The sequence below is a fragment of the Mesorhizobium sp. M1227 genome (assembly GCF_040318315.1).
In the GTDB taxonomy this organism is placed as follows: domain Bacteria; phylum Pseudomonadota; class Alphaproteobacteria; order Rhizobiales; family Rhizobiaceae; genus Mesorhizobium.
The window spans coordinates 627,250-683,072 of sequence record NZ_JAMYLZ010000001.1 but is presented as its reverse complement, the minus strand read 5'-3'; the positions used below and the strand labels follow the sequence as shown (position 1 = coordinate 683,072).

Here is a 55,823-nt window from a genome sequence, read left to right as displayed (position 1 = left end):
GACGCCGATTTCGAGCAGCGCTTTGCCGCGTTCCTGCTGACCAAGCGGGAAGTCTCGGCCGATGTCGACGCCGTGGTGCGCGAGATCATCGCCAAGGTGCGCGCCGAGGGCGACGCGGCGCTGGTCGGGTACACGCAGAAATTCGGCGGCGGCGACCTGGCCAGGCTCGGCATCGCCGTCTCCAGGGACGACATTGCCAAGGCTTACGAGGCCGCCGATCCGCAGACGGTCGAGGCGCTGAAATTCGCGCGCGAGCGCATCCGCTCCCACCACCAGCGGCAGCTGCCGCAGGACGACCGCTACACCGATGCCGCCGGCGTCGAGCTCGGCTCGCGCTGGACGGCAATCGAGGCCGTCGGGCTCTACGTGCCGGGCGGCACGGCGAGCTATCCGAGCTCGGTGCTGATGAACGCGGTACCGGCCAAGGTCGCCGGCGTCGAGCGCATCGCCATGGTGGTGCCGGCCTCCGGCGGCGAGGTGCCGCCGCTGGTGCTTGTGGCAGCCGATCTTGCCGGTGTCTCCGAAATCTACCGCGTTGGTGGCGCCCAGGCGATCGCGGCCCTTGCCTATGGTACCGAAACGATAAAGCCCATCGCCAAGATCGTCGGTCCCGGCAATGCCTATGTCGCGGCGGCCAAGCGCCAGGTGTTCGGCACGGTCGGCATCGACATGATCGCCGGGCCGTCGGAAGTGCTGGTTGTCGCCGACGGCAGCAACGATCCGGACTGGATCGCCGCCGACCTACTCGCCCAGGCCGAACACGATGTGTCGGCGCAGTCGATCTTGATCACCGACGACCGTGCCTTTGGCGCAGCGGTCGAACAGGCGGTGGAGCGGCAGTTGCAGAACCTGCCGCGCGGAGAAACGGCGGCGGCGAGCTGGCGCGATTTCGGCGCCGTCATCCTGGTGCCGACGATCGAGGCAGCACTGCCGCTGGTCGACCGCATCGCGGCCGAACATGTCGAGCTTGCCATCGACGACCCAGAGGCGTTCCTGGCGCGGATGCGCAATGCCGGTGCGGTGTTTCTCGGCCGCCACACGCCGGAAGCCATCGGCGACTATGTCGCCGGCTCCAATCACGTGCTGCCGACGGCGCGCTCGGCGCGCTTTTCGTCCGGGCTTTCGGTGCTCGATTTCGTCAAGCGCACTTCGATCCTGAAGCTCGGGCCGGAGCAGTTGCGGGCACTGGCGCCGGCGGCGATCACGCTCGCCAAGGCGGAAGGCCTCGATGCGCATGGACGCTCCGTCGCCATCCGGCTGAACATGTAGAAATGTCCGACTACGACCAAACCCGCGCCAGGCTGATCGATGTCGAGCTCGACGAGACGATCGGCCGCTCGACGCCCGATGTCGAGCATGAGCGGGCGGTGGCGATCTTCGACCTGATCGAGGAGAACCGCTTCCAGCCGGTCAATGACGACGGCGCCGGGCCATACCGGCTGAAACTGTCGCTGGCCGAGTCCCGGCTGGTGTTCGCGGTGACGCGCGAGGACGGCGCAGCCGTGGTCACCCACATCCTGTCGCTGACGCCGCTTCGGCGCATCGTCAAGGACTACTTCATGATCTGCGAAAGCTATTACGATGCCATCCGCACCGCGACGCCAAGCCATATCGAGGCGATAGACATGGGCCGGCGCGGCCTGCACAATGAAGGCTCGCAGAGGCTGATGGACCGGCTTGCCGGCAAGATCGAGATTGACTTCGACACGGCGCGCCGGCTGTTCACGCTGGTTTGCGTGCTGCACTGGCGAGGCTGAAACTGGCCGCCCCGCTGCCCCGCCAGATCCTGCCCCGCTCGATCCTGTTTGTCTGCGGCATGAACGCCGTGCGCTCGCCGATGGCCGAATTGCTGGCGCGCAAGGTGCTCCCGCCTACCACCTTCGTCGCCTCGGCGGGAGTGCGCGGCGGCGAACGCGATCCGTTCGTCGATGCCGTGCTGGCCGAAGAAGGGCTGTCGCTCGGCGAACGGCACCCGAGAACGATGGATGACCTCGAGGACGATTATTTCGACCTGATCGTCACGCTGGCGCCGGAAGCCCACCACATCGCGCTCGAACTCACCCGCTCGCTGGCCGTCGAGGTCGAATATTGGCCGATGCCCGACCCGACCGGCGTCAGCGGCACGCGCGAGCAGATCATGGCCGCCTACCGCGACGTGCGCGAGCGGCTGAAGGCGCGGATCGGCCGCCGTTTCCTCGGCAACGGGGCTGAAAACGCCGCGGATTAAGCATGTTCACAAGCGGGCGTTTATCATATAGGTTCCGCGCAACTTTCCGGCCGGGGCGCTGGAAGTACCCATCCAAGCAAAGGTATCGAATGCCGAAGGAAGAAGTCCTCGAGTTTCCGGGTGTCGTGACGGAACTGCTGCCCAACGCGATGTTCAGGGTCAAGCTCGAAAACGAACATGAAATCATCGCCCATACGGCCGGCCGCATGCGCAAGAACCGCATCCGCGTTTTGACCGGCGACAAGGTCCTGGTCGAGATGACGCCCTACGACCTGACCAAGGGCCGCATCACCTACCGCTTCAAGTAAGTTCAAGGACCCGGCCGGGATCGCGATGGGCATTTTGCAGAAGCTCGTGCTTGCCTCGGGTTCGCCACGCCGGATCGAGCTGCTGCAGCAGGCCGGCATCGAGCCGGACCGTGTGCTGCCGGCTGATGTCGACGAGACGCCGCTGCGCGCCGAGCACCCGCGCTCGCTGGCCAAGCGCCTGGCGACGCAGAAGGCCGAGAAAGCGCTGGCCTCGCTGAAAACCGAGACGGACTACGCGCCGAGCTTCGTGCTGGCGGCCGACACGGTGGTGGCCGTCGGGCGACGCATCCTGCCCAAGGCCGAGACGCTCGACGACGCCGCCAACTGCCTTGGGCTTTTGTCCGGCCGTTCGCACCGCGTCTATTCCGGCATCTGCCTGATCACACCTGGCGGCAAGCAGCGCTTGCGGCTGGTCGAGACCAGGGTGCGCTTCAAGCGGCTGCCGCGCGAGGAGATCGAGGCCTACATCGCGTCGGGAGAATGGCGCGGCAAGGCCGGCGGCTATGGCGTCCAGGGGCTTGCCGGCGCCTTCGTCGTCAAGCTTGTCGGCTCCTACACCAACGTCGTCGGCCTGCCACTCTACGAGACGGTAGCGCTTTTGAGCGGCGAAGGGTTTAAGGTGCACGCCAACTGGCTGTCGGGTGCGCGGATATGAGCCCGGACGACAAGGTCACGCCGTTGCGGCCCAAGCGGCCCTGCCCCGAATGCGGCAAGCCATCGGCGCGCGAAACCTACCCGTTCTGCTCGACGCGCTGCAAGGACATCGACCTCAACCGCTGGCTGAAGGGGGTCTACGTCATCCCGGGCCGCGACGACGAGGATGAGAACGACGACCAGAAATAGCACCGTCCACCTGCGGTTTTCCACAGGCTTGGGACGGTTTCGCAGCCGCGATCGTGACTAATGATCGGCCTTGCGGACTGCCTGTCGTTTCCCGCCTGCGATCAATGTCCAGAACCTGTTCCATCCCGGCACTGTCGGACGGAACAGGTTCTGGCGTTTTGTCTGAGCATGATCTTTTCCGAAAACCGGATTCCACTTTTCGGGATCATGCTTTTTGTCTGAGCATGATCTTTGCCGAAAACCGGATTCCACTTTTCGGGATCATGCTTTTTATCTGAGCATGATCTTTTTCCGAAAACCGGATTCCACTTTCGGGATCATGCTCTAAGCGCTGGACAGTCCGGATTCCCGTGCTATAACCCACGCGCTTTCAAGGGGTGCCGACGGCGCTTTCATGAACCCGGTGTGCAGATTGCCGCCCACCGGAGCAGGCCCAGATAGCTCAGTTGGTAGAGCAGCGGACTGAAAATCCGCGTGTCGGTGGTTCGAATCCGCCTCTGGGCACCATCACTTTCCTGTATGAATTCAAGCTGTTGGTGATGACTGGAGCCACGACGGAACCAGTTTCCATGTCGCGCCATGTTGCAACTGGGTTCCCTTGATTTCCAAGCGTTTCCTGCGACTATCGGCAGGTCCGCGCGACATGAAGCGCGATATAGCCTTTGGGGGCGAGGCATGGCTAAATGGGTGCTATCCATAGGAAAGCGCGTCATGAAGACGGCTGTCGCTGTGATAGCGCCCCTGGCTTTATCAGGCTGTGACGGTGTATTCGGCAGCCGCACGCAGGAGACCCACTGCTTCTCTGTTATCCCTGGCAATGGAAACCAGCCCTATGCATCCGTGATGCTCGACAATTGCACAGGCCGCACTTGGCTTCTGGTCAAGAGCCGTATGAGCAATAAGCCTGAAGACGGATACACCTACCAATGGTTTAACGTCGAGCGCTACGACACCCTCCACCCATCCTTGGTTGGTGGGTAAGCGCGAAGGGGGCGGCGAAGCTTGTCATTTCGCCGTGCCTCCCGTTACATTCGTTCGGCACAATGAGCCTCATGAGACACAGTTCGGTGACGATGACCGCTGACGTCTATGGCCACCTGTTCCCTCGTGGCGATGACGCCGAGGAAATGGCCGCCGCTGAAAGAGCATTTTTGGCATGAACCGTTTCACCATCGATTTCGACGCCGATACCTGGATGATGCCCCTGAGAAAGGAACTAGGAGACCTTCTGCCTAACGACATCGAGGCGGTCCTACGGAGTGCTGCGCCGAAATTCGTAGAAGATGCTCGAGATATCCTATACCGCGCTTCATCCGATCCCGAGACCCTCATTGATAGATCGATCGATTGGGTCAAAGGGAGTGACGTATTAGCGTTCCACGGAACGCGCCTCACGGACATTGAAGCCAATAAGTTGTGGCAATCAGGCCTTCGGGCGCTAGACATTCAAGACCGGATCGACTGGATTTTTCGAACAGTCCCGGATCTCGCAGATGCATTGGCGCAACATGAGGCCATTAAACTAGCTCACAGCCACAGTATGGGGAATCGTGGCGGTCAGGTTCATCTTGCCATCTCCAGGCAATTTACCCAGCTCGGCTACGACTATCATCGTGAAGGGTCAGAATTTGACCGGCGCCTCCTCCAATTCGCTGGCTTGGATCACCTTCTGCCACAGCTAACACAACGTGGCCGGTCATGGCTTGTGAGCATCCGACTGTCGGGAGGCCAAGCGTTGGATGGTATGCATCCCTTCTTTCCTATCGAATACACCCGAGAAAACGACCGATATCCGAACTTGGTGAGGGAACTATTGGAAGAGTTGGCCTGGCAGATGCACCGCCCTGGCAGTCCTCGACGGCCGATTGACTCATGCTTCATGTTACGGGCATCGCTACCTGGATCTTCGGTCGAAGCAGTCGAGCCGATTTGATTGAAGTCAAATCATCGAGCGCGACATCAACATGGGACGCTGAAAGCCTTGGGATGCAAGGGGTCTGTTCGGACTGAAAATCCGCGTGTCGGTGGTTCGAATCCTGTCGGGTGCGCCAAATCTCAAATGTACGGCTCGGAGACATGGGTAACAGTTTGTACCTAAGACATGGGTGACAACCTCGCGCCGATCGGATTGTCGATGGCGTGCAAGAATTATCGGGACCATGGCGCCAGCGGCTCCTGCTCGCCGGCCAAATGTCGATGGAGAGCATCTTCGGCATCTTGCATCCCGCTCTGGCCATAACCGCTCTACAGACCGAGGGCGCAGCCGTCCTTGCGCGGTTCAGAACCGCCCAGCAGGGTCCCGTTTGCCCAATCGATGCGAATGGCCTGCGCACCGCCGATCGGGTCCGTGGCGGGAATGATTTCGAAACCGCGTCGGCTAAGTTCAGCTACGGTTTCGCCAGCGAGCCCGTGTTCGGCCTGGACGTTCATGGTGCCGCTGACGGGGGCGACCCGCGGCAGATCAATCGCCTCCTGCAGATCCATCCCGAAATCGAGCACCTTCGTCAGCAGGTGCGCGTGGCCCATTGCCTGGTAGTAGCCGCCCATAACGCCGAAAGGCATTTCGGCCCGGCCGTCTCTCGCAAGCATCCCGGGTATGATGGTATGCAAAGGTCGCTTGTTCGGCGCCACTGCATTGGGGTGCCTGGGGTCAAGCGAAAAGCTTTGCCCGCGATTGTGCAAGACGACACCGGAGCGTGGCGAGACCAGGCCCGAGCCAAAGCTGTCGAAGACCGAGTTAATGAAACTGACCGCATTGCGGTCCTTATCGACAACGGAAATATAGACCGTGTCGCTGTGCAGCGGCATATCGAACGCCGGCAGGTCCGCGCGGGCGCGCTTTAGGTCAATCATGCCGGCCAGACGATCGGCCCAGGCATTCGACAACATGTCGGCCACCGGGACCTCGGAAGTGTCGGGATCGGCGACGAGCAGGTCACGCGCGGCGTAAGCGAGGCGTGTTGCTTCGATTTCCAGGTGAAGCCGGTCCGCGGATTGCGGGTCGCCGTGCGCTTCGAAGCGCGAGAGGATGTTTAGAATGAGCAGCGCGATCACACCCTGGCCATTCGGCGGACATTCGAACACATCGCAGCCTCGGAACGCCGTGCTGATCGGGGTCACGTATTCGCCTGTTGCCGAGGCGAAATCTTCGAGTGTGTGCAATCCGCCGAGCCCACGAAGATAGGCGACCATGTCGTCGGCCACAGGGCCAGTGTAGAAGGCCTCTCGTCCCTTCTTGGCGATCAGCCGCAGCGTTGCAGCCAACTCAGGCTGGCGATGCACTTCGCCAACACGTGGCGCGCGGCCGTTTGGCAGGAAAATCCGTTTCGCGGCTACATCGGAGGCCAGAAGTTCTTCTTCCAACGCCCAGTCACGATGGACCCGCGGTGAAATGGCGTAGCCTTCCTCGGCGAAACGTATAGCGGGGGCCAGGATTTGATCGAAGGGCATATGTCCATGATCAGCGTGCAATCTGGTCCAGGCATCGATGGCTCCCGGGATGGTGACGGAGCCGGGAGAATTGCGGGCCACCTCGGCCATGCCACGTTCGAGGAACCAGTCAATTGTCAGGGCGGCGGGTGTCCTGCCCGATCCGTTGTAGGCGATGACCTCGCCGGATCCGTTTCGCGACAGAAGAGCGAAGCAGTCGCCTCCAATGCCGGTCGAGGCTGGCTCGACGACACATTGCACCGCGCAGGCTGCGATGGCGGCATCCATGGCGTTGCCGCCGGCCGCCATGATCTCGACCGCCGTCAGGGTCGCCGACGGATGAGAGGTGGCGGCCATGGCCTCGCGTGAAACGACGACCGAGCGCGTTGGTTTCTCAAAATTTCGCATGCTATGCCCTTCTGATCGTGCTCAAGAGGCGGCGTCGCTCATCGTCGAGGGGCGGTGCCGCAGATGCCGCGACATCCAGTATTCGAGTGCCGCCAAGGCACGGATGATCGCGAAGTTCAAAGCGAGATAAATGGCGCCCGCGCAGATGAAGACTTCAAAGGCGCGGTAGGTCTGGGAGATCAATCCCTGGGCAATTCCAGTCACCTCCATCAAGGTCACGATGGAAGCCAGAGACGTGCCCTTGATCATCAGGATGATTTCATTGCCGTAACTCGGCAGCGCCTGGCGAAAGGCCAGCGGCAGGATAACGTGCCGATAGGTCAAACAGGTGGACAGGCCGACAGACCGCGCCGCCTCGACAAGGCCGCGTGGCACCGATTGAATCGCGCCGCGGAGGATTTCGCTGCCATAGGCGGTGGTGTTGAGTGTCAGCGCGATGATTGCGCACCAGTAGGGTTCGCGGAAAACGGCCCATAATCCAATTGCCGACAGTTGGTGCCGGAATTGACCAAGGCCATAATAGGTCAGAAAAATCTGCACCAGCAGAGGCGTGCCCCTGAACACGGCAACGAAGCCACGGATCGGCAAGACGACGAAGGGCGATTCCGATTGCTGGGCAAGCGCCAATGTGACGGCAAGAATGAAGCCGGCAACGATGGAAGTCAGGGCCAGTTCCATCGTGAGCGGCAGGCCGGCGAGTAGCTTCGGCAGGATCTCGAGGAAAAAACTGAAATCTATCATGCCGACCGGACGCGCCACGGCGCCTTCCGTTCCAGACGGTAAAAGGCGTGGCCCGTGACGGAAGCGATAGCCAGATAGAGCAAGGCTGCAGCAATGTAGAAAATGAACGGTTCACGGGTCGAACCTGCAGCGATCTGCGCCTGGCGCATCAGTTCAACGAGGCCGATTACCGATATCAGCGACGAGTCCTTCAGAACCAACTGCCACACATTGCCGAGACCTGGCAGCGCGTATCTCAGGAGCTGGGGAAAAATAACCTGTCGCAGCCGCTGCAGCCGGTTGAGACCAAGCGCGCAAGCGGCATCGTGCTGTCCCTGGTCGATGGCGACGTAAGCCCCTCGATAGACCTCGGCTTGATAGGCGCCCGAGATGATCGCGATAGCCAAGGTTCCGGTGGCAAAGGCCGGAACGCCGACGAATCCGGACCCGCCCAGGCTATGACCAAGCGAGGTCAGGGCGACGCTACCTCCATAGTAAAGCAGATAAATGGTCAGAAGGTCGGGCACGCCCCTGAAAACCGTGCAATAGCCAAGGGCCAAGAACCTCAATATTTTGGAGTTGCGGAGACGCCCGGCCGCTGCCAGCCCGCCAAATACAGCGCCAAGCGCAAAGCCCAGCATAGACAGGAGCACTGTGACCGAGGCCGCCATGAGAAGAGCAGCCCCCCAACCTCCGTGCTGGAAACCAAGCAGCCGGAATGCGTCAACCATTGATACCCCCGGCATTGATACCCCCGGCATTGATGCCCCCGGCAGGACGAACGGCTCAGCTCCGGAACGTGGTCAGGAATGGCCGTTCGCCGGCAAGCGCTTACTTGACTGGAGTAACGTCGCTCTTGAGCCATTTAAGCGACAGGGTTTTGATCGTGCCGTCGGCGGTCGCGGCGTCGATGGCGCCGTTGAGCATGTCTTTCAGCTTGGTGTCCTCTTTGCGGATGCCGGCCCCGGAGCCAAGACCGAAGAGACCCCCGACAAATCCTGGTCCTGCAAGCGTATAGTCGCTGAACTCCGGCTTGCTCAGCGTGGCGGCCAGCGCTGTCTGTTGCGCGAAGAGCGCGTCGATGCGACCCGCGGCAAGATCGAGATCGTGTTGCTCGGTGGTCTTGTATTCGCGAATCTCGGCGACGTCCGAGAAGTATTTTTTCAGGAATTCCAGGTTCGCCGTTGCAGCCTGAACTCCAATGATCTTTCCCTTCAGCAATGGCTTGAGCTTGTCGATTGCCGCCTGCGAAGTGGCTTCATTGTCCAGCTTGAACCGCTCGTTGGAAATGCCGAGCTTGCCCAGTTCGCTATCCTTGGCGACCGCGAAACCTGAGGGGTCAACCGCATATGGCTGGGTAAAATCAATGACCTTCAGACGTTTTTCAGTGATGAACATGCTCGCCATGATCACGTCGAACTTGCCGACGGTCAGCGCGGGGATCATGCCGTCCCAGTCCTGTGCGACGATCTTGCACTCGATCTTCATTCGCCCGCACAGATCGTTGGCGAGATCGACTTCGAAGCCGTCCAGCTTGCCGTCGGCTGTTGTGAAATTCCAGGGCGCGTAGGCTCCTTCGGTGGCAATAGTAATTGCCTTTGGTGTTTCTTGTGCAACGGCGGCCTGGACCAGGCCGAACAGGACCGACGCAATGGCTGCGATGCGGCTAATTTTCATGTCATTCTCCTCTTTTTTGCCGGTACGGCAGTTCCCTTTCGTCGTGCCGGATTATCTTCCGGCTTCAACGAGTTAGATGGTATTCCCTAGCGGCGGCCGGGACTTGCGAAGTTGGCCAGAAGCGGCGCTGTCTCGACGATATGATCCCGCATGACGATCTCAGCCTTGCCGGCGTCACCTGACCGCAGCACGTCGATCAGGATCTCGTGCTCGGCACGCGCGCTGGCGGGCTTGTCGACATAGTCGAACCAGATGCGCAGGTAGGGTTCGATCACGACGTGCAGGCTGGCAATCTGCCGGACGAGTTTGGGTCGGTTGCTCAGTTGGCAAATCTGCAAATGGAAGGCCTGATGGCGCACGACCCAGTCGCTGCTGCCGGTCTGGCTGGCGCGCTCCATGCGGTCCAGCTGGCGTTCCAGTTCTTCAAGCACTTCGGCATCGATGTGCGGCATGGCAAGCCTCACCGCCAGCCCTTCGAGCACCGAGCGTATTTCAAAGGTTTCGTAGATCTCATCGAGGGTAAGCCCGGCGACGATGCAGCCACGGTTCGGGCGAATGACCACAAGACCTTCCGCGGCCAGTTGGCGGAATGCTTCGCGAACCGGCATGCGGCTCATGCCGATTTCCGTCGCGATCTCTTCCGGGATCAGCCGGTCCCCGGCCCGGTAACGCCCCATCCTCAGGGCCCGCTGAATGTGGCGATAAGCCTCCTCCTCGGCGGTCGTGATGCCCAACGGCTCGATTGCGTCAGCTGCCATGTCCCTGGTCCGATCAGAGCGTATCTGTGTATCCACTTATCCAGTTATCGAAACCTGTGTCAAGCACCGATGCTTGGGCGCTTTAGAATTTCTCTTGTGAGAATAAGCACTTGGCAGGGGAAATCGGGCTAAGCACACCGTGATCGGCTACGCCGCTGATCGGCCTACTTTTCAACGTCCGGCAAAAGGCCCGCCGCTCCATTTGCGAAGCGGCGAGGCCCCATATTCGGGGACGATTGCCGGGATTTCCCGGCATTGCCTGCAGTGCAATTCAGGTGCCAGATTTGTTGATCCAAAACGGGTCACCGCACCGGAGGCGCCAACGCGGACCTTCCGCGATCACGCTACTGCCGCGCTTTGCCGTTCCTGCTATGTTACTTTGCGGCGGACGTAATTTTTCCGCCTGGCCGGCGCCCCATCAGGCAACTTACCCCAACGCGCCCCCCAGTGGCGCCGGCCAATTTCCCCTTATTGGGGCACGGGCGCGCCGATTCCGTTATGCGCTTTCGAGCTATGGCAATCCGCCGGCGAGCCGCCTTGTCCAGCTTGCAACCATCAGTCCGCACGCGATTCCCGCGCAGTCGGCGACCCAGTCGAATAGATCCGGGTCGCGCCCTATCAGTCGCACGGCCTGAAGCCCCTCGATCGCTGCGCCCGTGAGAACGAGGAGTACGATCAGCTTCGCCTTGCGTTCCGGCCAGCCGAAACTTCCGAGAGCCGCCAGGACGACGAAGGCGGCGGCGTGATTGAGCTTGTCGTGATCAGACGTGAAAGCCAGGCCAAGGCCCCGCAGGAGTTGCTCCGGCAAAAGGGCGAACAGCAGAACGCCGGCAAACGCGGCCGGAAAAGCAACCCTTGCCACGATCTGATAAGAATCCAGGCGCGACAAGGGTAGAATAGCCTTTCATCCGAAATCTGCAGGGAGCATCGGCCGCCATAGTCGCGAGCGAGCGCGGTGTCCAATTTCCGCCGTCGGGGCGTCCGATGCATCGTCAGAATGAATGAATGCCGCGGTTCAGCCGCTGGGCAGGCCGAACTGCTGGGGAGGGCTCTGCAATGGTGCGGCTTCCGCGATCACGCAATTACCTGCTGCGCCGGCGCGGCTACAATCTGGCTGCGGCGGACCTGATTTCCGCTTGGCCGGCGCTGCGTCAGGGCACCTTACCCCATGCCACACGAAGCGGCGCCGGCCAGAATTCCATCGATTGCGTGATGACCGACCCGCGTCAAAAAAGCCCGCCGCCCTGTCGGACGACGGGCTCCGTTGCCTGGGCGCCAGGGCGCCGCGGTAGCGACAGATGTTACTAATGCTCCCGCAGGCCTCCAATATGCTGCTCCCGAACGGCGTTGCGCATCGGCTAAACAAACGAAGCCCGCGCCTCTGGCGGAGGGCGCGGGCCGATCGGGTTGCACCCGATCTGCAGCAGAAACCTGGGAGGTTCCCGCTGCTTAAGATAACAATTAGAGATTTCTAATGTTCCGCGCCAGGGGAAGTTGCCGCTGCATCAGAAATCTGATGGTCGGCGCGATGATGATCGAGCCGTCAGTTCGTGCGCAAGTCGATCCGGAAAATCCGCTCGTCGAAGTGCCGCGTTTCAACGGCAAAGGTCAAAGCCACTTCAAGGACCAGACCGCCACGGTCGTCCCGGACCTTGACTGCAATCCTGCGATGAGGAAGGCCATCCCTGGCCATCTCGGCCAATGTGCGAAGGGCTTCTTTCCTGACCAGCGGGAGATCGTCATATAACGTTCCCTGATCGTCGGAATAGACAATTCCGTCTTCATCGGAATCGAAGAAGTAGCGGGGCATTGCGCTTGGCCGAAGCGGCGGCATCCGGGCACGTTGTCGATAGCTGGCCGGATCTCGGCCGATCGCGATCAGTGCCTTTCCACCGTTGGCTTCGCCGCCAGCTCACTTGCGCTCGCGCAATGCCTTCACCGCCTGCGAGAGGATCATCCGGTCGCCGCCGGTCCTTTTGATCAGCTTGCTCACCTGGCTGGGCGAAACACCATTTTCCCGCGCGAAATATTCGACCTCATAATATTCATCCGCCGAAACGCGATTGCGGTCGCTGAAGTCTCGCTTGCTCTTGTCATCGGCCATTTCCGCTCTCCTCGCCCCTTCTCTTCGCTTCAGGGGGTCAACTTTGGTGCACGCAGCAATTTGAGGGTTCGCCCGCCACAAAGTGACGCGCGAACCCTTATCGGCGCAGGAAGGGACAGTGCTGCGCAGATGCCGGGTTCGATCGGAATGGAAACAGCCAGGACCGGTGCGAGCAACCGTCGACCTTTTCCATGGAATCCTCCCGGAACGTGCAGCCAGCAACGGCTAGGTGCCGCCACGGTTCCGGGTCACGCGGCAAACCCACCCTTTGCGCGCAAGGATCAGACTTAGGTCCTGCGGCAACACGTCGGTTGGTCCCTGCCGGGCGGGACCGAAGCCCCGTCGACGGAACGTTTTCAGCTGCCTTCCGTTCGAGTGAGCCTTGGCGTGAAGAGCGGACCGAGTTCGCAAAGGAGACGACCATGAGAATGCATCTTTCCACCGCGGTGGCGGGATTTTTGCTGCTGGCAGGCATCGGCGCCGCTGCGGCGCAAGACGTTGTCATCGAACCGCAGCAGGAAACGATCATCAAGGAGTATGTGAAAAAGCAGCCGCTGGCCTCGGTGAAAATCCCTGGGGTGGAGCTCAATATCGGCTCGACGCTCCCCGATACCGTCGAGCTTCATGAAGTCCCCAACGTCAAATACCGCTATGTCGTCGTCGACAACCGCACCGTCGTCGTCGACCCAGGCACGCGCAAGATCGTCAAGATCATCGAGTGACGTGAAAGCTCGGGCAGTCGTCGCTCAGCAGGAACCCGCCGCACCGTCGAGGGCCGGGGGGCCTCACAGGCAGTTTCAATGCGAACAATCAGCAGACTTTTTGATTCCCATGACCAGGCGGCGCGAGCCGTCGAAGCACTTCAGGCGGCAGGAATTGCGCGCCACCAGATCAGTATCATCGGACCCTACGACGACGAAATCGGCGCCGTCTTGCGCGGTCCAGGCACCGGTGCCGCCCTTGGCGCGGCGGGTTTGTTGGCCGGCCTCGGCGCCTTCGATATCCCCGGCATCGATCCCCTCGGCGCGGGATGGCTGGCATCGGCCCTCGTCGGTGCAGCCTTGGGCTGCGTTGCCGGCAGACTTTTCGGCGCATTGTCCGATATCGGCAAGCAGCCAGGCAAGCCAGATGCCGCACAAGGTGTGATCCTGGTGCTGGCGCATGTCGATGAAAGGCAGGCAGACAGCGCACAGGCGGTGCTTGGGGCTTCCGTTCAGGCAACGCAGTCTTTGGCCAGGGCGGCATGAAGGTTCAGCTCGGGCAAGGCGCTTGACCAGGCCGCGCAGCGGGGCGGCGATCCAAGCGCGAATTCAAAAATTTCTGGCAAGCCGCCGCCAGAAAGTGTTGAACACCGTGCCGATCACATTCGGCGAGCGGTTGCGCTCGGCGAGGCTTGATGATTTGCTGTCGGTTTGCGGAGAACGAATAATGCATGAGCCTGTCGGTCAAGACGAATATGGGTCGACCAGCCCGTTCGATCCGGACGATCTGTCGAGGTTGAACGCAATCGGCCCGAGCGCCGGCAGCAACGATTTCGAGAAATACGCAGTCGCCGTGATCATCGTGTTCGGCGCCCTGATCATCGGTGGCCTGATGGCTGCCGGCTTGAGCTTCGGGCGCCGCAGCACCTTCTTTTTCGCGCTTGGTGGCGCCACCGCGGCATGGATATCCGGCAATGCGCTTCTGCTCGACCGGCCACGCATCTACGCCCTGTTCGTCGGCATCGCGGCGCTGATGCTGATAGCGTCCACGATCGCGCTGGTCACCTGATTCAGAGCGAAATCTTATTGTTGACCATGATCTTATCCGAAAAACCGATTCCCACTTTTGGGGTCTAATACCCGATAGCCTTGCCGGCTGCGGCGCGGCTGTCGATGGCGCCATTGTAGCGGGCGCCGCCACCCTTCTCGATTTCCGCCAGGCTCTTGCCACCGACCAGGATGCCGGCCGCCTGGCCCCAGGTCGTGTCGGCAAGATCGAGGCGGTAGCCCATGCCGGTAAGCAGCTTTTCGGTATCGGGCGACAGGCCGAAAGGTTCGATATAGACCGTGTCGGGCAACCATTGGTGATGGATGCGCGGCGCGTCGATGGCCTCCTGGATGTTCATACCGTGGTCGACGACGTTGACGATCGCCTCCAGCGTGATGGTGATGATGCGTGAACCGCCGGGGCTGCCGATGACCATGAACGGCTTGCCGTCTTTGGCGAGGATGGTCGGGCTCATCGAGGACAGCGGCGTCTTTTTCGGCGCGATCGCATTCGCCTCGCCCTGGACCAGGCCATAGAGATTGGGCACGCCGGGTTTCTGGGTGAAATCGTCCATCTCGTTGTTGAGCAGGATGCCGGTGCCGGCGGCGACAACGCCGGCGCCGAAAGAGCCGTTCAGCGTGTAGGTTACCGCGACGGCATTGCCATCATTGTCGATGATCGAAAAATGCGTCGTCTCGTTGCTCTCGCCAAAGCCCTTCGGCATCAATTCCTGCGAGACGCCGGCCCGGAACGGATCGATCTTTTCGCGAATTTCCCTGGCGTAATTCTTGTCGAGCAGTTTTGCGACCGGATTGTCGATGAAGCCGGGATCGCCGAGCGCCGAATTGCGGTCGACATAGGCGTGGCGCATCGCCTCGACCATGACGTGAACCGTCTCGGCCGAACCGGCGCCGAGATAGGACAACGGATAGAACTCAAGCACGTTGAGGATCTCGCAGATGATGACGCCGCCGGAGCTCGGCGGCGGCGAGGAAATGATCTCGTAGCCGCGATAATTGCAGGTCACCGGCTTGAGCTCGCGCACCGCATAGCTTTCGAAATCAGCCCTGGCCAGAATGCCGCCCTTCTCCCCACTCGCCTTGACGATGGCGTCGGCGGTCGCGCCTTTGTAGAAGGCATCCGCCCCGCGTTCGGAAATGGCGGCCAGCGAAGCCGCGAGATCGGGCTGAACAAGACGCTCGCCGACAGCATAGGGCTTGCCGTCCGGCTTGAGGAAAATGGCCGCCGCCGCTGGGTCCCTTGCCAACCGCTCCGCGCCGCCCTGGAGCGAGGCCGCATCGCCCTGCTCCAGCACGAAGCCTTCCTTGGCAAAGCGGATGGCCGGCGCCAGCAAGTCCTGCCGCGACAGCGTGCCGTATTTCTCCCGCGCCATCTCGAAACCAGCGACCGAGCCCGGCACGCCGACCGCCAGATAGCCGTCGAGACTGGCGCCTTTTACCGGCTTGCCGTCCTTGTCGAGATACATGGTTTTGGTCGCGGCCAGCGGCGCGCGCTCGCGAAAATCGAGGAAGGTCGAGCGGCCGTCCTTGAAGCGGATGGTCATGAAGCCGCCACCGCCGATATTGCCGGCGGTCGGGTAGACCACGGCCAGCGCATAGCCGACGGCGACCGCGGCATCGACCGCGTTGCCGCCCCTCTTCAGCACCTCGACGCCGACCTCAGACGCAAGATGCTGGGCGGTCACCACCATGCCGTGCTCGCCCTTCGCCGGCTGCGGCGAGGCGGCATAGGCGAGGAAGGGTACGAAGGTCAGGGTGAGGGAAAGGCTTACGGCGATCAGCGTTCGGCGGGTGTTGTGCATGGCCGTGCTCCGAGGCGTGGGGTAGGCCTAGGAAACGCGCTTGGAGCGGTTGAGTCTACTGCGAAGATCGAAAGAATCGGGAGGGTTCGCACGCCTGTGCCGGTTCGCCTCGCAACCGCCGTTGCAATCTTCGGCGACTGCAACGGCATGGATCCTAGGGTCTCCGCTACGTCGCTTCGCTCCTGCTCCGCCCTAGGATCCATGCCGTAACTGCTGAGCGCCGCAGCGTTGGTAGCAAGGCCACGCTTCATCGCGGCTCTCAGAATTTTTCAGTTACACAGCAACTTTGTTCTTGCTTTGTGCCGGCAGCTATGCTACTAATTTGAATATGGTGCTAATTGGCTCCAACGACCCGCCCTTCGTGGCGGGTTTTCATTTTCAGCCAATATCAAACAATCCCGCCGCCGACGCTCGCCACCGCCGGCCGTTCGGCTGCGACCTTCGCCCGGTAGCCGGCGGCGCGGTAGGCGGCGACCGGATCGATGGCGCCGCCGGTCTTCAGCCGCGCCATGGCAAGGATAGGCCGCAGCCACTGAGCATGGTACAGGCGCAAGCATGGCTGATCCGAAGCAATCCCAGATCCACAACTTCAAGGACGTAGCCCGCGGGCCTGAACGCGACGACGAGAAGCCCTTGGGCGAGCGGCTCAAGAAGCTGGTGAAGTACAAGCCGACAGAGAATTTGACGTGACCGACGAGCAGTTGGTTTTGGTAGCGATCCCATCGCTTGTGGCGGTTCTGCTCAATCGCGAACAGCAAAAGGGCTCGCCTTTGACTGAGGACGAAGTCGTGGCGATCAGGGACAGCGCCGCATGCATGGCGATGCCATACGACGTCGCCGCGCAGGTGGCGAAGAAGCGCGGCTATGATGACATCAGGCTTGAGAATGCTTGGGAAGACTGGAATGCGATCCGCCCAAGCCTGGGCTTATAAACGCAACAATCGCGATTGATTCGCACCGACGACCCGCCTTAGGCGGGTTTTCGTTTTTCAGCCAATATCAAACAATCCCACCGCCGACGCTCGCCACCGCCGGCCGTTCGGCTGCGACCTTCGCCCGGTAGCCCGCGGCGCGGTAGGCGGCGACCGGATCGATGGCGCCGCCGGTCTTCAGCCGCGCCATGGCAAGGATAGGCTCGACGTCGGTGCGATAGGCTGTCTTCAGCGTCTGCGTCGCCATCAGCGCGTCATTGGCGTCCTGGAAGCCTTCGAGCGCCTTGCGGTCGACCAGCAGCGCCTGGGCATAGGCGCGCTGCACCTCGACCGCCGACAACATCAGGCTTTCTATCGGATCGGTGACGTTATGGCTCTGGTCGAGCATGTGGGCCGGATCGAAACCTTCGGCACCGGCAAGCTCGGCATCGACCAGTTCATTGAAGACGAGGAACAGCCGGTAGGGATCGATCGAGCCGGCGTCGAGATCGTCGTCGCCATATTTCGAATCGTTGAAATGGAAGCCGCCAAGTTTCTTGAACTGGATCAGTCGCGACACGATCATCTCGATGTTGACGTTGGGGGCGTGATGGCCAAGGTCGACCAGACAGAACGCCTTGTCGCCAAGCTCGTTGGCGATGATGTAGTTGGTGCCCCAATCCTGCACGACGGTCGAATAGAAGGCCGGCTCGTACATCTTGTGCTCGGTGAACAGTTTCCAGCCGTCCGGCAGTCCGGCATAGATCTCCTTCATCGCGTCGAGATAGCGCTCGAATGCCTTGGCGAAATTGACCTGGCCGGGAAAGTTCGAGCCGTCACCGATCCATACCGTCAGCGCTTTGGAGCCCAGCGTCCTGCCGATCTCGATGCATTCGAGGTTGTGCTCGACCGCCTGCCGGCGTGTCGCTGCATCGGCATGCGACAGCGAGCCGAATTTATAGGAAAGTTTTTGGTCCCTGGCGTCGGAGAAGGTGTTGGAGTTGATGGCGTCGAAGCCGAGGCCGAAGCGGGATGCCGCCTGCTTCAGCCGGTTCGGATCGGCCTTGTCCCAGGGAATATGCAGCGAGACGGTCGGCGTCGCCTGCGTCAATTGCCGGATGACGGCGCAGTCCTCGATCTTGTCGAAAATGTCACGCGGCTCTCCGGCGCCGGGAAAGCGGGCAAAGCGGGTGCCGCCGGTGCCGACGCCCCAGGACGGGATGGCGACGGCGAATTTCTCGACCTTGTCGCGGATGGCATCGATGGCGATGCCGCGGCGGTCGAGGCGCTCGCCGAGGGACTCGTAGTCGCGCTTGAGATTGGCGTTGCGCGCGGCATTATCTTTCTCGACAACATCGGCGGAGATGATGGTTTCGGACACTAAAGTTTCCTCCCAAATGCGTTCGGTTGGCGCTGCCCCTCATCCGCCTGCCGGCACCTTCTCCCCGTATGGTAACGGGGAGAAGGGTAAAGCTCCGGCGTCGGCGCCAACCCTCAAACGACTGCTTATCGCGTAAAGCTCTGTGCGTTGCCGGCGTCGACGTTGATGATGTTGCCGGTCGATTTGGCCGACATATCGGAGGCGAAGAAATAGATCGCCTCGGCGATGTCTTCGGGGAACACCGACCGCTTCAGCATCGAACGCGAGCGGTAGTGCTCCTCGAGATCGTCGGTCGACATCTTGTAGGCGGCGGCGCGCTGTTCCTTCCATTCGCCGCTCCAGATCTTCGAGCCGCGCAGTACGGCGTCGGGGTTGACGACATTGACCCTGATCTGCGCTTCCGCGCCTTCCAGCGCCAGGCAGCGTGCCAGATGGATTTCGGCGGCCTTGGCAGTGCAATAGGCGGCGGCATTTGGCGATGCGGCAAGCCCATTCTTGGAGGCGACGAAGACGACGTTGCCGCCGATCTTCTGCGCCCGAAACAGCCGGAACGCCTCCCGCGAAACCAGGAAATAGCCGGTCGACAGGATGTCCATGTTCTTGTTCCACAGCGTCAGCGTGGTGTCCTCGATCGGCGCCGAGGAGGCCAGGCCGGCATTGGAGACCAGAATATCGATGCCGCCGAATTCGACCGCCGTTTCGGCAAAGCCGGAGATCACCTGATCCTCGGACGTGACGTTGATGACTACGGGCCGCACGAAATCCTTGCCATAGGCCTTGGCAAGCTCGTCATTGGCGCCGGCAAGGGCTGCTTCGTCGATATCGGCCAGCACGACGCACGCGCCCTCGCGCAGCAGCCGGTTGGCGGTGGCCCGGCCAATGCCGCCGGCGCCGCCGGTGACCAGCGCAATCTGGCCGGCAAGAGCCTTTGGTTTCGGCAGGCGCTGCAGCTTTGCCTCTTCGAGCAGCCAGTATTCGATATCGAAGGCTTCCTGGTCGGGCAGGCCGACATAGGTCGAGACCGTCGAGGCGCCGCGCATGACGTTGATGGCGTTGACATAGAATTCGCCCGATATGCGCGCCGTCGCCTTGTCGCCGGCGAAGGTGAACATGCCAACGCCGGGCATCAGATAGACGACGGCGTTCGGATCGCGCACCGGTGGCGAATCCGCGTGCTTGCAGCGGTCATAATAGGCCTGATAGCCAACGCGATACTCCGCCACATCATCGGCAAGACGGGCAATGACGGCATCGACGTCGGGATTTTGGGGGTCGAACTCGATGACCAACGGCCGGATCTTGGTGCGCAGGAAGTGGTCCGGGCAGGACGTGCCGAGTGCCGCCAGCGGCCGCAAATCCCTGGAATTGACGAATTCGAGCACGGCAGGGGAATCGTCGAAATGGCCGAGCTTGTGGCTGTTCTCCGAGATCAGGCCACGGATCCTCGGCATCAGTTTTGCGGCCACGGCGCGACGCGCAGGCGCATCGAGGGATTTGACGACTTCGCCGCCGAAAATCGGCTTGCCCTGGCTCTTGCGCTCGAACCAGTCGATCGCCTGGTTGATCACCGAGATCGTTGTCTCGTAGCATTCCTTCGGCGTGTCGCCCCAGCTGAACAGGCCATGACTGGCCAGTACGACACCCTTGGCTTCGGGGTTTTCGCGGCAGAATTTCTCCAGCCACAGGCCGAGCTCGAAGCCCGGACGTTTCCATGGCAGCCAGCCGATCGTGTCGCCGAAGATCTCCTTGGTCAGCGCCTGCGAATCCTTGGCGGCGGCAATGGCGATGATGGCATCGGGATGCATATGGTCGACAAAAGGCTTCGGCACGAAGGCATGCAGCGGCGTGTCGATGGAAGCCGCGCGCGGGTTGAGGTTGAAGGTGCAATGGGGCAGATAGCCGACCATCTCGTCTTCATGTTCGAGGCCGCGATAGAGACCTTTCAGCGCGCGCAATTTGTCCATGTAGAGCGTGGCGAAGCCGTCGAGCTTGATCGAGGCGCTGTCGCCGCCCGAGCCCTTGACCCACAGCACTTCCACGCTCTCGCCGGTGAGCGGATCGTTTTGCCAGATCTTGGAGGAGGTGTTGCCGCCGCCATAATTGGTGACGCGCTTGTCGGAGCCAAGAACATTCGAGCGATAGACCAGACGTTCGGGCTCGCTCATTGCTTGCGCTTTTGCGTCATCCCAAAGATTGGCGAGGCGCGTGCCGGAGCGCTTGTCGAGCATAGGTATCCTCCCTTTGGGACACGCAAACGGCGCGGGTCCCTTTTGTACGAATTTCTACGCAAGCAGCGGCCTTGTCAATCACAAACGATCAATATCAGTCATATTGCATTGCACAATGAAATTATCTGATCGGAAATGATTGACACTGCGCGCTTTGGGTGACTAGATGCTCCGGCAGGGAGGAACCATGCACGAGAAAGAGCGCCACAGGATCATTCTGTCCGCCGTCCAGGAAAAGCCTGTGGTGACGGTGCAGGAGATGGTCGACCTGACGGAGTCGTCGGAGGCGACGATCCGGCGCGACATCGCGGCATTGCATGTGCAAAAACGGCTGCGCCGGGTGCGCGGCGGCGCCGAGGCGCTTTCGCCGCCGCAGTTCATCGGCCTTGCCGGCCGGCCCTTTTCCGTCAACGAGACCATCAACGCTTCGCAGAAGCGGGCAATCGCGCGGGAAGCCGTCGAACTGTGCAAGGACGGCGAGCCGATCATCATCAATGGCGGCACCACCACCTTCCAGATGGTGCATTTCCTGACCGGCCGCCGCATGCCGATCTTCACCAATTCCTTCCCGATCGCGGAGCATTTGCTCAGGCACTCCAAGAACACGGTGATGCTGTCGGGCGGCACCATCTACCGCGAGCAGAACATCATCCTGTCGCCGTTCGACAATGACGTGACGCGCAATTTCTACGCGCGCCGCATGTTCATGGGCGCGCAAGGGCTGGGGCCGCTCGGTCTTATGGAAGGCGACCCGCTGCTGATCCAGGCCGAGCAGAAACTGATCGACCAGGCAGACGAATTGGTGGTGCTGGTCGATTCCTCGAAGTTCCGCAAACGCTCGAGCCTGATCCTGTGCGGCCTGTCGCGCATCGCCACGGTGATCACCGACGACGCCATCGAGGATCGCGAAGCCAAGATGCTGGAGACCGCCGGCGTGACGCTGATCATCGCCCGCACAACGGCAACCAACAAGGAAGAATCTTCGCTGCAGGCCTGAGAACCACTCACGCCCGCAGCGGCGATGGAATGCAACGCTCAAGGGAGGATATTCGATGAGCTTTCTGAAGAAACTGATGGTTACGGCGGCGTTCTCCGCCGCCATGTTCGTGAATGCCGCCTACGCCGAAAACGTCAAGATCGCGCTGGTGGTGAAGTCGCTCGGCAACGGCTTCTTCGACGCCGCCAACAAGGGCGCCGAAGAGGCGGCCAAGGAGCTCGGCGATGTCGACATCATCTACACCGGCCCGACCAAGGCGACCGCCGAAGCGCAGATCGAAGTGGTCAATTCGCTGATCGCCCAGAAGGTCAATGCCATCGCCATTTCGGCGAACGACGCCGACGCGCTGGTGCCAGTGCTGAAGAAGGCGATGCAGCGCGGCATTACCGTCATCTCGTGGGATTCAGGCGTCGCGCCGGAAGGACGCCAGCTTCACCTCAACCCCTCCGATACCAACCTGATCGGCGAGACCATCATCAAGCTGGCCGCCGACTACCTGCCGGAAGGCGGCGATGTCGCCATCCTGTCGGCTTCTTCGACCGCGACCAACCAGAATGCCTGGATCGACGCGGCCAAGAAGGTGCTGCCGGAGAAGTTCCCCAAGATCAAGCTCGTCGCCACCGTCTATGGCGACGACGACTCGGCCAAGAGCACGGACGAAGCCAAGGGCCTGCTGAAGTCCTATCCGAACCTCAAGGCGATCATCGCACCGACCACGGTCGGCGTCGTTGCCGCCGCGCAGGTGGTGACCGATGAAGGCCTGATCGGCAAGGTCAACGTCACCGGCCTGGCGCTGCCGTCGGAGTTCAAAAAGTTCATCGACAATGGCGCCAGCCAGGCGGTTGCGCTGTGGAACCCGATCGACCTCGGCTACTCCGCCGTCTACCTCGCCCACGATCTGGCGGTGAAGAAGGAAGAGGCCAAGCCCGGTGCTACGCTGTCGATCGGCCGCGTCGGCAAGGTCACGCTCGACGACACCAACTCGGCTGCGATGGCTCCGCCCTTCCAGTTCGACAAGTCGAACATCGAAAAGTTCTCCAAGATCTATTGATCCTGGGACCTTCGAAACGGTGCGGCGGGGCTCAGGTCCCGCCGCGCTTTCAAACGAACCTTGCTACAGGGCTTGATACGATCATGGACACGACAGCCCAGCACGAAGTGGCACATGAAGCGCCTTTGTCATCCGGACCGCGCCTGACGCTGTCCGGCATCTCGAAAAGCTTTCCCGGCGTGCGGGCGCTGCACAATGTCGGCCTGTCGCTCTATCCCGGCCAGGTAACCGCGCTGATCGGCGAAAACGGCGCCGGCAAGTCGACGCTGGTCAAGATCATGACCGGCATCTACCAGCCGGATGCTGGCACGATCAGCATCGACGGCCAGCCGGTCACACTGCCCAGCGCCCACGCCGCGTTCGGGCACGGCATCACCGCCATCCACCAGGAAACCGTGCTGTTCGACGACCTGACGGTGGCCGAAAACATCTTCCTCGGCCATGCGCCGCGCACGCGTTTCAAAACCATCGACTGGCGCACCATGCGCAAGAATGCCCGCGAGGTGCTCGACACGATGGGCGCCGGCCATATCGACGCCGACGCCAGGCTGAAGGACCTCGGCATTGCCAACAAGCACCTAGTCGCGGTTGCCCGCGCCATGTCCATCGACGCGCGGATCGTCATCATGGACGAGCCGACGGCAGCGCTTTCGATGAAGGAGATCGAAGAGCTTTTCCTGCTGATCGAATTCCTCAAGAGCGACGGCAAGGCGATCCTGTTCATCAGCCACAAATTCGATGAGATCTACCGCATCGCCGACCGCTATACCGTGTTCCGCGACGGCGAGATGGTCGGCGAAGGCCTGATCAAGGACGCCGGCCAGAGCCAGATCGTGCGCATGATGGTCGGCCGCTCGGTCGATCACATCTTTCCGCAGCGCAAGGCCGAGATCGGCGCGCCGGTGCTGGCCGTCTCCGGCCTGTCGCACCCGACCGAGTTCGACGACATAGGCTTCGAGCTGCACAGGGGCGAAATCCTCGGCTTCTACGGCCTTGTCGGCGCCGGGCGCAGCGAGGTGATGCAGGCGATATCAGGCATCACCCGCACCAGCGGCGGCACGATCACGCTGGAGGGTAAGGCAATCGCGCCGAAATCGGCGGCGGATTCGATCGACGCCGGCATCGTCTATGTGCCGGAGGAGCGCGGCAAGCAAGGCGTGGTGATCGGCCTGCCGATCTTCCAGAATGTCTCGCTGCCCTCGCTCAAACGCACATCCAAGTCCGGCATATTGCGGCTGGCCGAAGAGTTCGCGCTGGCCCGCTCCTACACCGAGCGGCTCGATCTGCGCGCCTCCTCGCTCAGCCAGGACGTCGGCACGCTGTCGGGCGGCAACCAGCAGAAGATCGTCATCGCCAAATGGCTGGCGACCGCGCCCAAGGTGATCATCCTGGACGAGCCGACCAAGGGCATCGACATCGGCTCGAAGGCGGCCGTGCACGGCTTCATGGCCGAGCTCGTCGCGCAAGGCCTGTCGGTGATCATGGTGTCGTCCGAATTGCCGGAAATCCTCGGCATGTCGGACCGCGTCGTCGTTATGCGCGAGGGCCGCATTGCCGCGGTCTACGACAATAAAGGGCTCGACGCCGAAACCTTGGTCAGGACGGCAGCGGGGATCGCGGCATGAAGGCTTTTCTCAAACATCGCGAGGTCTGGCTGCTGGCGGCAATCGTCGTGCTGATCGGGCTGATCTCCACGCGGTTTCCAGGTTTTGCCGATCCGGCCAACCTGCGCCAGGTGTTCAACGACACGTCGATCCTGATGATCCTGGCGCTCGGCCAGATGGTCGTCATCCTGACCCGCTCGATCGACCTGTCGATGGCTTCAAATCTCTGCTTCACCGGCATGGTGGTGGCAATGCTGAACGCCGCGCATCCGGCGATCCCGATCCCGCTGCTGATCGTCATCGCACTGCTGGTCGGCCTGGTGCTCGGCGCCATCAACGGCCTGCTGGTATGGCGGCTGAACATTCCCTCGATCGTGGTAACGCTCGGCTCCCTCACCATCTACCGCGGCGCCACGTTCGTCATTTCAGGCGGCGCCTGGGTCAACGCCGACCAGATGAGCGCTGATTTCATCGGGTTGCAGCGCGCGGCTTTCCTCGGCATTCCGGTACTGTCGTGGATCGCCCTGCTGGTTATTGCGCTGTTCTTCCTGGTGATGACGCGCACCGGGCTCGGCCGCTCGATCTATGCCATCGGCGTCAACCCGACCGCATCGGTCTATGCCGGCATCGATGTCGGCCGGACGAAATTCATCGTCTTCTGCATCTCGGGGATGATCGGCGGCCTCTGCGGCTATCTGTGGATTTCGCGCTACGTCATCGCCTCGGTCGAGGTCGCCAACGGCTATGAGCTCAATATCATCGCCGCCTGCGTCATCGGCGGCATTTCGATTGCCGGCGGCATCGGTTCGGTCGGCGGCGCGGTGCTCGGCGCGCTGTTCCTCGGCATCATCTCCAACGCGCTGCCGGTGATCAACATCTCACCCTTCTGGCAGATGGCGATTTCAGGCAGCGCCATCATCCTGGCCGTGGTGCTCAACGCGCGCGGCGAACGCCGGCAAGGCCGCATCATCCTCAAGAAGGCGGAAGCGGCATGACCGACACCCCTGCCCCACGCCATATTCCCGACCGGCTCGACAAGCCGCTGACGTCGGCGATCTTCTCATGGGAGGCGCTGCTGGTCGTCGTGGCGGTTGCCATCTTTGCCGTCAACAGCTTTGCCTCGCCCTATTTCCTCGACGCGTGGTCGCTGTCGGACCTGACCTTCAACTTCACGGAAAAGGCGCTGATCGCGCTGGCCATGGCGCTGCTGATCATCTCCGGCGAAATCGACCTGTCGGTGGCCGCCATCATCGCGCTGGCGTCAACAATGATGGGCATGGCGGTGCAGGCCGGCGCCGGCATGCCTGAACTGGTGGCAATCGGCCTCGTCGTCGGGCTCGGCTGCGGCGCCTTCAACGGACTGCTCGTCACCAGGCTCGGCTTGCCGTCGATCGTCGTCACCATCGGCACGATGAGCCTGTTTCGCGGCATTGCCTTCATCATCCTCGGCGACCAGGCCTACAAGGGCTATCCCGCGAGCTTCGCCTTCTTCGGCCAGGGCTATGTCTGGTGGGTGGTGTCGTTCGAACTGACGCTTTTCCTGATCGCGGCAGTCGTCTACTGGTTCCTTCTGCACCGGACGAGCTTCGGCCGCCGGGTCTTTGCCATCGGCAACAACCCGGTCGCGGCGCAGTTTTCCGGCGTACGCGTCGGCCGTATCAAATTCATCCTGTTTTGCCTGACCGGCCTGATGGCGGGCATCGCCTCGGTGCTGATCACATCGCGGCTCGGCTCGACCCGGCCGTCCATCGCACAGGGCTACGAGCTGGAAGTCATCACCATGGTGGTGCTCGGCGGCGTCAGCATCCTGGGCGGCGCCGGCAGCATAGTGGGCGTCGTGCTCGCGGCCTTCATCATGGGGCTGGTGACCTTCGGCCTCGGCCTGCTCAATGTGCCAGGGATTGTTATGTCGATCTTCATCGGCCTGCTGCTGATCATCGTCATCGCGCTGCCGATCCTGTGGCGGCGAGTACGGCGGGAGCGCTTTGCCTGATGCCGGAGAAATACGCGTTCAAGATGAAGCTCAATCCGGGCATGAAGGCCGAATACAAGAAGCGCCACGACGACATCTGGCCGTCGCTGGTCGCGCTGCTCAAGCAGGCCGGTATCTCCGATTACTCGATCCATCTCGACGAAGAGACCAACACCTTGTTCGGCGTGCTGTGGCGCCGTGACGACCACGGCATGGACGAATTGCCGAAGCATCCGGTGATGCAGCGTTGGTGGGCCGAGATGGCGGACATCATGGAGACCAAGCCGAACAACGAGCCGGTGGCGGTGCCGCTGGAAACAATGTTCCATATGGAATGACCCGCCACGTCGCCGTCATCGATATCGGCAAGACCAACGCCAAGGTGGCGCTGGTCGATCTTGCCGCAGCAAGCGAAGTCGCGCTGCGCAGGATGGTGAACGAGCCGGTTCGGCAAGGCCCATACCCGCACCATGACGTCGAGCGGTTATGGGCGTTTATCCTTGGCAGCCTGGCCGAGATCGACCGCGAGCAGCGCATCGATGCGATATCGATCACCACCCATGGCGCAACGTCCGTGCTGGTCGACGCATCAGGCGAACTGGCGCTGCCGGTGCTCGACTACGAATTCGATGGTCCGGATGCCTTTGCCGGGGACTATGACACGATCCGTCCGGCGTTCTCCGAGACCGGCACGCCGCGCCTGCCGGCCGGCCTCAATCTCGGCGCGCAGCTGTTCTGGCAGCAGAAGCGCTTTCCGGCGGATTTCGCCAGAACCGCCGCGATCCTGATGTATCCGCAATACTGGGCCTTGCGCCTGACCGGCGTCGCCGCCAGCGAGGTGACTTCGCTCGGCTGCCACACCGATCTGTGGAACCCGTGGAAAGCGGATTTTTCGTCGCTGGTCGACCGGCTGCAATGGCGCCGGCTAATGGCGCCGGTGCGGCAGGCCAGGGACCGCCTCGGGCCGATCCTGCCCGCGCTTGCGACACGGACCGGGCTCGACCCGCAAACGCCGGTGTTTTGCGGCCTGCACGATTCCAACGCCTCGCTGCTGCCGCATCTCCTGTCCGACCGACCGCCTTTCTCCGTGGTCTCGACCGGCACCTGGGTGGTGTCGATGGCGGTTGGCGGCAACAAGATCGCGCTCGACCCGGCCCGCGATACGCTGGTCAATGTCAACGCGCTCGGCGATCCCGTGCCCTCGGCGCGCTTCATGGGTGGCCGCGAGTTTTCCGTGCTGACCGAGGGCCAATCGGAGAACTGGACGGAAGACGATGTTGCCACGGTGCTGGCGCGCAAGACGTCCCTATTGCCCTCGACCCAACAGGGTTCGGGGCCGTTTCCGCATCATACCGCATCATGGCTTAACGCGGACGGTATGAGCGTCGGCCAGCGCTTTGTCGCCATCTCGTTCTACCTGGCGCTGATGACCGCGACCTGCCTCGACCTGATCGGCGCGGACGGTCCCACCATCGTCGAAGGACCCTTCGCCCGCAACCGGCTGTTCACCCGCATGCTGGCTGCGGCGACGGCGCGTGGCGTCATCGCCTCCGAGGCTGCGACTGGTACCAGCATCGGCGCCGCCTTGCTGGCGTCGGACCAGGGGACACCGCAAGGCAGAGGCGAAAGGACCGAACCGTCGGCCGATCCATTCTGGACAAGTTACGTGCGCTCCTGGCGTTCGGCGGTCGACGAACGAGCCTGACCGCCGAGCTCATGGCGCCCTGATGTCCGGAGATGCCTAGCCCGCGTAGAGCAATCCTTGCGGGTCGATCTCTGGCTTGCGGCCGGCGACCACATCGGCAAGGAACTTTCCCGAGCCGCAGGCCATGGTCCAGCCGAGATGGCCGTGGCCGGTGTCGAGGTAGAGATTGTCGTATCGCGCCCGGCCGATGACCGGCACGGAGTTCGGCATCATTGGGCGAAGTCCAGCCCAGAGCTCGGCCTTGCTCTCGTCGAAAGCGCCGGGGAACAGGTCCTTGGCGGTGTTCAGGATCGAGTTGAAATCGCGTGGCTTGAACGTGCGGTCGAACCCGGTGAACTCCGCCGTCGAGGACATCCGCAGCCGATTTCCCAGCCTGGAGTAGCCGATCAGCCGGTCCTCGTCGGCGCCACCCATGATCGGCCCCTTGCTTTCATCTTCCAGCGGAACAGTCACGGTATAGCCCTTCACAGGATAGACGGGCAGGTCGATGCCGTAGCGGCGGCCGAGCAGACCGCTCTCCGGCCCCATGGAAATGACCACTGCGTCACCCGCCACCGGGCCGGCCGAGGTCATCACGGCGCGCACCCGGTCGCCGTCGATGTCGAGGCCTTCGACCGTGGTGCCGTAGAGGAATTGGACGCCGAGTTTCTCGGCGGCATAGGCAGCGAGGTTCTGCGTGAATTGGCTGGAGTCGCCGGTCTGGTCGATCGGCGAATAGACGCCGCCGGCTATCTTGTCCTTGGCGCCGGCAAGGCCGGGCTCGAGCTCGACCAGCCGGTCGCGGCCGACGATCTCGATCGGCAGGCCGTGTTCGCCGAGATAACGATAATTGTCGGTGCCGGTATCAAAGCTCTGCTGCGAGCGGAAGAAATACAGAATGCCTTTCTTGCGCTCGTCATAGTGGATGCCGGTTTCGGCGGAGACGGCGTTGATGCAGTCGCGCGAATAGAGCGCCAGACGCAGCTTGACGTCGGTGTTGGCGCGCATGCGCTTATGCGTGCACTGGCGTAGGAAGCGCAGGCTCCAGGCGAAAAAATACGGATCGAAGCGCAGCCGCACCTTGATGCCGAGATCGTGGTTGTAGAGGCCGCGCAGGAACGTCTTCAGCGCGGCGGGCGAGGCCCAGGCGGTGGCATCCCCGGGCGACACCAGGCCGGCATTCGACCGGCTGGTGCCGCGTGCCGCCGCCGGATGGCGCTCGATCACCGTCACCTCATGGCCGTCGCTGGCCAGATAAAAGGCCGCCGCCGTACCGACGACGCCGGCCCCAAGCACCAGGATTTTCATTCCGCCCCCAGCGCGCTGAACCAACCTTTGCGGAGAGCCCACTTCACCCCAGAGCCGAATTCTTGCTGGTCAGGATGCGCTCCCAGGCAAGCGCATCGGCAACGATCCGGTCAAGGTTGTCGCGCTGCGGGGTCCAGCCGAGCTCGCCGCGCGCCAGCTCCGAATTGGCGACGACCGCGGCGGCGTCGCCGGCGCGGCGATCGCCCATCCGTACGTCGAAATCATGGCCGAAGACGCGACGGACGCTGTCGATGACCTCGAGCACCGAATAGCCGTGGCTGTAACCACAATTGGCGACCAGGCTCGATCCGCCGGCACGCAGCCGCTGAAGCGCCAGCCGATGCGCCGCCGCCAGGTCGCTGACGTGGATATAGTCGCGCATGCAGGTGCCGTCCGGCGTCGGATAGTCGGTGCCGAACACCTGCATGAAGGGGCGCTTGCCGAGCGCCGTCTCGCAGGCGACCTTGATCAGATGCGTGGCACCGGGCGTCGACTGGCCGGTGCGGCCCTTCGGATCGGCGCCGGCGACGTTGAAATAGCGCAGCGCCGTATAGCGCAACCCATGGGCACTTGCCGCGTCGCGCAGCATCCATTCGCTCATCAGCTTGGACAGGCCATAGGGCGATTCCGGCGCAAGCCGGGCATCCTCGCGCACCGGCTCCAGGCCGGCGCCGCCATAGACGGCGGCGGTCGAGGAAAAGATAAAATTGGGCACGCCTTCGCGCACCGCAGTCTCGATCAAGGTGCGCGTCTTGCAGGTATTGTTCTCGTAATAGGCAAGCGGGTCAGCGACCGATTCGGGGACCACGATCGAGCCGGCGAAATGGATGATCGCGTCGATCTTATTGTCGCGAATGATCGAAGCGACCAGTTCCCTGTCGGCGACGTCGCCGACGACGAGCTTTGCTTCCGGGGCCACCGCCCATTCAAAGCCGGTAGAAAGCCGGTCGAGGACGACGACGCTGTCGCCCGTGTCCAGCAATTCCCAGACCATATGGCTACCGATATAGCCGGCACCGCCTGTCACCAAAACCGTCATCCGCATCCTCGCTATTCATGATTTATCGGAACTGTCTCAATCGTCGCCGTACTGGAAAATCCGCCGCCAGGCCATTAAAACCTGCGGTAACCAGTCTCATCGGCGCGTGGCATTGTCCTGAAACAAGATTGATCCACATCAAGGGAATAGGCCACGTTCCGTGGTCGTTAGGAACAGGCTCGGGGCGTGGCATTTTGACCAAAAAGGCCAGGTGGACGACGAATGGGCCAATGACTATGATCCCGCGCAAAACTGGGAAGGCGACATGAACTATCAGCGGTTTTTCGAGGAAGCGATCGACCAGCTCCATGCGGAGCGTCGCTACCGCGTCTTCGCCGACCTTGAGCGTATCGTCGGGAAATTCCCGCGCGCCATCTGGCGGGCCAATGGCCGCGCCGAGGAAATCACCGTCTGGTGCTCCAACGACTATCTCGGCATGGGCCAGCATCCCGACGTCATTGCCGCGTTCCAGAAGGCGGCAGGCAAGATGGGGTCGGGGGCCGGCGGCACCCGCAACATCTCCGGCACCAGCAACCCGCTGGTCGAGCTCGAACTGGAGCTTGCCGACCTGCACGACAAGGAAGCGGCACTGGTTTTCACCTCCGGCTTCGTTTCCAACGAGGCGTCGATCTCGACCATTGCAAAGCTGCTTCCCAATTGCCTGATCATCTCGGACGAGCTCAACCACGCTTCGATGATCGAGGGCGTGCGGCGCTCGGGCGCCGAGAAGAAGATCTTCCGCCATAACGACGTCGCGCATCTCGAAAGCCTGCTGCAGACGGCCGGCCGCGAGCGCGCCAAGCTGATTGTCTTCGAGAGCGTCTATTCGATGGACGGCGACATCGCGCCGATCAAGCAGATCGTCGAACTCGCCGAGCGCTACAACGCCATGACCTACATCGACGAGGTCCACGCCGTCGGCATGTACGGGCCGCGCGGCGGCGGCATCACCGAGCGCGAAGGGCTGGCCGACCGCATCGACATCATCGAGGGCACGCTGGCCAAGGCGTTCGGCACGCTTGGCGGCTACATCGCCGGCACCAGCGCCGTGATCGACGCGGTGCGCTCCTATGCGCCGGGCTTCATCTTCACCACGGCGTTGCCGCCGGCGATCGCTGCCGCGGCAACCACCTCGATCCGCCATCTCAAGCGCTCGCAGGCCGAGCGCGATGCGCAGCTGCGTCAGGCGACACGGACCAAGCAAGTGCTGGCCGCGGCCGGCCTGCCGGTGATGGAGTCGCCTACCCACATCGTGCCCCTTCTGGTCGGCGATCCCGAGCTCTGCAAGATGGCCAGCGACCGCCTGCTCGGTGTGCACGGCATCTACATCCAGCCGATCAACTACCCGACAGTGCCGCGCGGCACCGAGCGGCTGCGCATCACGCCTACACCGTTCCATTCGGACGCGTTGATTGCGTCCCTGCAGGACGCGCTGGTCGAGACATGGGATGCGTTGGGGATTCCCTACGGTTCGGCGGGCCGACCGTCGGTCGCCAAGAGCGATCGCGTCATTCCGTTGCTGGTGCCGAAGTCGGGCGGCTGAAGCCCGTTTGAAACTCTACTCCGGCGGCCATCTGACGCGGCTTTCTGCGCTTCCGGTGCTCACGGACCCAAATGTCCGCTGCGCTCCGGTTCTCGAAACCCACGCCAGCTGACTCGCCGGAGCGAGTTTCAACTCGGGGCTTCGAGGCAGCTCACATATTCTTCATCCATTTCGCCAGCCGGTGCGCGGCTTCCTCGAGCTGGTCGAGACGGCGGTGGAAGCATAGCCTGAGAAAGGATTCGCCGCCGGGGCCGAAGGCGGTGCCGGGAGCTAGGCCGACATTGGCGCGGTCGACCATGTCGAAGGCCGCGGCGCGGGAATCGGTGATGCCGTCGACCGCGAAGAACAGATAGAATGCGCCCTGCGGCACGGTGAACCGCGCCCTGCCGGTTTCGGCGAGAATGCCGCACACCAGGTCGCGCGCCGCCCTCGCCCGCTCCACCTGCTCGACGATGAAGGCGTCGCCCTCATCGAGGGCAACGACGGCGCCGCGCTGCATGAACTGCGCAACGCCGGAAGTCGAATACTGGACCAGGTTCTCGAACACCTGCTGCAAGGCGGGATGGATCTTGATCCAGCCGATGCGCCAGCCGGTCATCGCCCAGTTCTTGGAAAAGGAATTGACGAACAGGATGCGATCCTCATCGGCCATGATGTCGATGAAGGACGGCGCGCGACTATCGCCGTAATGAAACAGCGAGTAGATCTCGTCGGCGATGATCCACAGGCCCCTTTCGCGGGCGAGATCGAGGATCGCCTGCAGCGTCTCCTTGTCGGCGGTCCAGCCGGTCGGGTTGGACGGCGTGTTGACGAACAGCGCCTTGGTCCGTGGCGTGATCGCCGCTGCGATCTTGTCGACATCGCAGGACCAGCCATTGCCCGACTGATCGAGCGTGACCGCGACTGGAACGGCGCCCGCGATGCCGGCGGCGGCGGCGAAGTTCGGCCATGCCGGCGACAGGTAGACGAGTTCGTCGCCCTTGCCGGCCAGCGCATCGATGGCCATCTGGATGGCATGCATGCCGGAGCCGGTGACGATGAATTCCTCCTTGGCGAAAGTCTTGCCGAAATGCCTGGTGTAGTAGCGGGCGAGCGCCTGCCTGAGTTCGGGAATGCCCCGCTGCCAGGTGTAGAAGGTCTCGCCGCCGGCGAGTGCCTTGGCGGCTGCATCGGTGATGAAGGCAGGCGTCGGCAGGTCGCCCTCGCCGGCCCAGAGCGGGATCATGCCGTCGCGACCGCGGCCACGGTTCATGACGGCGACAATGCCGCTTTCAGGCGCCGCCCGCGCTTCGGCGCGCAGAGTATCGATCAGGGTCATGGATGGGTCCGTTTTCGTTTGCTCGACTGCTAGCGTGTTTCAGGGCGGACGAAAACAGAAAACCCCGGCCGCAAGCGACCGGGGTTTTGGTCCAGAAAGTTACCGCAGGCGCTACTTTCTGGCGAGGAGATCGCGAATTTCGGTGAGCAGCGCGACATCGGCCGGCGGCGGGGCAACCGGGACGGCCGGTTTCTCGCGCTCTAGCCGTTTGCGCAGATTGTTCACCGCCTTGACCATCAGGAAGATGATGAAGGCGAGAATAAGAAAATTCAGCGCCACGGTGATGAAGCTGCCATAGGCGAAGACCGCCCCCTGTTTCTTCGCATCCGCCAGCGAAGTTGCATTCACCGCAGAAGACAGGGGTATGAAGTAGTTGTTGAAGTCCAGTCCTCCGAAGATCGCGCCAACAATAGGCATGATGATGTCGTCGACCAGCGAGGTGACGATCTTGCCGAAGGCAGCGCCAATGATGACGGCGACGGCCAGGTCCATCACATTGCCCCTGGAAATGAATTCCTGAAATTCTTTCAGCATTCGACCCTCCTTGTCCTGACCGGCCGTTCTGCCGCTCCTCCAGCATCGACCGGCGGGCAGAATAGCAAAAACCTGCGGTTGCAACAGGATCAAAAGCTGGTTTCAGCCGGTCACGATTGCCCGACGCAGCCGATATAATACGCCGAAAGCCGCGATGGACTTGATCGCCAAGCTGTGATTGCGTCTGCAAGGCCGGATAAAAAAACCGGCGCAGGGAGGAAGTTCGAGGCGTGCAGGGCTGGTTCATCGTCATCATCGCGATCGCCTATGTGACGTTGCTGTTTGCTATCGCCAGCCTGGGCGACCGGCGCTCGACGTCATCGGGGCCTGGCCGCGCCCGGCCCTTCATCTATGCGCTCAGCCTCGCCATCTACTGCACCTCCTGGACCTTCTTCGGCTCGGTCGGGCTGTCCTCCGAGCGCGGCCTGGAGTTCCTCGGCATCTATATCGGACCGGTGCTGGTGTTCGTGTTCGGCTTTCCGCTGCTGCAGCGCATCGTCAGGCTGGCCAAGACCGAGAAGATCACCTCGATCGCCGACTTTCTCGGCGCCCGCTACGGCAAGAGTTTTGCTGTCGCGGCGATCGCCACACTGATCGCGACCATCGGCGCGGTGCCCTATATGGCGCTGCAATTGAAGGCGATCTCGGGCTCGGTCAGCCTGATGGTCGAGCACTATACCGGCTCGCCGCCGTCGTTCGATCCGTTCGTCAGCGACATCTCGCTGGTCGTTGCCATGCTGCTGGCGCTGTTTGCGGTGCTGTTCGGCACGCGCCACGCCGATGCCACCGAGCACCAGGACGGGCTGGTGCTGGCGGTGGCAGTCGAAACCGTGGTCAAGCTCGCCGCCTTCCTGGCAATCGGCCTGATGGTCATGTTCCTGATCTTCGGTGGGCCAGGCGACATGTTCGACCGGCTCGCCGAAAACACGCAGGTGCGCCAGGCGATGGGCTACAACACCTCGCTCGCCACCTGGCTGGTGCTGACATGCCTGAGCGGCTTTGCCATCCTGATGCTGCCGCGCCAGTTCTATGTCACCATCGTCGAGAACCGCAGCGAGGCCGAGCTGCGCACCGCGACATGGGTGTTTCCGCTCTATCTGGTGGCAATCAACCTGTTCGTGCTGCCGATCGCGCTGGCCGGCCTGGAACTGGTCGGCCCCAGGACCAGCAGCGACCTTTACGTGCTGTCGCTGCCGCTGTTCAGCGGCCACGACGTGCTGGCCATGGCCGCCTTCATCGGCGGGCTGTCGGCGGCGACCGCAATGGTGATCGTCGAAAGCGTCGCGCTGTCGATCATGATCTCCAACGACCTGGTCATTCCGCTGTTCGTGCGCCGGCTGCTGCGGACCACGACATCCGAGAACGAGGACTGGTCGACGCTCATCCTCAATGTACGCCGGGCGGCGATCTTCATCATGCTGTTCATCGCCTTTCTCTACTACCGCGAGAGCACCAATAGCGCGCGGCTGTCCTCGATCGGCCTGATGTCGTTCGCCGCGATCGCGCAGTTCGCGCCGGCAATGATCGGCGGCCTGATCTGGCGCGGCGCCAACGGAAGGGGTGCCGCACTTGGCATGGTCGCCGGCATCGTCGTCTGGAGCTATACGCTGCTGCTTCCCTCGCTCGTCGCGCCCGATACCGGCATCCTCGTCCACGGCCTGTTCGGCTTCGATGCATTGCGGCCGCAAGCGCTTTTCGGCACCGTCGCCGAGCCGCTGAACCATGGCGTGCTGTGGAGCCTGTCGATCAATACGCTGTTTTTTGTGTTCGGCTCGCTGTCGCGCGCCTCAGTGCCGCTGGAACGCATCCAGGCATCGATCTTCGTCCCGCGCGAGGCGGGCCCGCTGCCGAGCCTGCGCCGCTTCCGCACCACCATAACCGTCAACGACCTCAAGGACACGATCGCGCGCTATCTCGGTGTCGAACGCACCGAGCGGTCGTTTCAGTCGTTCGAAAAGAGCAGCGGCACTTCACTGCACGGCAACGAACAGGCCAGCATGGATGTCATCCGCTTCTCCGAGCAGCTTCTGGCCAGTGCCGTCGGCTCCTCTTCGGCGCGGCTGATCCTGTCGCTGCTGCTGCGACGCAACGACCGCGAATCCAAGGACGCCTTCCGCCTGCTCGATGACGCCACGGAGGCGCTGCAGCACAATCGCGATCTGCTGCAGATCGCACTCGACCAGATGGAACAGGGCATCACTGTCTTCGACCGCGATTTCCGGTTGATTTGCTGGAACCGCCAGTACCGGGCGCTGTTCGACCTGCCCGACGAGATGGGCCAGGTCGGCGTCTCACTCGATCGTATCCTGCGCCACCTTGCCGAGCGCGGTGACATACCGGCAGACCAGCGCGTCACCATGCTCAACCGCCTGACCAGCTTCGTCAGCCCATGGCAGATGGAGCTGAAGACCAGCGGGCGCATCCTGGAATTGCGCTCCAATCCGATGCCGGACGGCGGCATCGTCGCCACCTACGCCGACATCTCTGGACGCGTCGAGCAGGATCTGGCGCTGAAGCGCGCCAATGAATCGCTGGAGCAGCGAGTGAAGAACCGCACTGCGGAACTCACCCGCGTCAACGAGGAGCTGGCGCAGGCGCAGATGCTGGCCGAGGAGGCCAATCTCGGCAAGACCCGCTTCCTCGCTGCCGCCGGCCACGACATCCTGCAGCCGCTCAACGCCGCCCGCCTCTATTGCTCATCGCTGATCGAGAAGACCGGCAAGGGACCTGCCGGCAAGGCGGCGATGAACATCGAATCGTCGCTGGAATCGGTCGAGACCATCCTCGGCGCGGTGCTCGACATTTCGCGCCTCGATGCCGGCGCGATGAAGCCGGACGATACGAGCTTCGGCCTCGACGGGCTGCTGCGCCAGATCGGCAACGACTTCCGGCCGCTTGCCGCCGAAAAGAAGCTCGAACTCTCGATCATGCCGTCGTCGCTCAGCGTCATGACGGACCGCAATCTGCTGCGCCGGCTGATCCAGAACCTGGTCTCAAACGCCATTAAATATACGCGCCATGGCCGCATCCTGGTCGGCGTGCGGCGGCGCGGCGAACTGGCCGAGATCCAGGTTATCGACACCGGCATCGGCATTGCCGGCGACAAGCTCAACACCGTGTTTCGCGAATTCACCCGGCTCGACGAGGGCGCACGCGAGGCGGAAGGCCTCGGCCTTGGGCTCTCCATTGTCGACCGCATCGCCCGCGTCCTGCGCCTCGAAATCCGGATCTTCTCCAACCCAGGCAAGGGCACACGCTTTTCCGTGTTGCTGCCGGTGGCGGCCGTGCAGGCACCGCGGCGTGAGGCGGAGGCGAAGCCGCCTGCCCGTGCAGCGGCCTCGCTTGCCGGGCTCAATGTGCTCTGCATCGACAACGACGCCCGCATCCTCGACGGCATGCGGCTCCTGCTCGAGGGTTGGGGCTGCAGCGTCGACACGCTTTCCGGCGCGGAGGATCTCGACAGGTCCGGCATGCATCGGCCGGACATCGTGCTTGCCGACTATCATCTCGACAACAGGACCGGCCTCGAATTGATCGCCCAGTTGCGTGCGATCCATGGCGAGGACCTGCCGGCCGTGCTGGTCACCGCCGACCGCTCCAGCGAGGTTCGCGGCGCTGCCGGCAGGCTCGACGTGCCGGTGATCAGCAAACCACTGAAACCGGCGATGCTGCGCTCGATGATGGCCAGGGTCAGGCCGCTGGCGCCGGCGGCCGAATAGGAATCAGCCGGCCGCCTGAACCGGGTCGCTGCCGATTTTGGACAAAAGGATGACCGCCTGCGTGCGGCTGTCGACCCCGAGCTTCTGCAGGATAGCCGAGACATGCGCTTTGATCGTCGCTTCGGAGACCCCGAGTTCATAGGCGATCTGCTTGTTGAGCAGTCCCTCAGCCAGCATGCCGAGCACGCGCGTCTGCTGTGGGGTCAGCGCCTGCAGTCGCTTGATCAGATCGGAAATCTCAGGATCGCGCTCGACGCCGAGATCGACCCCGGCGGGTGCCGCGATATCACCTGCGAGCACCGACTGCACCGCATTGCGGATCTCCTCCATGCTGGCCGATTTGGAGATGAAGCCGGAGGCGCCGAGATCGAGCGCGCGCCGGATCGTCACCGGATCGTCATGCGCCGAGACCACCATCATCGGCACCGCCGGATGGATGCCGCGCAACGAAATCAGGCCGGAAAGACCGCTTGCCCCCGGCATCGAGAGATCGAGCAGCACCAGATCGACGTCCTCATTGGCCAGGACCAGCGCCTTGGCGCTTTCGAAATCGCCGGCCTCGTGAATGGCGGCAACGTCTCCGATGCCCACGAGTGCCTCCCTCAATGCACCGCGAAAAAGCGGATGATCGTCGGCAATGACGAATGTGTAGCCCAACGGTGATATCCCTCCCCGAATCCCGTTGGCGATTTTCCGCCTTGCAGGATCTGAACGATCATAACGCTACGCCTGCTGTTCGGCGTGGCCGGCTTGCTATTCCCGCCCCAGGTCTTTTTGCGAATTGCCTAGGTCTTTTGCGAATTGGGCTTGGCGCCGTCTTCGTCCTTGTCCATGTCCTTGACGATGTCCATGAAGCTGCGCAGGAAGCGCTCCATGTAGCCCATCGTCTTGTTGAAATCCTCCTCGCTGGGCAAAGTCGATTCGAAACGCGCGGCAAGCGAATTTTCGAGCTTGGCGACGCGCTCGTCGAGCGCCTTCACCGAATTTTGCAGCCGGTCGACCTCATCCTGGAGGGCGGCACGTTCGTCGGCCGCCGTCTTGCAGACGAGCTGGCCAGAGCGTTCCTCGCAGAGCGACATGGCGCCGGTTTGCGTATCCATGCGGACATAGCCATTGGCCGATTTCTCCAACCGGTAGCGATCGGCTTCCTCGGAAAAGGCCGACGCCGCGACAAGCGACACCACTGCTGCGGGGATCAAGACGTGTTTCAGACGCATGTTTTCCTCCATGAGCCAGTCAGCGCAATCTATCACAGTTTGCGCCTGAAATGGGGACCAACCTGAAATGGAGAAGAACACGGGCCTGCCCTTCCCCGCGTGGTCGGTTCGGACTATAGCGCAACCATGTCCGAGATCATCTACAAGATAGTTCCCGAGGCGCTGTGGCGCGAGGCTGAAAGAGAAGGCCGCTTCACCGGCGCGCCTATCGACGTCGCCGACGGCTTCATCCATTTTTCCACCGCCGGGCAGGTTCGGGAAACGGCAGTAAAACATTTCGCCGGCCAGGCGGGGTTGCTGCTGGTTGCCGTCGACAGCGCGCGCCTCGGCAATGCGCTGAAATATGAGGTCTCGCGCGGCGGCGCCCTGTTCCCGCATCTCTATGGCGGGCTCGGCCTCGATGCGGTCGTTTCGGTGCAGGCATTGCCGCTCGGCGCTGACGGCCGGCATGAATTCCCGGCGCTGGAGGCCGAATGAGCGCGTTCGACCGGATCGGCCAGAAACTGCTGTTTACGCTCGATCCGGAAACCGCGCATGGGCTGTCGATTGCCGCGCTGAGATGCGGGCTGCCGGTCGCCGGTCGTCCGCCGCACGACAACAGGTTAAAGGTCAGCCGTTGCGGGCTGGATTTCCCGAACCCGCTCGGCATGGCCGCGGGTTACGACAAGAATGCCGAAGTGCCGGACGCGCTGCTCGGCCTCGGCTTCGGCTTCGCCGAGGTCGGCACGATCACGCCGCTGCCGCAGACGGGCAATCCGAAGCCGCGCATCTTCCGGCTGCCTTCGGACGGGGCGGTGATCAACCGGCTGGGCTTCAACAATGAAGGCCACGCCGCCGCAGAGAAGCGTCTTGCCGCCCGAAAAGGCCGCCCCGGCATCATCGGCATCAACATCGGCGCCAACAAGGACAGCGCCGACCGCGTCAGTGATTATGAGCGCGGCGTGATCCGGTTCGCGCGATACGCCGGCTATCTGACAATCAATATCTCCTCGCCGAACACGCCGGGCCTGCGCAATATGCAGGCGCGCGAACAGCTTGGCGAGCTCCTGTCGCGGGTCATGGCCGCGCGTGCGGCGGCACCGGCAAAACCGCCCGTGTTCCTCAAGATCGCGCCGGATCTGGTCGAGGCCGAGCTTGAGGACATCGCTGCCGAGATCAGCGACAAGCAAATGGACGGCGTCATCGTCTCCAACACAACGATCGCGCGAGCCGGCCTGAGCAGCGCCGGCCTTGCCGGCGAGACCGGCGGGCTTTCGGGGAAACCCTTGTTCGAGCGCTCGACTATCGTGCTGGCAAGGATGCGAAAACTGCTTGGCCCGGATCCTACTATCATCGGCGTCGGCGGCGTCGATTCCGCCGAGACGGCGCTGGAAAAGATCCGTGCCGGCGCCGATCTCGTCCAGCTCTATACCGGCATGATCTATGCCGGGCCCGCGCTGCCGGGGCGCATTCTTTCCGGCATGGCCCGTTTCATGGACAATCAAGGGCTGAAGTCGCTGTGCGAGCTTCGCGACAGCCGCCTCGATCACTGGGCGGCGAAACCGCTTTAGCGATCAGTTAAAGGCTGTGCGCACCCGCAGCCGCAATATGGCGAGCAGGCTGAAGCCGCGTACCAGCAGGAAGACATGCAACGCCGCCCACAAGCCGTGATTACCGAAGGCCGGCGCCAGGATCAGCAGCGCGGCGCTGAACGCCAGGAATGACAACAGCATCATGTTGCGCATGTCGCGCGACCATGTTGCGCCGATGAAGACACCGTCCATCTGGAAAGCCAGCACGCCGCTGAGCGCGGTGAACGCCGCCCAGGGCAGGTAGATGTCGGCAATGGCGCGGACGTCCGTCGAGGTCGTGATCAGGGCGATCAGATCCGTGCCCTCCAGCAGGAAGAAGAGCGTCGCCGCGCCGGCCAGACCGAGCCCCCAAAGCAGCGTCAGACGCACCGCCTGATCAAACGCCGTGGCGGCACGGGCGCCGATGGCGCGCCCGGCGAGCTGTTCGGCAGCGGTGGCGAAACCATCGAGGAAATAGCCGGCAACCAGGAAGAGGTTCATCAGCACGGCGTTGGCGGCCAGCGTCAGAGTGCCGAATTGTGCGCCCTGGCGCGTGAACAGCGCGAAGGCGGCGAGCAGCGAAAAGGAGCGGATCATGATATCGCGATTGAGCGACATCATGCGCAGGAATGCCGGCAGATCGAGGACGCGGTGGCGCGGCAGCCTGGGCGCCGCCCAAAAGCGCCGGCCGACAATGGCGAGACCAAGCAGCATGGCGACGAATTCGCCGGTGACCGTTGCCCAAGCAACGCCGGCAACGCCCCAGCCGAGCTCCAGGCCAAGCAGGAAGCAGAGGACGATGTTGATGCCGTTCAGCATCAACTGCAGCATCAGCCCGAGCCCGCCCTCGCCGCGCCCAAGCACGTAACCGAGGATGGCGTAATTGATCAGCGAGAACGGTGCCGCGAGCATCCTGATGCGGATATAGACGTCCATCGCCGCGCTGACGCGCGGTTCGGCGCCTATGAACCATTGCCCGGCGGTGGAGACCAGCGGCGCAAGCGCGGCAAGCACGACGCCGGCGACGACCGCGATCAGCACGGCGCGCCAGAACACCGCCTGCTCCTCCAGCGCATCGCCGCGCCCGAAGGCCTGGGCGACGAGGCCGGTGGTGCCGGAGCGCAGGAAATTGAAGGTGGTGAAGACGACATCGAAGATCAGGGCGCCGGCCGCCAGGCCGCCGAGAAGGGCGGCGTCGCCGAACTGCCCAACCACCGCCGTGTCGACAATTCCGAGCAGCGGCGTCGTCAGATAGGCAAGCGTCATCGGCACGGCGATGGCGAGCACCGAGCGGTTGGTGACGACGAAGGCCCCGGCTTCGGTGGCGTGGGCTTCGGCGGGTAAAGCCTGCTCCAAACGCGTGTTGCTTCCCGTTGCGGCTTGATCGGCCAGCCGATGTGCCCCAATTTGCGGACCTCGCGCAACCATCCACCCCGTTATTGTCAACCGAAACCCGCCTCTGGCGCATCGGCCGCCCCATGCCCCTGCAGATCGTTCATCATCCCGACTACGACGCCGGCTTCGCCGTCAACCACCGCTTCCCGATGAGCAAATATCCGCTGCTGATGGACGCCTTGCGGGCACGCGGCCTGGCACGTCCCGAAGCGCTCAACATGCCGGAGGCGGCGCGGCCATCATGGCTGAAGCTTGCCCACGCGGTCGACTATGTCGACCAGGTGCTTGCCTGCGAAGTGCCGGTGGCGATCGAGCGCGAGATCGGCTTTCCCGTGGGACCACGGGTTTCGCTGAGGGCGCAGCTCGCAACGGCCGGCACGGTGCTGGCAGCGCGGCTGGCGTTGCTGAACGGCATCGCCTGCAACACTGCCGGCGGCAGCCATCATGCACGGCGCGCGCAAGGCGCCGGCTTCTGCACCTTCAACGACGTAGCCGTTGCCGCGCTGGTGCTTCTCGCCGAAGCTGCTGTCCAAAACATCCTGGTCGTCGACCTCGACGTGCATCAGGGCGACGGCACGGCGGATATCCTGAACGACGAGCCGCGCGTGTTTACCTTCTCCATGCATGGCGACCGCAACTACCCCGCGCGCAAGATCGCCTCCGATCTCGATGTCGCCCTGCCCGACGGCGCCGGCGATGCAGCCTATCTGGAGCGGCTGGACGCCATCCTGCCGGAGCTGTCGGCGCGAAGGCGCTGGGGCCTCGTCTTCTACAATGCCGGCGTCGATGTCCATGTCGAGGACCGGCTCGGCAGGTTGTCGCTCACGGATGACGGGCTGCGCGCCCGCGACGATATGGTGATCCGCCATTTCCGCACGCTTGGCATACCGGTATGCAGCGTTATCGGCGGAGGCTATTCGACGGATGTCGCAGCACTTGCTGCACGGCACGCCATCCTGTTCGAGGTGGCGGCGGGCTACGCCTGAAAATTCACTTCCGGTAGTTAGCGATCCTGAGCAGGATGAAGGCCGGCACGACGATCGCGGCACCGAGCAGGATGTAGCCGAGAAAGCGGTCGATGGCGTGGAAGCCCATATTCCACAGGTCGGTGAAGAATTTGCGGATGCCGTAAAGCACATCCATCGGCGACCAGCCGAAGGCATTCATGACCAGCCCGACGAGGAACGACACCACAAGCAGCTTCAGGATCACCCGGAGCGGCGTGTCGCCGAGAAAGCGGTTCAGTGCGGACAAGCCTGTCTCCACAGTCGGGTGCCGCGATTCGGGCACATGCCTAGAAATACGCAGTTGGTCGTCCGGCATCAAGCCGAGCCCTCAAACCGGATTGCGCATCGGCGCCGGGCCATGATATCGGAGGAACCAGCGCGGGTATGATGTAATGGTAGCTTGTCAGCTTCCCAAGCTGAACGCGCGGGTTCGATTCCCGCTACCCGCTCCAGCTTTTGCCCCGGGTGCATTGCACTTGTTCTGGCCAAGCTGAAAACCAGCGGATTTATAGGCAGTTTTACAGCCCGGCTGGCCGTCTTTCATCTGTTTGGCCGATGTGCCAGTTCGTGGAATATCTCACATTGAGGGTCGGCGGGGCCTCGAATGACCCCAACCGGAAAGTCTACCCTTGGCCCGCTGGCTTCTGCTGGCGGGCTTTTTTGAGCATCAGGCAGTAGTAGCCGACGTGCATCGGCGCCGCTGCTGGCGGGCCCTGTCTGGTCGTCTGGCCGGGCCGCGGGATGCGCCCGCTACCCGCTCCAACCCTCAGCCCACCTCTCGCAAAATAAAATCGTGCAGCATCTTGGCTGCCGGTGACAGCGCGCGGTTCTTCACCGTGATCAGGCTGTAGGGCCTGACCTCGATGTCGAATTCAGTCTGGACGACATCGATGGCGCCGGCCAGGCCTTCGGGGTTCTGGATGAACTTCGCGACCTGGATCGAAACCGGCGCAATGGCGTCGGATTGCGCGACCATGACCAGAGTCAATAGCAGCGAGCTGGTGTTGAGGATGCGGTCCGGCAGCGCGATGTTGCGGTTCAAAAAGTTGCTTTCCATCGCCTGGCGCAGCGGCGAGCCGCCCGACTGGAAAACCCAGTCATAGGCGGCGGTGTCTTCCAACCGGACCGCCTTGCCCTTGGTCAGCGGGTGGCCGCGGCGCACGATCAGGCAGGCTTTCTCGACGCCGATAACGCGCGCTTCGAACAGCCGCGGATTGAGGTCGTCGGGGATGCGGGCGATGATGAAATCGTGGCGCGAGGCGATCAGCTCGCGCGCCAGGACGTTCGAGGTCTCGACCTGCATGGTGATTTCGATGCGCGGATAAAGGCGCCGGATCTCGCGGATCGCCGGCACCGCCAGCTCGATCGCCGGTGCTGTCACCGCGCCCAGGAATACCGAGCCGCCCTTGCCCGCCTTGAGCTCGAAAATCTCGCGGTCGACCTCACGCATCTCGAGCAGGATCGATCGCGCGCGCCGTGCCAACGCCTTGCCATAGGGTGTCAGCGTGATGCCGCGCGGCAGCCTTTCGCAGAGCTTGACGTCGAGCACGGCCTCCATCTCGGCGATCATGCGCGAGGCCGCCGGCTGCGAGATGTTCATGACCTGGGCCGCGGCGCTCACCCGGCCGTGCTCGTCGAGGGCTGCGATCATGCGCATGTGACGCAGGCTCAAGCCGCTGCGCAGCAAGGTTCCGCCATCACTCGGAATTTCATCGTAACTGGCTGATATTCCGTCAGGATTTCGCAGCGCCGCCATGATTCTTCTCTGCTCTTACGCCCGGCGCCTTGGCTGGATCCGGCAGCGTCGTCAGTAGCCTAAGCCATATCAGTCTCGATATAGCAACCATCAAAGATCGCATTTGACAGTTATGGCAAAGCGACACACCCTTCGCGCGTCCTGAGGCTTGACGGTCGGTGACGAGGGAAAACTCGTATCGATTGAAACCAGAGTCTCGGGGCCGATTGGGAGGATACCGGAGATCGATTGACGGCAGCGGCGCGTTTGGCGCTCCTGCACGATTGCGCGGCCCACGAAACCCAAGGGTACGCGTCCATCAACCAGGGAGAGTTAATGTGAAGATTATCAAGACACTGGCCGCCGTCGCGGCCCTAGGCATCGCGGCCATGACGCTGCCGGCGCAGGCGGGCGAAGGCCTGATCGGCGTGCTGATGCCCACCAAGACCTCGCAGCGCTGGATCAACGACGGCGACGCCGTCAAGTCCCAGCTCGAGGCTCTGGGCTACACTGTCGACCTGCAGTACGCGCAGGACGACATTCCGAACCAGCTCAGCCAGCTGGAAAACGAAATCACCAAGGGCCCGAAGGCGCTGATCATCGCTTCGATCGACGGCACCACGATGGGCGATGCGTTGCAGAAGGCGAATGACGCCGGCGTTGTCGTCGTCGCTTACGACCGCCTGATCAAGAAGACGCCAAATGTCGACTACTACACCACCTTCGATAATTTCGGCGTCGGCGTCATCCAGGCCAAATCGCTGCTCAAGGGTCTCGGTTATCCCGAGAAGAAGGGCCCGTTCAACATCGAGTTGTTCGGCGGTTCGCCGGACGACAACAATGCGTTCTTCTTCTATAACGGCGCCATGTCGGTTCTTCAGCCGCTGATCGACGACAAGACCCTCGTCGTGAAGTCCGGCCAGATGGGCATGGACAAGGTCGGCACGCTGCGCTGGCTGGCGGCAACCGCCCAGGCCCGCATGGACAATCTGCTCTCCGCCAACTACTCGGACGGCAGCCGCGTCGATGGCGTGCTCTCGCCCTATGACGGCCTGTCGCGCGGCATCATCGCTTCGCTGCGCGCCGTAGGCTACGGCACCGCCGATCAGCCATGGCCGATCGTCACCGGACAGGACGCCGAGACCGCTTCGGTCAAGGCGATTATCGCCGGCGAACAGTATTCGACCGTGTTCAAGGACACCCGCGAACTCGCCAAGGCGACGGTCGAACTCGTCGACAAGGTGCTCTCGGGCGGCAAGCCGGAAGGCCTCGACACCACGACCTACAACAACGACGTCAAGGTCGTTCCCTCGATCCTGTTGACACCGCACGACGTCGACAAGTCGAACTATCAGGCCCTGGTGGTCGACTCCGGCTACATCAAGGCCGAAGAGCTGAAGTAATCGCGGTTACAAAGCCTGGGGTCCTGCGCAGGCAGGGCCCCTTTTCGTTGGCGAGCCAGCCCGGTATTGTTTGCGGACCTCGCAGGAGTGGTATTCTCAATGGCATCGACGATTTTGGAGATGCGCGACATCACTAAGACGTTTCCCGGCGTCAAGGCGCTGTCGAACGTCAAGCTCATGGTCGAGGAAGGCGAGATCCATGCCGTGGTCGGCGAGAACGGCGCCGGCAAGTCGACGCTGATGAAGGTGCTGTCGGGTGTGTATCCGTCCGGCACCTATGACGGCCAGATCATCTATCGCGGCGATGAGTGCCATTTCAAAGGCATCCATGACAGCGAGCGCAAGGGCATCGTCATCATCCACCAGGAGCTTGCGCTGGTGCCGATGCTGTCGATCGCCGAAAACATCTTTCTCGGCAACGAGCACGCCAGATACGGCGTCATCGACTGGAATGCCAATGAGGCGCGCACCAGCGCCCTGCTCAAGAAGGTCGGCCTCAAGGAAGACCCCAACACGCTGATCACCAATATCGGCGTCGGCAAGCAGCAGCTGGTCGAGATCGCCAAGGCGCTCAGCAAGGAAGTGAAGTTGCTCATTCTCGACGAGCCGACCGCGAGCCTGTCCGAAAAGGACAGCCAGGCGCTGCTCGATCTGCTGCTCGAATTCAAGCGGCAAGGCATCACTTCGATCCTGATCTCGCACAAGCTCAACGAGGTGAACCGGGTCGCCGACAAGGTCACCATCATCCGTGACGGGCGGACCATCGAGACGCTGGCCAAGAAGGACATCTCGGAGGACCGCATCATTACCTCGATGGTCGGCCGTTCGCTCGACGACCGCTATCCGCCGCGCGAGCCGAAGATCGGCGAGACCGTTCTCGAAGTGAAAAACTGGTCGGTCTACCACCCCATCCATGCCGAGCGGCAGGTCATCAAGGGTATCAACCTCAACGCCCGCAAGGGCGAAGTGGTCGGCATTGCCGGGCTGATGGGTGCCGGCCGGACCGAGTTTGCCATGAGCCTGTTCGGCCGGTCCTATGGCCGTCGCATCACCGGCGAGGTGTTCCTCAACGGCAAGCCGATCGACGTCTCTTCGGTGAGCAAGGCGGTGGAACACGGCATCGCCTACGTTACCGAGGACCGCAAGACCTACGGGCTCAACCTGATCGACCACATCAAGCACAACATCACGCTGGCCAACCTGCCCGGCGTGTCGCGCCACGGCGTGATCGACGATTTGCGCGAGCTTTCGGTCGCCAACGATTATCGCGGCAGGACCAATATCCGCGCCTCGAGCGTCTACCAGATGACCGGCAACCTTTCTGGCGGCAATCAGCAGAAGGTGGTGCTGTCGAAATGGCTGTTCGCCAATCCGGAAGTGCTGATCCTCGACGAGCCGACACGCGGTATCGACGTCGGCGCCAAGTATGAAATCTATACGATCATCGCGCGTCTCGCCTCCGAGGGTAAGGCAATCATCGTCATCTCGTCGGAAATGCCCGAACTGCTCGGCATCACCGACCGCATCTACGTCATGAACGAAGGACGCATCGTCGGCGAAATGGCGGCAAGCGACGCCAGCCAGGAAAAGATAATGCGCGCCATCGTCCGCGGAGAAGGAAAAGCATCATGAGCACCGAAAGCGCTCCCGGGCCGCAGACCGGCGTTGCCCAGGATCTACAACAGGGACCTCGCATTGCCGTCTCGGCGCTGGTCACCAACCTGCGCGAATACGGGTTGGTGCTGGCGTTGATCGCAATCATGGTGTTCTTCCAGTTCACCACGTCCGGAACGCTGTTCAAGCCGGTGAACCTCAGCAATCTCGTGCAGCAGAACAGCTTCATCATCGTGATGGCGCTGGGCATGCTTCTGGTGATCGTTTCGGGCCACATCGATCTCAGCGTCGGCTCCGTCGCCGGCTTCATCGGCGCGCTGGCGGCGATGATGATGGTCATCTGGCCGCTTGGCCCATTGAGCAATCCGCTGGTGGTGTCGATCATCTGCCTGATCGTCGGTGGTGCGATCGGCGCGGCACAAGGCTACTGGATTGCCTATCACCGAATACCGAGCTTTATCGTCACGCTGGCGGGCATGCTGATCTTCCGCGGCATCTGCCAGGCGCTGCTGGGTGGCGGGTCTTCGGTAGGGCCGCTTCCCGTCGGCTTCAAGGCGCTCAGTTCCGGCTTCATTCCGGACCTGATCGGCCCATTGACGCTGATACCGCCAACCGTGAACGCCGCCGGCAAAACCATTGTCGGCAGCGGCCTGACGCTGCACCTGACGACGATCGTGATCGGCCTCGTCGCCGTGCTCGCCTATGCCTATTTCGGGCTCAGGGCACGGCGCACCCGGGAGAAGCATGGCTACGAAGCCGAGCCCTTCTCGCTGTTCGTCGTCAAGACCCTGGTGATCAGCGCGCTGGCGCTGTTTCTCGTTTACCAATTCGCCACCTATAGGGGCCTCCCCATCGTTCTCATGGTGATGGGCGTGCTGATCGCGTTGTTCGTCTTCGTTACCAAACGCATGACGATCGGCCGTCGTATCTATGCGATGGGCGGCAATGCCAAGGCAGCCCAGCTATCGGGCATCAAGACCGAACGGCTGACGTTGATGGTGTTCATCAATATGGGCGTGCTGTCGGCACTCGGCGGCCTGATTATCGCAGCGCGCCTGGGGCAGGCTGTGCCGGCGGCCGGCCTCGGCAGCGAGCTCGACGTCATCGCCGCGGTGTTCATCGGTGGCGCTTCGGCGATGGGCGGCGTCGGCCAGGTGATCGGCGCGGTGGTCGGCGGCTTCATCATGGGCGTCATGAACAACGGCATGTCGATCATGGGCGTCAATGTCGATTGGCAGCAGGTGGTCAAAGGCCTGGTGCTGCTCGGCGCCGTCGTCTTCGACGTCTACAACAAGAACAAGGCTTGAGAGGCAACCAGGAGGCATACGGGTCACATCGCGGCGCTGCCGGGCGGCGCAAAAAAGTCCCCGAGGGACCTGATCCGCGAGCGCAATCCGGACGAAGAATTTCAACCGAGGCGCGGACAAGGGTCCGAGCCGCGCTGGGCAGGGTTTGCCAAGAAAGGCACGCCAAGCCCGCAATTCAGAGAGGGTTACCATGCTGATCTCACAAATCCTCGACGACGCCGAGACGATCCGGGTCGTTGCCCGCAACGGCGGCAAGACCCGCGTCATCAACGGCGCCCGCAGCGTCTATTCGCTGGCGATGGAAGCCGCGCGTACCGGCAGCGGGCTTGTCGCCCTGATCGAGCGCAAGGGCTTCGGCGAAACCGTCGATCTCGACGCAGCCTACAAGAAGGGCCGGCTGCTGTCGCCGATCAACCATCCCGATCCGGCGCATCTCCATCTCACCGGCACCGGGCTGACGCATCTCGGCTCCGCCGCGACCCGCGATTCCATGCACAAGAAGCTCAGCACGGACGGCGAGGAACAGCTGACCGATTCCATGAAGATGTTCCGCATGGGGCTTGAGGGCGGCAAGCCGGCGAAGGGCCAGATCGGCGTGCAGCCGGAATGGTTCTACAAGGGCAACGGCACCATGGCGGTGGCGCCCGGTGCGGCGCTTATGTCGCCGGCCTTCGCTCAGGATGCCGGCGAGGAGCCGGAAATTGCCGGCATCTATGTGATCGGCGACGACGGCGCCCCCTTCCGTGTCGGCTTCACGCTGTCGAACGAGTTTTCCGACCACGTCACCGAGCGCGTGAACTACCTCTTCCTCGCCCATTCCAAGCTGCGCAACGCCTCGTTCGGGCCGGAGATCCTGATCGGCGATCTGCCGCCCGACATCCGCGGCGCTTCACGCATCCTGCGCGACGGCAAGCTGCTTTGGGAAAAGCCGTTCCTGTCGGGCGAGGCGAACATGTCGCACACCATTGGCAATCTCGAGCATCACCACTTCAAATACTCGGCCTTCCGCCAGCCGGGCGACGTGCATGTGCACATGTTCGGCACGGCGACGCTGTCCTTCGCCGACGGCATCAGGACCGAGGCCGGCGACGTATTCGAAATCGAGGCGCAGGATTTCGGCCTGCCTTTGCGCAACCCGCTTGAAATCGAGCAGCCGGTGAAGGTGGTGGTGAAGGCGTTGTAAACTGGTGACATAATTCAGGGGCGAGAAATGAACGGCCTGCGGATTGGCACTGTGTTCGTAAGTTTAGTCCTGTTCCTCGCCTATTTCTCCCCAGCGGCTTACAGCGCCGGACAATGCAGCGCAAAATCCTATCGCGAGGCCCGGATGTCGATGACTAACCGGCTTCTGGCCACCGGCTATTCGAAATCGCAAGTGAGCTTTCTGATGCGCAACGCGGATCGCATGACGTCCGCACTCCGCGCTGACAGACTGAACGACAATGGCAGAGCCTGCGGTGTCGACTCCGCCAGAGCCCATGTGCTGGGATGTATCGACAAGCAGTTGTTCCCCTTGCAGTCCAGCTCAAGCGCCTCACTTGACGACGAGAAGCAAACCAGAGGATTTTGGGGGAAGAAGCGATTGGCAGTGCGAGAACTGCTCTTTATCGGTCAGTTTCATGGCTGCCTTGGCGCCGCGAAAGAATATCTGTTTCGCGGCTGACGGAATTGCGAACAAGCTCAGCGGGCGGCGCGGAAATGCTTGGACAGTTTCAGGCCCTGTGCCTGATAATTCGAGCCGAGATCAGTGCCGTAGAGCGCCTGCGGCCGTTTCAGCATGTGCTCGTAGACCAGCCGTCCGACGATCTGGCCGTGGTCGAGGATGAACGGCACTTCGTGGCTGCGTACCTCGAGCACCGCCCGGCTGCCGGTGCCGCCCGACGCCGAATGGCCGAAACCCGGGTCGAAGAAACCGGCATAATGGACGCGGAACTCGCCGACCAGCGGATCGAAGGGCGTCATTTCGGCCGCGTAGAGCGGCGGCACATGCACCGCCTCGCGCGACACCAGAATATAGAATTCGTCCGGATCGAGCACCAGCTCGCCGGCACCGCTCTTGTAGAGCGGCTCCCAGAAATCGACGACATCCTGCGCGGCGCGCTTGTCGACGTCGACCAGGCCGGTGTGGTGCTTGCCGCGATAGCCGACAAGCCCATCCTTGTCGCCGTCGAGGTCGATCGACAGCGCGATGCCGCCGCCTGAGATGTTGGGTGGTTCGGTGGCGACCAACATTTCGGCGTGGTGCAACTCGTGCAGCTCGTTTTCCGACAAGAGCGCATTGCCGGTGCGGAACCTGACCTGCGACAGCCGCGAGCCGGTCCGCACGACAATCGGGAAAGTGCGCGGGCTGACCTCCAGATAGAGCGGGCCTTCATAGCCGGCGGCGATCTTGTCGAACTCGTGGCCACGGTCGGTCATTACCCGGGTGAAGATATCGAGCCGTCCGGTCGAGCTTTTCGGGTTGGCGGAGGCGGAAATATGGGCGGGCAGCGCCAGGCTCTCGAGCAGCGGCACGATGTAGACGCAGCCGGTTTCCAGCACGGCACCTTCGGCGAGGTTGATCTCGTGCAGCTTCAGCCGGTCGAGCTTGTCGACAACCCTGTGGTCCGGGCCGGGCAAGAAGGAAGCACGCACCCGCCAGGCCTTGTCGCCGAGCCTAAGGTCAAGGCTGGCCGGCTGGATCTGATCGGCATCGAGCGTGCGCGGCGATTTCAGCGCGCCCGTCTGGAACAGCGCGGAAATATCCTGATCGGGAAGAATGCCTGTCTGCCGCAAGGGTCTGGCTCCGTTCGAACGCCGGGCGAGGTCTTGTTCTGTCGCAGGTCCGACCGTGGACGCGTTTGGCACCTGCTTGGTACAACCCTCTTAATCATGCCGGCAATTGACGCAAGCGTGGCGCGGGTCTAAAGCTCGTTATCCCGTGGTGATTTGGCCGGTCGGCTTGCAGCCACGTTAAACAAGTCGCTAAAGGACCGTCAGGCCGCAAGGCCATATGGACCGGTTGCGACTTTCGCGACCGGTTTTTTGTTGTTTGGACCAATTTTGGTGTTTGGATGGAATGATGACCAAGAAGCGCGACTGGAAGCCTCAGACCGCACTCGTGCATGCCGGAACGCTGCGTTCCGGCTTCGGCGAGACCTCCGAGGCGATGTATCTCACCCAAGGCTATGTCTACGAGACGGCGCAAGCGGCGGAGGCCCGCTTCAAGGGCGAGGAGCCGGGCTTCATCTATTCGCGCTATGCCAATCCGACGGTCGACATGTTTGAAAAACGCATGTGCGCGCTGGAAGGAGCCGAAGACGCGCGCGCCACGGCATCCGGCATGGCGGCGGTGACGGCAGCACTGCTGTGCAGCGCCAAGGCGGGCGACCATATCGTGGCGGCGCGCGCGCTGTTCGGCTCCTGCCGCTGGGTGGTCGAGACGCTGGCGCCGAAATACGGCATTGAGGCAACGCTGGTCGACGGCACCGACATCGCCAATTGGGAAAAGGCGGTCAAGCCAAACACCAAACTGTTCTTCCTGGAAAGCCCGACCAATCCTACGCTGGAAGTGATCGACATTGCCGCCGTCGCGGCACTTGCCAATGCGATCGGCGCCAGGCTGATCGTCGACAATGTGTTCGCCACGCCCTTGCAGCAGAAACCCCTGCAGCTCGGCGCCCACATCGTCGTCTATTCGGCCACGAAGCATATTGACGGCCAGGGGCGCTGTCTTGGCGGCATCGTTCTGTCGGACAAGAAATGGATCGACGAGAACCTGCATGACTATTTCCGCCACACCGGCCCAAGCCTCTCGCCCTTCAATGCCTGGACGCTGCTGAAGGGCCTGGAGACGCTGCCGCTACGCGTACGCCAGCAGACGGAAAGTGCCGGCCGCATCGCGGATTTCCTGGCCGAGCGCCCGCAAATCGCCCGTGTCATCTATCCCGGCCGTGCCGACCACCCGCAAGCGGCCGTGGTCAAGAGGCAGATGTCGGGTGGCTCGACGCTGATCTGCATGGATGTGAAGGGCGGCAAGCAGGCGGCCTTTGCCTTCCAGAACGCACTCGACGTCGTGCTCATTTCCAACAATCTCGGCGACGCCAAGAGCCTGATCACCCATCCGGCGACGACGACGCACAAGAACTTGACCGATGAGGCCCGCGCCGAGCTCGGCATCGGACCGGGAACGCTCAGGCTGTCAGTTGGCCTTGAGGACGCCGACGACCTGCTCGAAGACATCGAGCAGGCACTGAGAGTTGCCGGATAAGGGCTGGCCGAACAGAGGCGAGCGGGAACGCGCCCGATCAGGCGCCGGACGGGGTCTCTTCCAGCTCCGCGACGGTCTTTGTCTGGATAGTCATCACGTTGCCGCGCCAGTCGACGGCGCCGCTCAGCCATCCGCGCGCCCAAATGGCGGGAAGCATCAGGTCTCGCGCCATCATCGCCGGGATCGTGCGCGGCGACAGGTGCCATCCCTTGGCCGAGGCCAAGGCGCATTCCGGCAGGTAGGCCGCGACCAGCACGGCGATGGCGGTTGCCGGCAGGCTGACGCCGGCGTCAGCCGCCGCGATCAGCGCAAACACCAGCGGCGGCGCCGCGCCGATCAGGATCTCGGGGGCGAAGAACAGCGCGAAGGTGACGCGGCGCAGCCGCGCCCAGCGCGCCTGCCGCGACCAGATCTCGCCAAGCGTGCGCCGGCCGAGCGGCTGTTCGAAGGGCGAGGCGACAAGATTGACCCGCAGTCCGAGCCCGTTGACCAGCTTGGTCGCGGCCGCGTCCTCGGCGATCTCGGCGGCAAGCGCGCGGATGCCGCCATTGGCGTCGAGCATCGGCTTGTTCCACAACATGCTCTTGCCCTGCGCGAAGCCGAGGCCGAGCGCCTCTCCGGCGTACTGCCAGCGTGCCTGCAGCGTGTTGAGAAAGGCGCATTCGACCTCCCCCCAGAAGCCGTCCGGCCGCGAGCCGATCGGCGTCGAGCAGACGAGGCCGGTGTCGTGCCGCCATGCCGCCATCAGCTGCTGGACGTAGTCGCTCGGCATAAGCACATTGGAATCGGCAAGGATGACCCAGCGATAACGCCCCGCCTCCCAACCCTTCACGCAATTGTTGAGTTTTGGATTGCCGCTGATGCGGTCGTCACCGACTAGAAGGCGGGCGCGAATAGCTGGAAAGCGCGCCATTGCTGCGGTGATCGGCTTGACCACCGGGTCGTCGGCATGGGCGACACAGAAGATGAGTTCGTAGCGCGGCCAGTCGAGTGAGAAGGCGCGCTCCAGCGTCTCTTCGGCAAACGGCTCGACGCCGCGTGCCGGGATGACGATCGATACCGGCGGCGCGTTGGCGGGCGGTGCGATCCTGGCTGGTCGCTTCAGCTTCAGCGAAGCTAACAGGATGCTGGCGAGATTTGAAAGAAGGAGGGCTATGGAAAGGAGGGCGGCTGCGAATGTCGGTTCCATCGAGATCTGGTCACTCCAGAAGTGCCGGCCGCATGACGGCCGTTTTCAACAATTCGACAGAACGCTGAGTCGCCCGGCACAAGCCTGCACACCATCATTGTCATGTGTCACTTAAATGACATTGTTTTTCGGCACCTGCGCTCGAGTCGGGCAAGGAGATGACGCGCATCGTTGATCAAACTGCGCTGAGCGTCGAAAGTTCCATCTACATTGCTTTGGAGCAGTTTATGTACAGCGCCGTCACCCGCAACATCGAAGTGCAGGTCAGGCCGTTCTATCTGGAGGATCACTCCGACCCTCCGCAAAACCGCTATGTCTGGGGATATCAGGTGACCATCGACAATCAGTCGGATGAGTTCGTGCAGCTTCTGTCGCGCTACTGGCACATTACCGACGGCACCGGCAAGGTCGAGGAAGTGCGCGGCCCCGGGGTCGTCGGCGAGCAACCCGGACTCAACCCCGGCGACAGCTATCAGTATACGTCTGGATGCCCGCTCTCGACGCCGTCCGGCATCATGGTCGGGCACTACACCATGCGCAACAGGCGGGGCGAGACGTTCGACGTCGCCATCCCCGCCTTCTCGCTCGACTTGCCGGGAATGCGGCGCACCGTCAATTGACGGCCGTCATCCGGCCGCTGCAAACTCCGCCGGGTCGAAGTCATATTGCTTCGAGCAGAATTCGCAGGCGACGTGAATGCTGCCATCCTCGGTGCTGTCCCTGATCTCCTCGGCGGAAAAGCCTTCAAGGATGCCGTGGATCTTGTCCCTCGAGCATGAGCACTGGTCGGCGACCGGCACCCCGCCGAACACACGGACGCCATGCTCGTGGAAAAGCCGGTAAAGCAGCCGTTCGGCGCCGATCGTCGGATCGATCAGCTCGGTCGGTTCAATAGTACCAAGCAGCGCCAGCAGCTCCTGCCAGGAATTGTCGGTCGGGTCGTGGATCTCCTCACGCGGATCGCCGTCGCCACCGGGAAGGTCGGGTACGCGCATGCGCTCCGCCGATTGCGGCAGGAATTGTGCCAGCAGGCCACCGGCCCGCCATTGCTCGCGAGCACCGCCGACGCCCGGCGTCAGAAGCTTGGCAACCGAAAGCCGGAGGTCGGTCGGAATCTGCTCCGACTGGCGGAAATAAGTGCGTGCGGCATCTTCCAGTGTGACGCCGTCGAGCTGGACGATGCCCTGGTAGCGTTGTGTGTGGGCGCCCTGGTCGATGGTCAGCGCCAGGACGCCGCTGCCGAGCAGCGTCTGCGGTGACGTCTCGCCGGCAGAAGTCAAAGCCTGCAGCCGGTCGGCATCGAAGCGGGCATAAGCGCGCAGCGCGTGCGGCGTGGAGAAATCCGCGACCAGCATGTCGACCGGCCCGTCGGTGCGGGTCTGCAGAATGAACTTGCCCTCGAACTTCAGCGAAGTTCCGAGCAATACCGTCAACACACAGGCTTCAGCCAGGAGCCGGGCGACCGGCTCGGGATAGTCGTGACGGCTGAGAATAGCATCGAGCATCGGCCCGAGCTGGACGGTGCGACCGCGCACGTCGAGTGGGCCGACCTCGAACGGCACGACATGGTCGTCGCCGGCGTAGCCGAATTCGCCGAGCTTGGGTTTATGTTCAGCCAATTGATGAGTTTCCAACATGACAAAGCTCCGGGGCGCGGCGATGCCGCCCTCCGGGGCGCATGCGACGAGACGCGCTCGATTTGCGTGATGCGCCTGAGATAGGCACCACCAACTCCCGGATCAAGGCGGCCCAGATCAAGGCGGCGCAGATCAGGCCGGCGCGGATTACCGCGGCTCGTATCAAACGCCCAGGCACCAGGCCAG

At 62.6% G+C, this 55,823-nt stretch carries 56 protein-coding genes, 2 tRNA genes, 1 pseudogene and 1 riboswitch (2 of these 60 only partly in view); of the genes and pseudogenes, 34 read left to right on the top strand and 25 right to left on the bottom strand.

The genetic code is table 11. The features are described from left to right. The 9 genes from hisD to NKH28_RS03125 all read left to right on the top strand — a co-directional run. Positions 1-1,269, top strand: partial view of a histidinol dehydrogenase gene (hisD, locus tag NKH28_RS03165; protein WP_352977743.1) — the 3' portion only. 24 nt of this gene lie to the left of the window's left edge; the window shows 1,269 of its 1,293 coding nt (coding positions 25-1,293); the start codon falls outside the window, past its left edge; it ends in the stop codon at positions 1,267-1,269. Positions 1,270-1,271: 2 nt separating this feature from the next. Beyond that, the gene (locus NKH28_RS03160; RefSeq protein WP_352685306.1) at positions 1,272-1,757 is read left to right on the top strand and encodes a UPF0262 family protein; all 486 of its coding nucleotides are present in this window, start codon (positions 1,272-1,274) and stop codon (positions 1,755-1,757) included. Next, complete coding sequence (locus NKH28_RS03155) at positions 1,745-2,227, top strand: arsenate-mycothiol transferase ArsC (protein WP_502893829.1); 483 nt, start codon at positions 1,745-1,747, stop codon at positions 2,225-2,227. The genes NKH28_RS03160 and NKH28_RS03155 overlap by 13 nt, the downstream gene beginning before the upstream one ends. 89 nt (positions 2,228-2,316) lie before the next feature. Further along, positions 2,317-2,535: a translation initiation factor IF-1 gene (gene infA / locus NKH28_RS03150; protein ID WP_006200926.1), complete on the top strand. Its 219-nt coding sequence runs from the start codon at positions 2,317-2,319 to the stop codon at positions 2,533-2,535. A 25-nt stretch (positions 2,536-2,560) separates the two neighbouring features. After that, on the top strand, positions 2,561-3,190 hold the full coding sequence (locus tag NKH28_RS03145; protein ID WP_352470150.1) for a Maf-like protein: 630 nt from the start codon (positions 2,561-2,563) through the stop codon (positions 3,188-3,190). After that, positions 3,187-3,378, top strand: coding sequence for a DNA gyrase inhibitor YacG (gene yacG / locus NKH28_RS03140; RefSeq protein WP_023677402.1), 192 nt, complete (start codon positions 3,187-3,189; stop codon positions 3,376-3,378). Before NKH28_RS03145 ends, yacG begins: the two co-directional genes overlap by 4 nt. 431 nt (positions 3,379-3,809) lie before the next feature. Next, positions 3,810-3,885: transfer RNA gene (locus NKH28_RS03135), tRNA-Phe, on the top strand. 204 nt (positions 3,886-4,089) lie between these two features. Continuing rightward, positions 4,090-4,359, top strand: coding sequence for a hypothetical protein (locus NKH28_RS03130; RefSeq protein WP_352541331.1), 270 nt, complete (start codon positions 4,090-4,092; stop codon positions 4,357-4,359). A gap of 175 nt (positions 4,360-4,534) precedes the next feature. Then, positions 4,535-5,311: a hypothetical protein gene (locus NKH28_RS03125; RefSeq protein ID WP_352977740.1), complete on the top strand. Its 777-nt coding sequence runs from the start codon at positions 4,535-4,537 to the stop codon at positions 5,309-5,311. A 311-nt stretch (positions 5,312-5,622) separates the two neighbouring features. On the opposite strand, the gene ggt (NKH28_RS03120) is transcribed toward NKH28_RS03125, so the two are convergent. From ggt (NKH28_RS03120) to NKH28_RS03085, 8 genes are all read right to left on the bottom strand, one after another. Further along, entirely contained in the window at positions 5,623-7,215 is a 1,593-nt protein-coding gene (gene ggt, locus NKH28_RS03120; protein ID WP_352501729.1) for a gamma-glutamyltransferase, read from the bottom strand. 21 nt (positions 7,216-7,236) lie between these two features. Beyond that, positions 7,237-7,956 (bottom strand): ABC transporter permease, encoded by a 720-nt coding sequence (locus NKH28_RS03115; RefSeq protein WP_352501748.1) that lies wholly within the window; start codon positions 7,954-7,956, stop codon positions 7,237-7,239. After that, positions 7,953-8,666 carry an ABC transporter permease gene (locus tag NKH28_RS03110; RefSeq protein WP_352925214.1) on the bottom strand — a complete coding sequence of 238 codons (714 nt, stop codon included), beginning with the start codon at positions 8,664-8,666 and terminating at the stop codon, positions 7,953-7,955. The genes NKH28_RS03115 and NKH28_RS03110 overlap by 4 nt, the downstream gene beginning before the upstream one ends. Before the next feature lie 100 nt (positions 8,667-8,766). After that, positions 8,767-9,612, bottom strand: coding sequence for a transporter substrate-binding domain-containing protein (locus NKH28_RS03105; protein ID WP_352470146.1), 846 nt, complete (start codon positions 9,610-9,612; stop codon positions 8,767-8,769). A gap of 86 nt (positions 9,613-9,698) precedes the next feature. Then, positions 9,699-10,370 carry a GntR family transcriptional regulator gene (locus NKH28_RS03100; RefSeq protein WP_352470145.1) on the bottom strand — a complete coding sequence of 224 codons (672 nt, stop codon included), beginning with the start codon at positions 10,368-10,370 and terminating at the stop codon, positions 9,699-9,701. Positions 10,371-10,881: 511 nt separating this feature from the next. Next, positions 10,882-11,259, bottom strand: a complete 378-nt coding sequence (locus NKH28_RS03095) for a VanZ family protein (RefSeq protein WP_352541328.1) — start codon at positions 11,257-11,259, stop codon at positions 10,882-10,884. A 654-nt stretch (positions 11,260-11,913) separates the two neighbouring features. Continuing rightward, positions 11,914-12,180, bottom strand: a complete 267-nt coding sequence (locus NKH28_RS03090) for a DUF6894 family protein (protein WP_352501726.1) — start codon at positions 12,178-12,180, stop codon at positions 11,914-11,916. A gap of 102 nt (positions 12,181-12,282) precedes the next feature. Continuing rightward, entirely contained in the window at positions 12,283-12,474 is a 192-nt protein-coding gene (locus NKH28_RS03085; protein ID WP_023719459.1) for a DUF3606 domain-containing protein, read from the bottom strand. 422 nt (positions 12,475-12,896) lie between these two features. On the opposite strand from NKH28_RS03085, the gene NKH28_RS03080 reads away from it, so the two are divergent. From NKH28_RS03080 to NKH28_RS03070, 3 genes are all read left to right on the top strand, one after another. Then, on the top strand, positions 12,897-13,196 hold the full coding sequence (locus tag NKH28_RS03080; protein ID WP_352470142.1) for a DUF1236 domain-containing protein: 300 nt from the start codon (positions 12,897-12,899) through the stop codon (positions 13,194-13,196). A 78-nt stretch (positions 13,197-13,274) separates the two neighbouring features. Continuing rightward, positions 13,275-13,721, top strand: coding sequence for a hypothetical protein (locus tag NKH28_RS03075; RefSeq protein WP_352541327.1), 447 nt, complete (start codon positions 13,275-13,277; stop codon positions 13,719-13,721). Positions 13,722-13,902: 181 nt separating this feature from the next. Continuing rightward, entirely contained in the window at positions 13,903-14,244 is a 342-nt protein-coding gene (locus NKH28_RS03070; protein ID WP_292663955.1) for a hypothetical protein, read from the top strand. A gap of 64 nt (positions 14,245-14,308) precedes the next feature. Here NKH28_RS03070 and ggt (NKH28_RS03065) read toward each other — a convergent pair whose 3' ends face one another. Beyond that, on the bottom strand, positions 14,309-16,045 hold the full coding sequence (gene ggt, locus NKH28_RS03065) for a gamma-glutamyltransferase (protein WP_352541326.1): 1,737 nt from the start codon (positions 16,043-16,045) through the stop codon (positions 14,309-14,311). A gap of 388 nt (positions 16,046-16,433) precedes the next feature. Then, positions 16,434-16,574 (bottom strand): annotated as a pseudogene (locus NKH28_RS03060) (sugar isomerase); the annotation flags it as partial. A gap of 26 nt (positions 16,575-16,600) precedes the next feature. Between NKH28_RS03060 and NKH28_RS03055 the strand changes: the two are divergent. Together NKH28_RS03055 and NKH28_RS03050 are read left to right on the top strand one after the other, a co-directional pair. Next, positions 16,601-16,735: a hypothetical protein gene (locus NKH28_RS03055; protein WP_352470139.1), complete on the top strand. Its 135-nt coding sequence runs from the start codon at positions 16,601-16,603 to the stop codon at positions 16,733-16,735. Beyond that, entirely contained in the window at positions 16,732-16,977 is a 246-nt protein-coding gene (locus NKH28_RS03050; protein WP_352501723.1) for a hypothetical protein, read from the top strand. The genes NKH28_RS03055 and NKH28_RS03050 overlap by 4 nt, the downstream gene beginning before the upstream one ends. A gap of 67 nt (positions 16,978-17,044) precedes the next feature. On the opposite strand, the gene rhaI is transcribed toward NKH28_RS03050, so the two are convergent. Next, entirely contained in the window at positions 17,045-18,337 is a 1,293-nt protein-coding gene (rhaI, locus tag NKH28_RS03045; protein WP_352470137.1) for an L-rhamnose catabolism isomerase, read from the bottom strand. Positions 18,338-18,462: 125 nt separating this feature from the next. Further along, positions 18,463-20,565 (bottom strand): bifunctional rhamnulose-1-phosphate aldolase/short-chain dehydrogenase, encoded by a 2,103-nt coding sequence (locus NKH28_RS03040; protein WP_352470136.1) that lies wholly within the window; start codon positions 20,563-20,565, stop codon positions 18,463-18,465. 187 nt (positions 20,566-20,752) lie between these two features. Between NKH28_RS03040 and NKH28_RS03035 the strand changes: the two genes are divergently transcribed. The 7 genes from NKH28_RS03035 (at position 20,753) to NKH28_RS03005 (ending at position 27,894) form a co-directional block, all read left to right on the top strand. Further along, the gene (locus NKH28_RS03035; protein WP_352488252.1) at positions 20,753-21,562 is read left to right on the top strand and encodes a DeoR/GlpR family DNA-binding transcription regulator; all 810 of its coding nucleotides are present in this window, start codon (positions 20,753-20,755) and stop codon (positions 21,560-21,562) included. Between the two features lie 55 nt (positions 21,563-21,617). Beyond that, the gene (rhaS, locus tag NKH28_RS03030; protein ID WP_352448664.1) at positions 21,618-22,613 is read left to right on the top strand and encodes a rhamnose ABC transporter substrate-binding protein; all 996 of its coding nucleotides are present in this window, start codon (positions 21,618-21,620) and stop codon (positions 22,611-22,613) included. Between the two features lie 83 nt (positions 22,614-22,696). Beyond that, positions 22,697-24,238, top strand: coding sequence for a sugar ABC transporter ATP-binding protein (locus NKH28_RS03025; protein WP_352488251.1), 1,542 nt, complete (start codon positions 22,697-22,699; stop codon positions 24,236-24,238). After that, positions 24,235-25,212, top strand: coding sequence for an ABC transporter permease (locus tag NKH28_RS03020; RefSeq protein WP_352977735.1), 978 nt, complete (start codon positions 24,235-24,237; stop codon positions 25,210-25,212). Before NKH28_RS03025 ends, NKH28_RS03020 begins: the two co-directional genes overlap by 4 nt. Next, a complete protein-coding gene (locus tag NKH28_RS03015) occupies positions 25,209-26,210 on the top strand; it encodes an ABC transporter permease (protein ID WP_352977733.1) in 1,002 nt (333 codons plus the stop codon). Before NKH28_RS03020 ends, NKH28_RS03015 begins: the two co-directional genes overlap by 4 nt. Continuing rightward, positions 26,210-26,527 carry an L-rhamnose mutarotase gene (rhaM, locus tag NKH28_RS03010; protein ID WP_352470130.1) on the top strand — a complete coding sequence of 106 codons (318 nt, stop codon included), beginning with the start codon at positions 26,210-26,212 and terminating at the stop codon, positions 26,525-26,527. The genes NKH28_RS03015 and rhaM overlap by 1 nt, the downstream gene beginning before the upstream one ends. Beyond that, on the top strand, positions 26,524-27,894 hold the full coding sequence (locus NKH28_RS03005) for an FGGY-family carbohydrate kinase (RefSeq protein WP_352977731.1): 1,371 nt from the start codon (positions 26,524-26,526) through the stop codon (positions 27,892-27,894). Before rhaM ends, NKH28_RS03005 begins: the two co-directional genes overlap by 4 nt. Positions 27,895-27,930: 36 nt before the next feature. On the opposite strand, the gene NKH28_RS03000 is transcribed toward NKH28_RS03005, so the two are convergent. Both NKH28_RS03000 and galE read right to left on the bottom strand, forming a co-directional pair. Next, complete coding sequence (locus NKH28_RS03000) at positions 27,931-29,181, bottom strand: D-amino acid dehydrogenase (RefSeq protein ID WP_352851863.1); 1,251 nt, start codon at positions 29,179-29,181, stop codon at positions 27,931-27,933. Positions 29,182-29,224: 43 nt separating this feature from the next. After that, positions 29,225-30,220, bottom strand: a complete 996-nt coding sequence (galE, locus tag NKH28_RS02995) for a UDP-glucose 4-epimerase GalE (RefSeq protein WP_352977778.1) — start codon at positions 30,218-30,220, stop codon at positions 29,225-29,227. A 265-nt stretch (positions 30,221-30,485) separates the two neighbouring features. Here galE and hemA point away from each other — a divergent pair, with 265 nt between their 5' ends. Beyond that, a complete protein-coding gene (gene hemA, locus NKH28_RS02990; protein WP_352488572.1) occupies positions 30,486-31,763 on the top strand; it encodes a 5-aminolevulinate synthase in 1,278 nt (425 codons plus the stop codon). A gap of 151 nt (positions 31,764-31,914) precedes the next feature. Here hemA and NKH28_RS02985 read toward each other — a convergent pair whose 3' ends face one another. Then, positions 31,915-33,081, bottom strand: a complete 1,167-nt coding sequence (locus NKH28_RS02985; RefSeq protein ID WP_352977728.1) for a pyridoxal phosphate-dependent aminotransferase — start codon at positions 33,079-33,081, stop codon at positions 31,915-31,917. Between the two features lie 111 nt (positions 33,082-33,192). Next, on the bottom strand, positions 33,193-33,615 hold the full coding sequence (mscL, locus tag NKH28_RS02980; RefSeq protein ID WP_352977726.1) for a large conductance mechanosensitive channel protein MscL: 423 nt from the start codon (positions 33,613-33,615) through the stop codon (positions 33,193-33,195). A gap of 230 nt (positions 33,616-33,845) precedes the next feature. On the opposite strand from mscL, the gene NKH28_RS02975 reads away from it, so the two are divergent. Continuing rightward, positions 33,846-37,334 (top strand): hybrid sensor histidine kinase/response regulator, encoded by a 3,489-nt coding sequence (locus NKH28_RS02975; protein WP_352977724.1) that lies wholly within the window; start codon positions 33,846-33,848, stop codon positions 37,332-37,334. 3 nt (positions 37,335-37,337) lie between these two features. Here NKH28_RS02975 and NKH28_RS02970 read toward each other — a convergent pair whose 3' ends face one another. Both NKH28_RS02970 and NKH28_RS02965 read right to left on the bottom strand, forming a co-directional pair. Next, positions 37,338-38,000: a response regulator gene (locus tag NKH28_RS02970; protein WP_502895700.1), complete on the bottom strand. Its 663-nt coding sequence runs from the start codon at positions 37,998-38,000 to the stop codon at positions 37,338-37,340. A 119-nt stretch (positions 38,001-38,119) separates the two neighbouring features. Next, positions 38,120-38,551: a hypothetical protein gene (locus tag NKH28_RS02965; RefSeq protein ID WP_352501713.1), complete on the bottom strand. Its 432-nt coding sequence runs from the start codon at positions 38,549-38,551 to the stop codon at positions 38,120-38,122. A gap of 126 nt (positions 38,552-38,677) precedes the next feature. Between NKH28_RS02965 and NKH28_RS02960 the strand changes: the two genes are divergently transcribed. Both NKH28_RS02960 and NKH28_RS02955 read left to right on the top strand, forming a co-directional pair. Continuing rightward, positions 38,678-39,028: a DUF952 domain-containing protein gene (locus NKH28_RS02960; protein ID WP_352541315.1), complete on the top strand. Its 351-nt coding sequence runs from the start codon at positions 38,678-38,680 to the stop codon at positions 39,026-39,028. Continuing rightward, positions 39,025-40,101, top strand: a complete 1,077-nt coding sequence (locus NKH28_RS02955; RefSeq protein WP_352541314.1) for a quinone-dependent dihydroorotate dehydrogenase — start codon at positions 39,025-39,027, stop codon at positions 40,099-40,101. Before NKH28_RS02960 ends, NKH28_RS02955 begins: the two co-directional genes overlap by 4 nt. Positions 40,102-40,104: 3 nt before the next feature. Here NKH28_RS02955 and NKH28_RS02950 read toward each other — a convergent pair whose 3' ends face one another. Beyond that, a complete protein-coding gene (locus tag NKH28_RS02950) occupies positions 40,105-41,529 on the bottom strand; it encodes an MATE family efflux transporter (RefSeq protein WP_352977722.1) in 1,425 nt (474 codons plus the stop codon). 50 nt (positions 41,530-41,579) lie between these two features. Here NKH28_RS02950 and NKH28_RS02945 point away from each other — a divergent pair, with 50 nt between their 5' ends. Beyond that, positions 41,580-42,482: a histone deacetylase family protein gene (locus NKH28_RS02945; protein ID WP_352977720.1), complete on the top strand. Its 903-nt coding sequence runs from the start codon at positions 41,580-41,582 to the stop codon at positions 42,480-42,482. A gap of 4 nt (positions 42,483-42,486) precedes the next feature. Here the strand turns inward: NKH28_RS02945 and NKH28_RS02940 are convergent, their stop codons facing one another. Beyond that, entirely contained in the window at positions 42,487-42,750 is a 264-nt protein-coding gene (locus tag NKH28_RS02940; protein WP_352774685.1) for a DUF6460 domain-containing protein, read from the bottom strand. A gap of 131 nt (positions 42,751-42,881) precedes the next feature. Here NKH28_RS02940 and NKH28_RS02935 point away from each other — a divergent pair. Beyond that, a tRNA-Gly gene (locus NKH28_RS02935) sits at positions 42,882-42,955 on the top strand. 314 nt (positions 42,956-43,269) lie between these two features. Here NKH28_RS02935 and NKH28_RS02930 read toward each other — a convergent pair. Continuing rightward, a complete protein-coding gene (locus NKH28_RS02930; protein WP_352541312.1) occupies positions 43,270-44,259 on the bottom strand; it encodes a LysR family transcriptional regulator in 990 nt (329 codons plus the stop codon). Positions 44,260-44,576: 317 nt separating this feature from the next. Between NKH28_RS02930 and chvE the strand changes: the two genes are divergently transcribed. The 5 genes from chvE (at position 44,577) to NKH28_RS02905 (ending at position 50,225) form a co-directional block, all read left to right on the top strand. Continuing rightward, complete coding sequence (gene chvE, locus NKH28_RS02925; RefSeq protein ID WP_254816339.1) at positions 44,577-45,641, top strand: multiple monosaccharide ABC transporter substrate-binding protein; 1,065 nt, start codon at positions 44,577-44,579, stop codon at positions 45,639-45,641. Between the two features lie 99 nt (positions 45,642-45,740). Further along, the gene (gene mmsA, locus NKH28_RS02920; RefSeq protein WP_023677359.1) at positions 45,741-47,273 is read left to right on the top strand and encodes a multiple monosaccharide ABC transporter ATP-binding protein; all 1,533 of its coding nucleotides are present in this window, start codon (positions 45,741-45,743) and stop codon (positions 47,271-47,273) included. Beyond that, positions 47,270-48,562: a multiple monosaccharide ABC transporter permease gene (gene mmsB, locus NKH28_RS02915; RefSeq protein ID WP_292659525.1), complete on the top strand. Its 1,293-nt coding sequence runs from the start codon at positions 47,270-47,272 to the stop codon at positions 48,560-48,562. Before mmsA ends, mmsB begins: the two co-directional genes overlap by 4 nt. Positions 48,563-48,752: 190 nt before the next feature. Continuing rightward, positions 48,753-49,745 (top strand): AraD1 family protein, encoded by a 993-nt coding sequence (gene araD1 / locus NKH28_RS02910; RefSeq protein ID WP_352541310.1) that lies wholly within the window; start codon positions 48,753-48,755, stop codon positions 49,743-49,745. 27 nt (positions 49,746-49,772) lie between these two features. Next, complete coding sequence (locus NKH28_RS02905) at positions 49,773-50,225, top strand: hypothetical protein (RefSeq protein WP_352541309.1); 453 nt, start codon at positions 49,773-49,775, stop codon at positions 50,223-50,225. Between the two features lie 17 nt (positions 50,226-50,242). On the opposite strand, the gene NKH28_RS02900 is transcribed toward NKH28_RS02905, so the two are convergent. Next, the gene (locus tag NKH28_RS02900; protein ID WP_352541308.1) at positions 50,243-51,337 is read right to left on the bottom strand and encodes a 2'-deoxycytidine 5'-triphosphate deaminase; all 1,095 of its coding nucleotides are present in this window, start codon (positions 51,335-51,337) and stop codon (positions 50,243-50,245) included. A 135-nt stretch (positions 51,338-51,472) separates the two neighbouring features. Next, a riboswitch (SAM riboswitch) is annotated at positions 51,473-51,550 on the top strand. A 70-nt stretch (positions 51,551-51,620) separates the two neighbouring features. Here NKH28_RS02900 and NKH28_RS02895 point away from each other — a divergent pair. Further along, complete coding sequence (locus NKH28_RS02895) at positions 51,621-52,811, top strand: O-succinylhomoserine sulfhydrylase (protein WP_352541307.1); 1,191 nt, start codon at positions 51,621-51,623, stop codon at positions 52,809-52,811. 37 nt (positions 52,812-52,848) lie between these two features. On the opposite strand, the gene NKH28_RS02890 is transcribed toward NKH28_RS02895, so the two are convergent. Beyond that, the gene (locus tag NKH28_RS02890; RefSeq protein ID WP_352541306.1) at positions 52,849-54,000 is read right to left on the bottom strand and encodes a ceramide glucosyltransferase; all 1,152 of its coding nucleotides are present in this window, start codon (positions 53,998-54,000) and stop codon (positions 52,849-52,851) included. Between the two features lie 227 nt (positions 54,001-54,227). On the opposite strand from NKH28_RS02890, the gene apaG reads away from it, so the two are divergent. Continuing rightward, on the top strand, positions 54,228-54,620 hold the full coding sequence (gene apaG, locus NKH28_RS02885) for a Co2+/Mg2+ efflux facilitator ApaG/CorD (RefSeq protein ID WP_352470114.1): 393 nt from the start codon (positions 54,228-54,230) through the stop codon (positions 54,618-54,620). A gap of 6 nt (positions 54,621-54,626) precedes the next feature. Here the strand turns inward: apaG and NKH28_RS02880 are convergent, their stop codons facing one another. Together NKH28_RS02880 and argF are read right to left on the bottom strand one after the other, a co-directional pair. Then, complete coding sequence (locus tag NKH28_RS02880; RefSeq protein ID WP_352541305.1) at positions 54,627-55,637, bottom strand: Hsp33 family molecular chaperone; 1,011 nt, start codon at positions 55,635-55,637, stop codon at positions 54,627-54,629. Positions 55,638-55,799: 162 nt separating this feature from the next. Continuing rightward, positions 55,800-55,823 carry the final stretch of an ornithine carbamoyltransferase gene (gene argF, locus NKH28_RS02875; RefSeq protein ID WP_352977717.1) on the bottom strand. It continues 888 nt past the right edge of the window, so 24 of the gene's 912 nt are visible here — the last part of the coding sequence; its start codon lies off the right edge, out of view; it ends in the stop codon at positions 55,800-55,802.

Excerpts from the sequence above, each read along its gene's own strand:
- NKH28_RS03160 (WP_352685306.1), top strand. The coding sequence starts at position 1,272 with ATGTCCGACTACGACCAAACCCGCGCCAGGCTGATCGATGTCGAGCTC.
- infA (WP_006200926.1), top strand. The coding sequence starts at position 2,317 with ATGCCGAAGGAAGAAGTCCTCGAGTTTCCGGGTGTCGTGACGGAACTG.
- NKH28_RS03145 (WP_352470150.1), top strand. The coding sequence starts at position 2,561 with ATGGGCATTTTGCAGAAGCTCGTGCTTGCCTCGGGTTCGCCACGCCGG.
- yacG (WP_023677402.1), top strand. The coding sequence starts at position 3,187 with ATGAGCCCGGACGACAAGGTCACGCCGTTGCGGCCCAAGCGGCCCTGC.
- NKH28_RS03130 (WP_352541331.1), top strand. The coding sequence starts at position 4,090 with ATGAAGACGGCTGTCGCTGTGATAGCGCCCCTGGCTTTATCAGGCTGT.
- NKH28_RS03125 (WP_352977740.1), top strand. The coding sequence starts at position 4,535 with ATGAACCGTTTCACCATCGATTTCGACGCCGATACCTGGATGATGCCC.
- ggt (WP_352501729.1), bottom strand. The coding sequence starts at position 7,215 with ATGCGAAATTTTGAGAAACCAACGCGCTCGGTCGTCGTTTCACGCGAG.
- NKH28_RS03115 (WP_352501748.1), bottom strand. The coding sequence starts at position 7,956 with ATGATAGATTTCAGTTTTTTCCTCGAGATCCTGCCGAAGCTACTCGCC.
- NKH28_RS03110 (WP_352925214.1), bottom strand. The coding sequence starts at position 8,666 with ATGGTTGACGCATTCCGGCTGCTTGGTTTCCAGCACGGAGGTTGGGGG.
- NKH28_RS03105 (WP_352470146.1), bottom strand. The coding sequence starts at position 9,612 with ATGAAAATTAGCCGCATCGCAGCCATTGCGTCGGTCCTGTTCGGCCTG.
- NKH28_RS03100 (WP_352470145.1), bottom strand. The coding sequence starts at position 10,370 with ATGGCAGCTGACGCAATCGAGCCGTTGGGCATCACGACCGCCGAGGAG.
- NKH28_RS03090 (WP_352501726.1), bottom strand. The coding sequence starts at position 12,180 with ATGCCCCGCTACTTCTTCGATTCCGATGAAGACGGAATTGTCTATTCC.
- NKH28_RS03085 (WP_023719459.1), bottom strand. The coding sequence starts at position 12,474 with ATGGCCGATGACAAGAGCAAGCGAGACTTCAGCGACCGCAATCGCGTT.
- NKH28_RS03080 (WP_352470142.1), top strand. The coding sequence starts at position 12,897 with ATGAGAATGCATCTTTCCACCGCGGTGGCGGGATTTTTGCTGCTGGCA.
- NKH28_RS03075 (WP_352541327.1), top strand. The coding sequence starts at position 13,275 with ATGCGAACAATCAGCAGACTTTTTGATTCCCATGACCAGGCGGCGCGA.
- NKH28_RS03070 (WP_292663955.1), top strand. The coding sequence starts at position 13,903 with ATGCATGAGCCTGTCGGTCAAGACGAATATGGGTCGACCAGCCCGTTC.
- ggt (WP_352541326.1), bottom strand. The coding sequence starts at position 16,045 with ATGCACAACACCCGCCGAACGCTGATCGCCGTAAGCCTTTCCCTCACC.
- NKH28_RS03055 (WP_352470139.1), top strand. The coding sequence starts at position 16,601 with ATGGCTGATCCGAAGCAATCCCAGATCCACAACTTCAAGGACGTAGCC.
- NKH28_RS03040 (WP_352470136.1), bottom strand. The coding sequence starts at position 20,565 with ATGCTCGACAAGCGCTCCGGCACGCGCCTCGCCAATCTTTGGGATGAC.
- NKH28_RS03035 (WP_352488252.1), top strand. The coding sequence starts at position 20,753 with ATGCACGAGAAAGAGCGCCACAGGATCATTCTGTCCGCCGTCCAGGAA.
- rhaS (WP_352448664.1), top strand. The coding sequence starts at position 21,618 with ATGAGCTTTCTGAAGAAACTGATGGTTACGGCGGCGTTCTCCGCCGCC.
- NKH28_RS03025 (WP_352488251.1), top strand. The coding sequence starts at position 22,697 with ATGGACACGACAGCCCAGCACGAAGTGGCACATGAAGCGCCTTTGTCA.
- NKH28_RS03020 (WP_352977735.1), top strand. The coding sequence starts at position 24,235 with ATGAAGGCTTTTCTCAAACATCGCGAGGTCTGGCTGCTGGCGGCAATC.
- NKH28_RS03015 (WP_352977733.1), top strand. The coding sequence starts at position 25,209 with ATGACCGACACCCCTGCCCCACGCCATATTCCCGACCGGCTCGACAAG.
- rhaM (WP_352470130.1), top strand. The coding sequence starts at position 26,210 with ATGCCGGAGAAATACGCGTTCAAGATGAAGCTCAATCCGGGCATGAAG.
- NKH28_RS03005 (WP_352977731.1), top strand. The coding sequence starts at position 26,524 with ATGACCCGCCACGTCGCCGTCATCGATATCGGCAAGACCAACGCCAAG.
- NKH28_RS03000 (WP_352851863.1), bottom strand. The coding sequence starts at position 29,181 with ATGAAAATCCTGGTGCTTGGGGCCGGCGTCGTCGGTACGGCGGCGGCC.
- galE (WP_352977778.1), bottom strand. The coding sequence starts at position 30,220 with ATGACGGTTTTGGTGACAGGCGGTGCCGGCTATATCGGTAGCCATATG.
- hemA (WP_352488572.1), top strand. The coding sequence starts at position 30,486 with ATGAACTATCAGCGGTTTTTCGAGGAAGCGATCGACCAGCTCCATGCG.
- NKH28_RS02985 (WP_352977728.1), bottom strand. The coding sequence starts at position 33,081 with ATGACCCTGATCGATACTCTGCGCGCCGAAGCGCGGGCGGCGCCTGAA.
- mscL (WP_352977726.1), bottom strand. The coding sequence starts at position 33,615 with ATGCTGAAAGAATTTCAGGAATTCATTTCCAGGGGCAATGTGATGGAC.
- NKH28_RS02965 (WP_352501713.1), bottom strand. The coding sequence starts at position 38,551 with ATGCGTCTGAAACACGTCTTGATCCCCGCAGCAGTGGTGTCGCTTGTC.
- NKH28_RS02960 (WP_352541315.1), top strand. The coding sequence starts at position 38,678 with ATGTCCGAGATCATCTACAAGATAGTTCCCGAGGCGCTGTGGCGCGAG.
- NKH28_RS02955 (WP_352541314.1), top strand. The coding sequence starts at position 39,025 with ATGAGCGCGTTCGACCGGATCGGCCAGAAACTGCTGTTTACGCTCGAT.
- NKH28_RS02950 (WP_352977722.1), bottom strand. The coding sequence starts at position 41,529 with ATGGTTGCGCGAGGTCCGCAAATTGGGGCACATCGGCTGGCCGATCAA.
- NKH28_RS02945 (WP_352977720.1), top strand. The coding sequence starts at position 41,580 with ATGCCCCTGCAGATCGTTCATCATCCCGACTACGACGCCGGCTTCGCC.
- NKH28_RS02930 (WP_352541312.1), bottom strand. The coding sequence starts at position 44,259 with ATGGCGGCGCTGCGAAATCCTGACGGAATATCAGCCAGTTACGATGAA.
- mmsA (WP_023677359.1), top strand. The coding sequence starts at position 45,741 with ATGGCATCGACGATTTTGGAGATGCGCGACATCACTAAGACGTTTCCC.
- mmsB (WP_292659525.1), top strand. The coding sequence starts at position 47,270 with ATGAGCACCGAAAGCGCTCCCGGGCCGCAGACCGGCGTTGCCCAGGAT.
- araD1 (WP_352541310.1), top strand. The coding sequence starts at position 48,753 with ATGCTGATCTCACAAATCCTCGACGACGCCGAGACGATCCGGGTCGTT.
- NKH28_RS02905 (WP_352541309.1), top strand. The coding sequence starts at position 49,773 with ATGAACGGCCTGCGGATTGGCACTGTGTTCGTAAGTTTAGTCCTGTTC.
- NKH28_RS02895 (WP_352541307.1), top strand. The coding sequence starts at position 51,621 with ATGATGACCAAGAAGCGCGACTGGAAGCCTCAGACCGCACTCGTGCAT.
- NKH28_RS02890 (WP_352541306.1), bottom strand. The coding sequence starts at position 54,000 with ATGGAACCGACATTCGCAGCCGCCCTCCTTTCCATAGCCCTCCTTCTT.
- apaG (WP_352470114.1), top strand. The coding sequence starts at position 54,228 with ATGTACAGCGCCGTCACCCGCAACATCGAAGTGCAGGTCAGGCCGTTC.
- NKH28_RS02880 (WP_352541305.1), bottom strand. The coding sequence starts at position 55,637 with ATGTTGGAAACTCATCAATTGGCTGAACATAAACCCAAGCTCGGCGAA.